60 protein-coding genes and 2 pseudogenes (1 of these 62 running past the window's edge) are annotated in these 55592 nt (G+C 70.2%); 20 read left to right on the forward strand and 42 right to left on the reverse strand.

The window, feature by feature from the left end; genetic code table 11:
• The first annotated feature begins 176 nt into the window (after positions 1–176).
• A complete protein-coding gene (locus tag ACIO5E_RS36155) occupies positions 177–1046 on the forward strand; it encodes a recombinase family protein (protein WP_400676221.1) in 870 nt (289 codons plus the stop codon).
• A 343-nt stretch (positions 1047–1389) separates the two neighbouring features.
• Here the strand turns inward: ACIO5E_RS36155 and ACIO5E_RS36160 are convergent, their stop codons facing one another.
• From ACIO5E_RS36160 to ACIO5E_RS36175, 4 genes are all read right to left on the reverse strand, one after another.
• Positions 1390–3060, reverse strand: a complete 1671-nt coding sequence (locus tag ACIO5E_RS36160; protein WP_400676223.1) for an Ig-like domain-containing protein — start codon at positions 3058–3060, stop codon at positions 1390–1392.
• 593 nt (positions 3061–3653) lie between these two features.
• Complete coding sequence (locus tag ACIO5E_RS36165) at positions 3654–4214, reverse strand: hypothetical protein (protein WP_400676225.1); 561 nt, start codon at positions 4212–4214, stop codon at positions 3654–3656.
• Between the two features lie 98 nt (positions 4215–4312).
• Positions 4313–4633: a hypothetical protein gene (locus ACIO5E_RS36170; RefSeq protein ID WP_400676227.1), complete on the reverse strand. Its 321-nt coding sequence runs from the start codon at positions 4631–4633 to the stop codon at positions 4313–4315.
• On the reverse strand, positions 4630–4755 hold the full coding sequence (locus ACIO5E_RS36175) for a hypothetical protein (RefSeq protein ID WP_400676229.1): 126 nt from the start codon (positions 4753–4755) through the stop codon (positions 4630–4632). The genes ACIO5E_RS36170 and ACIO5E_RS36175 overlap by 4 nt, the downstream gene beginning before the upstream one ends.
• Positions 4756–5551: 796 nt before the next feature.
• Between ACIO5E_RS36175 and ACIO5E_RS36180 the strand changes: the two genes are divergently transcribed.
• The gene (locus ACIO5E_RS36180) at positions 5552–5944 is read left to right on the forward strand and encodes a hypothetical protein (protein WP_400676231.1); all 393 of its coding nucleotides are present in this window, start codon (positions 5552–5554) and stop codon (positions 5942–5944) included.
• On the opposite strand, the gene ACIO5E_RS36185 is transcribed toward ACIO5E_RS36180, so the two are convergent.
• The 21 genes from ACIO5E_RS36185 to ACIO5E_RS36285 form a co-directional block, all read right to left on the reverse strand.
• Positions 5936–6088 (reverse strand): hypothetical protein, encoded by a 153-nt coding sequence (locus tag ACIO5E_RS36185; RefSeq protein WP_400676233.1) that lies wholly within the window; start codon positions 6086–6088, stop codon positions 5936–5938. The genes ACIO5E_RS36180 and ACIO5E_RS36185 overlap by 9 nt on opposite strands.
• Before the next feature lie 109 nt (positions 6089–6197).
• Positions 6198–6338 (reverse strand): hypothetical protein, encoded by a 141-nt coding sequence (locus ACIO5E_RS36190; protein WP_400676235.1) that lies wholly within the window; start codon positions 6336–6338, stop codon positions 6198–6200.
• 41 nt (positions 6339–6379) lie between these two features.
• Positions 6380–7024, reverse strand: coding sequence for an NRDE family protein (locus ACIO5E_RS36195; protein ID WP_400676237.1), 645 nt, complete (start codon positions 7022–7024; stop codon positions 6380–6382).
• 10 nt (positions 7025–7034) lie between these two features.
• A complete protein-coding gene (locus ACIO5E_RS36200; RefSeq protein WP_400676239.1) occupies positions 7035–7574 on the reverse strand; it encodes an NUDIX domain-containing protein in 540 nt (179 codons plus the stop codon).
• Positions 7571–8086: an NUDIX domain-containing protein gene (locus ACIO5E_RS36205; RefSeq protein ID WP_400676241.1), complete on the reverse strand. Its 516-nt coding sequence runs from the start codon at positions 8084–8086 to the stop codon at positions 7571–7573. Before ACIO5E_RS36205 ends, ACIO5E_RS36200 begins: the two co-directional genes overlap by 4 nt.
• A 13-nt stretch (positions 8087–8099) precedes the next feature.
• A complete protein-coding gene (locus ACIO5E_RS36210) occupies positions 8100–8837 on the reverse strand; it encodes an aldo/keto reductase (RefSeq protein ID WP_400676243.1) in 738 nt (245 codons plus the stop codon).
• Positions 8834–9436, reverse strand: a complete 603-nt coding sequence (locus ACIO5E_RS36215) for an AAA family ATPase (RefSeq protein ID WP_400676245.1) — start codon at positions 9434–9436, stop codon at positions 8834–8836. The genes ACIO5E_RS36210 and ACIO5E_RS36215 overlap by 4 nt, the downstream gene beginning before the upstream one ends.
• Positions 9430–10044, reverse strand: coding sequence for an exonuclease domain-containing protein (locus ACIO5E_RS36220; RefSeq protein ID WP_400676247.1), 615 nt, complete (start codon positions 10042–10044; stop codon positions 9430–9432). The genes ACIO5E_RS36215 and ACIO5E_RS36220 overlap by 7 nt, the downstream gene beginning before the upstream one ends.
• A gap of 9 nt (positions 10045–10053) precedes the next feature.
• Positions 10054–11229 (reverse strand): radical SAM protein, encoded by a 1176-nt coding sequence (locus ACIO5E_RS36225; protein ID WP_400676249.1) that lies wholly within the window; start codon positions 11227–11229, stop codon positions 10054–10056.
• Complete coding sequence (locus tag ACIO5E_RS36230) at positions 11226–11762, reverse strand: nucleoside-diphosphate kinase (RefSeq protein WP_400676251.1); 537 nt, start codon at positions 11760–11762, stop codon at positions 11226–11228. The genes ACIO5E_RS36225 and ACIO5E_RS36230 overlap by 4 nt, the downstream gene beginning before the upstream one ends.
• Positions 11759–12781 (reverse strand): thymidylate synthase, encoded by a 1023-nt coding sequence (locus tag ACIO5E_RS36235; RefSeq protein ID WP_400676253.1) that lies wholly within the window; start codon positions 12779–12781, stop codon positions 11759–11761. Before ACIO5E_RS36235 ends, ACIO5E_RS36230 begins: the two co-directional genes overlap by 4 nt.
• A gap of 340 nt (positions 12782–13121) precedes the next feature.
• A complete protein-coding gene (locus ACIO5E_RS36240; RefSeq protein WP_400676255.1) occupies positions 13122–14438 on the reverse strand; it encodes a helix-turn-helix domain-containing protein in 1317 nt (438 codons plus the stop codon).
• Between the two features lie 174 nt (positions 14439–14612).
• On the reverse strand, positions 14613–14774 hold the full coding sequence (locus ACIO5E_RS36245) for a hypothetical protein (RefSeq protein ID WP_400676257.1): 162 nt from the start codon (positions 14772–14774) through the stop codon (positions 14613–14615).
• A 276-nt stretch (positions 14775–15050) separates the two neighbouring features.
• The gene (locus tag ACIO5E_RS36250; protein ID WP_400676259.1) at positions 15051–15506 is read right to left on the reverse strand and encodes a hypothetical protein; all 456 of its coding nucleotides are present in this window, start codon (positions 15504–15506) and stop codon (positions 15051–15053) included.
• Positions 15507–15528: 22 nt separating this feature from the next.
• The gene (locus ACIO5E_RS36255; protein ID WP_400676261.1) at positions 15529–16029 is read right to left on the reverse strand and encodes a hypothetical protein; all 501 of its coding nucleotides are present in this window, start codon (positions 16027–16029) and stop codon (positions 15529–15531) included.
• The gene (locus ACIO5E_RS36260; RefSeq protein ID WP_400676263.1) at positions 16026–16625 is read right to left on the reverse strand and encodes a hypothetical protein; all 600 of its coding nucleotides are present in this window, start codon (positions 16623–16625) and stop codon (positions 16026–16028) included. The genes ACIO5E_RS36255 and ACIO5E_RS36260 overlap by 4 nt, the downstream gene beginning before the upstream one ends.
• 124 nt (positions 16626–16749) lie before the next feature.
• Positions 16750–17994 (reverse strand): helix-turn-helix domain-containing protein, encoded by a 1245-nt coding sequence (locus ACIO5E_RS36265; protein WP_400676265.1) that lies wholly within the window; start codon positions 17992–17994, stop codon positions 16750–16752.
• A gap of 623 nt (positions 17995–18617) precedes the next feature.
• Positions 18618–19514 carry an aminoglycoside phosphotransferase family protein gene (locus ACIO5E_RS36270; protein ID WP_400676267.1) on the reverse strand — a complete coding sequence of 299 codons (897 nt, stop codon included), beginning with the start codon at positions 19512–19514 and terminating at the stop codon, positions 18618–18620.
• A gap of 97 nt (positions 19515–19611) precedes the next feature.
• Positions 19612–19932, reverse strand: a complete 321-nt coding sequence (locus ACIO5E_RS36275) for a hypothetical protein (RefSeq protein WP_400676269.1) — start codon at positions 19930–19932, stop codon at positions 19612–19614.
• Between the two features lie 333 nt (positions 19933–20265).
• Positions 20266–20457: a hypothetical protein gene (locus ACIO5E_RS36280; RefSeq protein ID WP_400676271.1), complete on the reverse strand. Its 192-nt coding sequence runs from the start codon at positions 20455–20457 to the stop codon at positions 20266–20268.
• A 404-nt stretch (positions 20458–20861) separates the two neighbouring features.
• Positions 20862–21866, reverse strand: coding sequence for a hypothetical protein (locus tag ACIO5E_RS36285; protein WP_400676273.1), 1005 nt, complete (start codon positions 21864–21866; stop codon positions 20862–20864).
• Between the two features lie 111 nt (positions 21867–21977).
• On the opposite strand from ACIO5E_RS36285, the gene ACIO5E_RS36290 reads away from it, so the two are divergent.
• The 3 genes from ACIO5E_RS36290 (at position 21978) to uppS (ending at position 23905) form a co-directional block, all read left to right on the forward strand.
• Positions 21978–22277 carry a PadR family transcriptional regulator gene (locus ACIO5E_RS36290; protein WP_097241037.1) on the forward strand — a complete coding sequence of 100 codons (300 nt, stop codon included), beginning with the start codon at positions 21978–21980 and terminating at the stop codon, positions 22275–22277.
• The gene (locus ACIO5E_RS36295; RefSeq protein ID WP_400676275.1) at positions 22274–23062 is read left to right on the forward strand and encodes a hypothetical protein; all 789 of its coding nucleotides are present in this window, start codon (positions 22274–22276) and stop codon (positions 23060–23062) included. The genes ACIO5E_RS36290 and ACIO5E_RS36295 overlap by 4 nt, the downstream gene beginning before the upstream one ends.
• A gap of 66 nt (positions 23063–23128) precedes the next feature.
• Complete coding sequence (uppS, locus tag ACIO5E_RS36300; RefSeq protein WP_400676277.1) at positions 23129–23905, forward strand: polyprenyl diphosphate synthase; 777 nt, start codon at positions 23129–23131, stop codon at positions 23903–23905.
• 66 nt (positions 23906–23971) lie between these two features.
• Here uppS and ACIO5E_RS36305 read toward each other — a convergent pair whose 3' ends face one another.
• The 4 genes from ACIO5E_RS36305 to ACIO5E_RS36320 form a co-directional block, all read right to left on the reverse strand.
• The gene (locus tag ACIO5E_RS36305) at positions 23972–26182 is read right to left on the reverse strand and encodes a Tn3 family transposase (RefSeq protein ID WP_400676279.1); all 2211 of its coding nucleotides are present in this window, start codon (positions 26180–26182) and stop codon (positions 23972–23974) included.
• A gap of 161 nt (positions 26183–26343) precedes the next feature.
• Positions 26344–26847 carry an MFS transporter gene (locus ACIO5E_RS36310; RefSeq protein WP_400676281.1) on the reverse strand — a complete coding sequence of 168 codons (504 nt, stop codon included), beginning with the start codon at positions 26845–26847 and terminating at the stop codon, positions 26344–26346.
• A complete protein-coding gene (locus tag ACIO5E_RS36315; protein WP_363615344.1) occupies positions 26847–27308 on the reverse strand; it encodes an SRPBCC family protein in 462 nt (153 codons plus the stop codon). The genes ACIO5E_RS36310 and ACIO5E_RS36315 overlap by 1 nt, the downstream gene beginning before the upstream one ends.
• Positions 27305–27658 (reverse strand): ArsR/SmtB family transcription factor, encoded by a 354-nt coding sequence (locus tag ACIO5E_RS36320; RefSeq protein WP_400676283.1) that lies wholly within the window; start codon positions 27656–27658, stop codon positions 27305–27307. Before ACIO5E_RS36320 ends, ACIO5E_RS36315 begins: the two co-directional genes overlap by 4 nt.
• 275 nt (positions 27659–27933) lie before the next feature.
• On the opposite strand from ACIO5E_RS36320, the gene ACIO5E_RS36325 reads away from it, so the two are divergent.
• Positions 27934–28917, forward strand: a complete 984-nt coding sequence (locus tag ACIO5E_RS36325) for a recombinase family protein (RefSeq protein ID WP_400676285.1) — start codon at positions 27934–27936, stop codon at positions 28915–28917.
• Between the two features lie 17 nt (positions 28918–28934).
• Here ACIO5E_RS36325 and ACIO5E_RS36330 read toward each other — a convergent pair whose 3' ends face one another.
• Positions 28935–29966 carry a hypothetical protein gene (locus ACIO5E_RS36330; RefSeq protein WP_400676287.1) on the reverse strand — a complete coding sequence of 344 codons (1032 nt, stop codon included), beginning with the start codon at positions 29964–29966 and terminating at the stop codon, positions 28935–28937.
• Between the two features lie 213 nt (positions 29967–30179).
• On the opposite strand from ACIO5E_RS36330, the gene ACIO5E_RS36335 reads away from it, so the two are divergent.
• Positions 30180–31574, forward strand: coding sequence for an endonuclease domain-containing protein (locus ACIO5E_RS36335; RefSeq protein WP_400676289.1), 1395 nt, complete (start codon positions 30180–30182; stop codon positions 31572–31574).
• 556 nt (positions 31575–32130) lie between these two features.
• Here ACIO5E_RS36335 and ACIO5E_RS36340 read toward each other — a convergent pair.
• The 6 genes from ACIO5E_RS36340 to ACIO5E_RS36365 all read right to left on the reverse strand — a co-directional run bounded on the left by ACIO5E_RS36340 (position 32131) and on the right by ACIO5E_RS36365 (position 36308).
• Complete coding sequence (locus tag ACIO5E_RS36340) at positions 32131–32598, reverse strand: NUDIX domain-containing protein (protein ID WP_400676291.1); 468 nt, start codon at positions 32596–32598, stop codon at positions 32131–32133.
• 6 nt (positions 32599–32604) lie between these two features.
• The gene (gene tmk, locus ACIO5E_RS36345) at positions 32605–33231 is read right to left on the reverse strand and encodes a dTMP kinase (RefSeq protein ID WP_400676293.1); all 627 of its coding nucleotides are present in this window, start codon (positions 33229–33231) and stop codon (positions 32605–32607) included.
• Entirely contained in the window at positions 33228–34736 is a 1509-nt protein-coding gene (locus ACIO5E_RS36350) for a B12-binding domain-containing radical SAM protein (protein WP_400676295.1), read from the reverse strand. The genes tmk and ACIO5E_RS36350 overlap by 4 nt, the downstream gene beginning before the upstream one ends.
• On the reverse strand, positions 34690–35547 hold the full coding sequence (locus ACIO5E_RS36355; RefSeq protein WP_400676297.1) for a hypothetical protein: 858 nt from the start codon (positions 35545–35547) through the stop codon (positions 34690–34692). The genes ACIO5E_RS36350 and ACIO5E_RS36355 overlap by 47 nt, the downstream gene beginning before the upstream one ends.
• A 70-nt stretch (positions 35548–35617) precedes the next feature.
• Complete coding sequence (locus tag ACIO5E_RS36360; RefSeq protein WP_400676299.1) at positions 35618–35962, reverse strand: hypothetical protein; 345 nt, start codon at positions 35960–35962, stop codon at positions 35618–35620.
• A gap of 73 nt (positions 35963–36035) precedes the next feature.
• On the reverse strand, positions 36036–36308 hold the full coding sequence (locus tag ACIO5E_RS36365; RefSeq protein ID WP_400676301.1) for a hypothetical protein: 273 nt from the start codon (positions 36306–36308) through the stop codon (positions 36036–36038).
• Between the two features lie 573 nt (positions 36309–36881).
• On the opposite strand from ACIO5E_RS36365, the pseudogene ACIO5E_RS36370 reads away from it, so the two are divergent.
• The 4 genes and pseudogenes from ACIO5E_RS36370 to ACIO5E_RS36385 form a co-directional block, all read left to right on the forward strand.
• Positions 36882–37301, forward strand: a pseudogene (locus ACIO5E_RS36370) (transposase); the annotation flags it as partial.
• A gap of 811 nt (positions 37302–38112) precedes the next feature.
• Positions 38113–39216, forward strand: a complete 1104-nt coding sequence (locus ACIO5E_RS36375; protein ID WP_400676303.1) for a bifunctional DNA primase/polymerase — start codon at positions 38113–38115, stop codon at positions 39214–39216.
• Positions 39213–40859 (forward strand): phage/plasmid primase, P4 family, encoded by a 1647-nt coding sequence (locus ACIO5E_RS36380; protein ID WP_400676305.1) that lies wholly within the window; start codon positions 39213–39215, stop codon positions 40857–40859. The genes ACIO5E_RS36375 and ACIO5E_RS36380 overlap by 4 nt, the downstream gene beginning before the upstream one ends.
• Positions 40856–41260: a DUF6009 family protein gene (locus ACIO5E_RS36385; protein ID WP_400676307.1), complete on the forward strand. Its 405-nt coding sequence runs from the start codon at positions 40856–40858 to the stop codon at positions 41258–41260. Before ACIO5E_RS36380 ends, ACIO5E_RS36385 begins: the two co-directional genes overlap by 4 nt.
• 69 nt (positions 41261–41329) lie before the next feature.
• Here ACIO5E_RS36385 and ACIO5E_RS36390 read toward each other — a convergent pair whose 3' ends face one another.
• The gene (locus ACIO5E_RS36390) at positions 41330–41740 is read right to left on the reverse strand and encodes a hypothetical protein (RefSeq protein WP_400676309.1); all 411 of its coding nucleotides are present in this window, start codon (positions 41738–41740) and stop codon (positions 41330–41332) included.
• A gap of 152 nt (positions 41741–41892) precedes the next feature.
• Between ACIO5E_RS36390 and ACIO5E_RS36395 the strand changes: the two genes are divergently transcribed.
• A complete protein-coding gene (locus tag ACIO5E_RS36395; protein ID WP_400676311.1) occupies positions 41893–42072 on the forward strand; it encodes a hypothetical protein in 180 nt (59 codons plus the stop codon).
• Positions 42073–42363: 291 nt separating this feature from the next.
• Here ACIO5E_RS36395 and ACIO5E_RS36400 read toward each other — a convergent pair whose 3' ends face one another.
• The 3 genes from ACIO5E_RS36400 to ACIO5E_RS36410 all read right to left on the reverse strand — a co-directional run bounded on the left by ACIO5E_RS36400 (position 42364) and on the right by ACIO5E_RS36410 (position 44508).
• Positions 42364–43089 carry a hypothetical protein gene (locus ACIO5E_RS36400; protein WP_400676313.1) on the reverse strand — a complete coding sequence of 242 codons (726 nt, stop codon included), beginning with the start codon at positions 43087–43089 and terminating at the stop codon, positions 42364–42366.
• Positions 43090–43340: 251 nt separating this feature from the next.
• Positions 43341–43679, reverse strand: coding sequence for a hypothetical protein (locus ACIO5E_RS36405; protein WP_400676315.1), 339 nt, complete (start codon positions 43677–43679; stop codon positions 43341–43343).
• Entirely contained in the window at positions 43660–44508 is an 849-nt protein-coding gene (locus tag ACIO5E_RS36410; protein ID WP_400676317.1) for a HEAT repeat domain-containing protein, read from the reverse strand. The genes ACIO5E_RS36405 and ACIO5E_RS36410 overlap by 20 nt, the downstream gene beginning before the upstream one ends.
• Before the next feature lie 538 nt (positions 44509–45046).
• On the opposite strand from ACIO5E_RS36410, the gene ACIO5E_RS36415 reads away from it, so the two are divergent.
• Positions 45047–45667 (forward strand): DUF6939 family protein, encoded by a 621-nt coding sequence (locus ACIO5E_RS36415; protein ID WP_400676319.1) that lies wholly within the window; start codon positions 45047–45049, stop codon positions 45665–45667.
• 1007 nt (positions 45668–46674) lie between these two features.
• The gene (locus ACIO5E_RS36420) at positions 46675–47583 is read left to right on the forward strand and encodes an NB-ARC domain-containing protein (protein ID WP_400676320.1); all 909 of its coding nucleotides are present in this window, start codon (positions 46675–46677) and stop codon (positions 47581–47583) included.
• 19 nt (positions 47584–47602) lie between these two features.
• Here the strand turns inward: ACIO5E_RS36420 and ACIO5E_RS36425 are convergent, their stop codons facing one another.
• Positions 47603–50116: an NACHT domain-containing protein gene (locus ACIO5E_RS36425; protein WP_400676322.1), complete on the reverse strand. Its 2514-nt coding sequence runs from the start codon at positions 50114–50116 to the stop codon at positions 47603–47605.
• A gap of 216 nt (positions 50117–50332) precedes the next feature.
• On the opposite strand from ACIO5E_RS36425, the gene ACIO5E_RS36430 reads away from it, so the two are divergent.
• The 4 genes and pseudogenes from ACIO5E_RS36430 to ACIO5E_RS36445 all read left to right on the forward strand — a co-directional run.
• Positions 50333–50725 (forward strand): type I-E CRISPR-associated protein Cas7/Cse4/CasC, encoded by a 393-nt coding sequence (locus ACIO5E_RS36430; RefSeq protein WP_400676324.1) that lies wholly within the window; start codon positions 50333–50335, stop codon positions 50723–50725.
• A gap of 5 nt (positions 50726–50730) precedes the next feature.
• Entirely contained in the window at positions 50731–51690 is a 960-nt protein-coding gene (locus ACIO5E_RS36435) for a type I-E CRISPR-associated protein Cas7/Cse4/CasC (RefSeq protein WP_400676326.1), read from the forward strand.
• A gap of 123 nt (positions 51691–51813) precedes the next feature.
• Positions 51814–52665, forward strand: coding sequence for an IS5 family transposase (locus ACIO5E_RS36440; RefSeq protein WP_400676328.1), 852 nt, complete (start codon positions 51814–51816; stop codon positions 52663–52665).
• A 17-nt stretch (positions 52666–52682) separates the two neighbouring features.
• Positions 52683–53030 (forward strand): annotated as a pseudogene (locus ACIO5E_RS36445) (IS5/IS1182 family transposase); the annotation flags it as partial.
• Positions 53031–53058: 28 nt separating this feature from the next.
• Here ACIO5E_RS36445 and ACIO5E_RS36450 read toward each other — a convergent pair.
• The gene (locus ACIO5E_RS36450) at positions 53059–53727 is read right to left on the reverse strand and encodes an FkbM family methyltransferase (RefSeq protein WP_400676329.1); all 669 of its coding nucleotides are present in this window, start codon (positions 53725–53727) and stop codon (positions 53059–53061) included.
• Between the two features lie 110 nt (positions 53728–53837).
• On the opposite strand from ACIO5E_RS36450, the gene ACIO5E_RS36455 reads away from it, so the two are divergent.
• Together ACIO5E_RS36455 and ACIO5E_RS36460 are read left to right on the forward strand one after the other, a co-directional pair.
• On the forward strand, positions 53838–54758 hold the full coding sequence (locus tag ACIO5E_RS36455; protein WP_400676331.1) for a hypothetical protein: 921 nt from the start codon (positions 53838–53840) through the stop codon (positions 54756–54758).
• A gap of 69 nt (positions 54759–54827) precedes the next feature.
• On the forward strand, positions 54828–55592 hold the 5' portion of the coding sequence (locus ACIO5E_RS36460) for a tetratricopeptide repeat protein (protein WP_400676332.1). It continues 714 nt past the right edge of the window; the window shows 765 of its 1479 coding nt (coding positions 1–765); the start codon lies at positions 54828–54830; its stop codon lies beyond the right edge, outside the window.

Consider the following 55592-nt stretch of genomic DNA (forward strand, 5'->3'; position numbering starts at 1 on the left):
AAACTCGCCGCCGCCTGGACATCGCCACCACGGTTGAGTCCCACCCGGACGGCGTTTCATAGGTGGTCGCTCATGAAACAGGCGATCCTCCGGCGGTCCACCTGCGGCGATCATGTTTCATGAGTTGTTGCAAACGACTGGACGCCTGAAACACCCTCATGAAACAGTCCGGAGCTGTGAGCGACGACTTCAAGCGCGTGGAATCGCACGACTGCCCGATGTCCACCTGCGCCGCCCCCGCGGGGTCCCCGTGCCGGACCGGAAAGGGCAAGGTGGCCATCCAGTACCACACCGCCCGCTTCCGCCTCGTGCCCCAACTCGCCAAGGCCCTGAGCGTGCCGACCCCCGCCGTACGCAAGCCGGGCTCGGCGTGGACCGAGCTGCCCCGGCCGGTGAGCGCCGGCGCCGAGCCGGTCGGGCACGTCCGCCTCGGATACGCCCGCGCCTCGACCGCCCGGCAGTCCCTCGACGCACAGGTCGACTCGCTCGCCGAGGCCGGGGTGACGCGTGTCTTCTCGGAGAAGATTTCCACTCGCGCCACCAGGCGCCCTGGGCTGGAGGCCGCCGTGAAGCTCGCCGGGGAGATCTGTTCCTCCGGCGTCGCCGTCACCCTCGTCGTCCACGAGCACAAGCGGCTCGGCCGCGGCATCGAACTCGCCATGCTCGCCGAAGAGCTGAAGGCCAGCGACGTTGGCCTGGAGTTCCTCACCGGAGAGTTGAAGGGCTCGCACGATCCCTCCGGGATCGTGTTCACCGTGCTCGCGGCCATGTCCGGCATGGAGCGCGAGTACATCCGCGACCGCACCCTCGAAGGCCACGAGTCCGCCCGCAAGCGCGGCAAGACCATCGGCGGCGCGGGCGTCACCGACGAGTCCATGCTGTCCATGGCCCTGCACCTGCGCGAGCAGGAGATGAGCCTGCGCGACATCGCCAAGCGGCTCGTCATCACCACGGGCGCGAAGAAGGGCCAGCACCCCTCGCCTGCCACCGTGATGCGGATGCTGCGGGAGCATGACGAACAGGCCGCCACGGCGGTTGGCGCGTGATCATCCGGCTAGTTTGCGGCTGGTGTCTGAGCTAGGACTCCAGGGCCGGGTAGTACTGGGCGCGGTGCTTGGCTATGTACGCGGGTTGTGCCGTCGTTTCGACATGAGATTGGGAGTCGCGCGTCTGCTCGAATAGGTGCTGTTCGCGAGAATGGGAGTCACCTGCACTTCAGTCGGCGGCGTGCGGCTCGTGGTCCTTCTTCTATAACTCCGGCCCTCGCCGTCTGCGAAGCAGCTGGAGCGGCGCCGAGCGACGCGAGGAGCCCGCGCCGGCTGCGTGGAGTGCGGCAGCGGGCGCGGGCACTACGGGCTTACCCAGGGGCGAGATGCCCGGCCGGGTGGGTTACAGGGTGCTGCACTGGCCCGTGCGGGCGCCGGTGACGGTGTTGGGGTGGCCGTCGTTGGTGGGGGGCGGGGTGTTGCCCCAGCAGAACAGGGAGCCGCCGATGGTGTTGCCTTCGATCTCGGGGCGGTTGTCCTCGGGGAAGGGCCCGGTGCCGGTGTTGCCGGTGACCAGCAGGGATCCGCCGATGTGGTTGCCGATGGCCTCCAGGCCGCCGTTGTTGTTGCTCAGCTGGACCGACGACTGGATCTGGTTGGCGACGCAGTGGTCGTCGCCGGGATCGCCGATGACGACGAACCTGCTGGCTCCGTCGACGGCGAGGGAGCCGGTGACGGTGGTGCCGCACACCCCGACCAGGGTGGAGCCGAAGGAGGCGACGCTGCCCTGGACGGTGGAGTTGCCGATGAACAGGGCGGTGCCCGCCCCGGCCGTGACGCTGCCGCGGACGGTGGCGTTGAGGATGCAGGTGCTCTCGCCGGTGGCGACGACGCTGGCCACGGAACCGGCGACGGTCCGGGTGCAGTTGACCGTCTGGGTGGCGCTTTCCGCGGCGGGGGCCGCGTAAGTGGCGTCGCCGCTGTACTGGGCGGTCAGGGTGTGGCCGCCGGGCAGCAGGTTCGACCAGGTCAGCCGGGCTTGGGCGCAGTGGTCGCCTCCGCCGGGGGACAGCGGGGCGGTGCCGAGGGTGGCGCCGTCGTCGGTGAAGGTGACGGTGCCGGTCGGGGTCGCGGTGGAGCCGCTGGCAGGGCAGACGGTGTCGGTGAGCGTGACCGGGTGCCCGAAAAGCGACGGGTTCGGCGAGGTCGTGAGCATGGTCGTCACCGTGGCCCGGGTGTAGCTGATGGTGATACTCGCACCAGCGCTGGTCACCGTGGGGCCGGTGCCGCCCAGTGGAACCAGGGAGGAGCCGCCACCGCCACCGCCGGCGGCGGCCGTTCCGTTACGGGTGCCTCCGTTGCCGCCGCCGTAGAGACCGCCACCGCCTCCGCCGCCGACACTGGCGATAACGCTATCGGTGCCGCTGCCGCCGGTGCCCAGGTGGCCCGGGTTGCCGCCGGGGGTTCCGCCGGTACCGCCCATGGTCTGGGTGCCCGGCCCACCGCCGGTGCTCGCGGTCCCGCACGTGCCGTTGCCTCCGGCTTCCCCGGCATTGCCACCCGGGGTGCCCCCCGGGTCGCAAAAGGCGAACGAGCCGCCTCCGCCGCCGCCGGCCGCCACGATGAGCCGCGAGTCGGTGGTGGTGAGGGGAGTGCTGCGGGGCTGGGTGCGCACATCGGAGGCACCGCCGCCGCCACCACCGGTCTGGTGGCTGGAGCCGCCCCCGTTGAACCCGCCGGTACACCGCGTCGATCCGATGCAGCCGCCGCTGTTGGTGGGAGTGCCGCCGACCTCGACATACAACGTCTGGCCCACGCTCAATCCCGACAGTGTGCCGCTGACCTGGGCGCCCATCCCACCCGGGGTACCGCCGTCACCGGTGTCGTTGGGGGCACCGGCCGCGCCGATGGCGGACACCTGCACCGAGGACACCCCGCCGGGCACGGTGAAGGTCTGCTCGGCGCCGGTGAAAGCGAACGTACAGGTGGTGGTGTTACCGGAGGTCGTGCAGGTGCCCTGGGCATGAGCGGTCCCGGACAGCGCCACCGGGGCGATACCGGCGGCACAGAGCATGCCGGCCGCAACGGCCAGCGCACGTCCACGGCGGCCCGCCCAACCGGCACGGTACCCCCTCACGCCTGAGCCTGGCTGACCACCGGAAACCGACAGTGAGAAAGTCACGATCTACTCCCAGAAAGCGGAAAGGGGAATCTCCCGGCAGGGGATTGTCTTCCGCCACCCTGGATCAGACAGCCCAGCCCCCGGCCGGCAACCGATCCGACACACCGCCGAATCACCCCGGCGGTCCCCCGCCCACCCGGCATGCGCGCAAGACCGGAGCGCGAACCCGACCTCCGTCGCCCAGGACGTCACCAGGCCGGGCCCGGCAGGCGGGCGGTGCTGTCGAAACTCGTGAACATTCCGCCGCGGTCTCGGAAGCCTTGTGCCTCCCGAATCGGTGTCGAAGTGCTGCCCAAACTCGTGGACGAAGCCACGGGGACGTGACGGACAGAGTGTCCGCCTCACCCGGTCCTGAGTAGTAGCGGTACTGTGCGGCCAAGGTGAGCCCAAAAGCCGCCACGGGATGATCTTGGTTGGGCCACGGCCGGGGTCAGGCTTGGCGAGCTGTTCCATCCTGGCACCCCGGCCGGCTGCGTCCTGGAGGGTTAGTTCTGCGGAACGGGCAGTTCCCGGATCAGGATCCACTGATGGTCGGCCTTGTTGCAGACGATGCGTAGGCGCAGTGGGTGGTCCAGGTAGCGGCGGGCCCAGGTGTCGATGGGGTCGTTGTACCAGCCCGGTTGGAGGCTGAGTTCCATCGCCCGGACGGTGCGCTGGCCGAGTTCGAGGCCGTCGATGGTGGTGGTGCGGCCAGGCCCGGTGACGCCGTCGACGCCTGGGCGCAGGCGTAGCGGTCCCCAGATCACCGTACGAAGTTCGTCTTCGGTGATGCCGGCGGCCGGGTTGGGCAGGTGGTTGACGCCCTTCTCATCCAGGACTTCGAGGGTGAGGTTGTCGAGGGTTTCCAGGATCTCGGGACCGGCGAGTTCGAGGTTGAGGGTCCAGTAGTTCGCGTGATGCTGGGTAAGCCGGAGATCGAGATCCGGGGTCAGTTCGCGGTGCCACCGGTCACGTTCGATTCGGGTAACGCCTTCTGCGGCAACCGCCGAGCGGTCTGCAGCCCGCCAGGCGAAGACGGCTACGGCTACGGCGGCGACGGCCGCCACAGCGGCTATCCATTCGGTCATGGCCCGGGACAGTAGCAACAGTTCAGGGGTACCGTGCCGTTCGAAGGATGGACTGGCCCTGACGTGGCCGACCCGGGTCAGTTCTCCCGGCCGCCGGGGATGACCCGCAGGACGGGGCCGACGGGGGCGAACTCGCCGAGGTCGAGAGCGGCGTCGCGGCAATTGGCGATCAGCTGCAGCAGCCGGGCGGTGTCGTCGGGGAACGGCGGCGCCTCGGTGCCGGGGACGACGGGCTGGAGGATGGCCGCGGCGAGCCGGACGGCATGCAGCGCGGTGGTCCCGCGTGGGTCGATGCAGCCGGTGTGCCCGACGTGCCGCAGGGCGTCGAGGCGCTTCTCCAGCTCCAGCAGCATTTCGTAGGCCGGGACGTACGCCGGGTTGCTCCACTCCTCGCTCACCGCGCCTCCCCCCGGTCCGCGGCGCCGGTGTTCTCGGTGTCGGGGCCGTCCGGCTCCGGGCCGACGGCTTCGATGTCCGCGACCAGGACGTCGCCCGCCTCTCGCCGTTCGTCCGGCACCACGTCAACATGCTCGGTTCTCTAGCCAGTTCGGCCGTGTTTTTCAACGAGCCAAGAGGACCGCCTGAGGCTCGGTCCGACCGACCTCTGGGTGGGCGGAGTGGCGATCGTCGGGCATCCCGTTGTCAGTGCCCTCGTGCATCCTGATCGGATGCTGGTCACGATCGAGTGCGGGAACTGCGGAGAAGACGTTCACCTGCCGCCGAGCCGGCTGAAGAACGGCGCCAAGTACTGTTCCTCGAAGTGCTATCACGAGGCCAAGACTGCCGCACGGGTTGTCTCTCGCCGGTGCCAGCATTGCAGTATCACGTTCAAGAAGAGACTGTCCCAGGTCGTCCGCGGCAAGGGCCTTTACTGCTCCACCGAGTGCGCCCGTCTCGGGTCCCGAATGGATCGAGCCGAACGTCCATGCGGACACTGTGGCAAGCCCCTGGTTGTAGTTCCCGATCAGGTGGCGCATCGAGACAACGGGCGTGGCCAGTACTGCTCCATGGCCTGCAAGGGAGCCGCCAGGACGCTTGAGGGCACGGTGTTGACCCCGTGTCGACGGTGTGGTGAGGACGTTCGAGCGCATCGGTCAAAGGTCGAGGAGGGCCGGAAGGTCTACTGCTCGGACGAATGCAAGACCGCTGACAAGCTCCGAGAAGAACGACCCTGCGAGCACTGCGGGATCATTATGGTTCTCACCCATACCAAGACGATCCAGGAACGCCGCTTCTGCAGTCGGGAGTGTTACAAACTCAACCAAGCCCAAGATCCGGCGATCTTGGAACGATTGGCCGTCATTCGAGCCAGGCAGATGGAACAGAAGGAACCAACGCGTTGCGAGCGGGTGCTCTATGAACTGATGGACCGCGCGGTCGGGCCAGAAACATGGGAGTCCCAGTACCGCCTCTTCCACTGGACTGTTGATGCGGCAGTCCCCAGTCGGCAGCTCGTCGTCCAAGCTGATGGCGACTACTGGCACGGGCTCACGGCGGCCAAGGCGGGCGAGGCGGGCGAGGCGCCTCACCCGACCGTCGCCCTGACGATCAGCAAAGACCGAGCCCAGGATAAGTATTTGGAGAAGGCCGGCTGGCGGATCTTGCGTCTTTGGGAATCAGAGTTAATCAAATACCCGGACTGGTGCCTGCGTAGAATCACGGCGGCGGTTGAAGAAGCGGGCGGAGATTCCGGAGTGAGTTCAACGTAGAGACCTCTGGCTGGGTGCGGTGGAGATGGAGCGGACGTTGCCGAGGAGCTGGTCGCGTTCGGCGGTGACGCGGTCGAGCTCGACGGAGATCTCGTTGATGACGTGCGCGTAGAAGTCCGTCAACTCCTGCCGTTCGGCCTCCACCGCCCTGAGCTGGGCGTTGGCTTCCTCCAGCTCTCTGATCTTCTTCTTGAGGGCCGCGATCGGTCGCAGCCGGCCGACAGCAGACCTGCCACGGCAGGGGGCCCACTGCTCAGGGGCGGGTGACGTTGACGGGCCACTGTCCGACCCGCACCGGCTCCAGAACGATCCCGGGCGAGGGGCCGGGGCCGGAGACAGCGCCGACGTCGTAGCGCACCTGCTCAGGTGCGAGGGCGACCATGGAGAGCGACACGGAACCCCAGACGCGTCCGCTCGGTGACACCAGGCGGCGTATCAGGGCTGCCGGGTCGTCCGGCGGTAGCCGTCGCCGCGCGCGATCGGCAGCCACTGGCCCCACGCGACGTCCGGCGGTTCGTCCGCCGGCTCGGGGCGGGCGACCGCTTGAAGGCGTGCCCGGAAGTGCGCGGCCCGGGCGGCCATCGTCGCGCGGATGTACGGCGGGCAGGGCTGAGCGCCCGCCCGGCCCTCCACGCCGTCGTTGAGCACGACGCTCAGACCGGCGGGCAGCTCGTGGTCCTCTATCCTGCTGCCGCTCCAGCTGACTACTCGCACCCCAGAGGGCCTGGCGATGATCAGGTGGAACGGGTCGTAGCGCTCCAGCCAGGCGCTGGTGATTGGCTCGCCGCTGGCGGCGATGAGCGGGAGCCCGCCCCGGGAGAGCCGCTGCTGCGGGGGAGCGGTGTGGCCGAAGCCGTTGAGCAGACAGGCCGCCACCGGCTCACCCCCAGGCCCGGTGCTGGGGGCGACTGCGAGCCAGGTACCGCCCGCGTCCAAGTCCAGGCCGCCGGTGACGTTGGGCTGGTCCGGCCAGTGGCAGCCGGGCGGCAGCCACTTCCGGTCGGTGTACTCGTCCCGGACAGCGAGCAGGAGAACCGGCACCGCCGAGCCCGGGTCGAAGCTGACGAACGCCGTGCACATAGCGGTCCCCCTACTGCTGTCGGCCGCCGTCCAGGTGGCGGGCTGCCATCAAGATCCCCAACGAGGCGCCGGACAGGGTCAGCCGGCCGTCGCGGGCCGCCTCGACCGCCTCCGGCAGGTCCCACCACTCCAGAGTCATGCCAACCTCCGAGCTGGTCAGCTGCTGCTCGCCGAGCGTGAGGCCACGCGCGAGGAAGAAGTGCAGCCGGGCGGTGTTGCGGGTCATCAGGGCGACGCTGCCCAGCGGCGTCCACTCCCGGGCGGTGATCCCGGCCTCTTCGCGGAGTTCCCGCCGCCCGGCGTCCTCGGGGCTCTCGCCGGGCTCGACGGTCCCTCCCGGTGGGGTGACAACCTCGCCGTGGACGTACGTGACGGAGCGGACCATGCCGACCCGGCCGCGGTCGTCCAGGGGGACGATCAGGGCGCCGTCCGGCTGCTCGGTGACCCACACCTCCCCCGGCTGCCCGTCCGGCCGGGTGACCTGGTCCAGGTGGACAACCAGACGGGGAGCGGTGAACACCGTCGCGCGGCCGTGCTGCTTCCAGCTCACATCGGCCTGCCACAGTGCAGGACGACCTGGCGCTCGGTCGCGAAGGCGGTGACCAGCGCGGTCAGGCGCGCGTGCATGGTGGCAGACACCTCGTCTTCCCAGTCGGCGAGTTGAAGGAACCGGTGCTCGTCGTGCGCCTCGGACAGCGTGACCGAGTCGGCCTGCTCCCAGGTGAGGGGCCCGGAGGAGAAGAAGTAGGTGCTGACGGGCGGCCAGCCCTCGGCCGGCGGGAGGAAGTCCACGCCGACCGGGCAGAGCGGGCCGTCCAGCTTGAGGCCCGTCTCCTCCAGGACTTCCCGCCGCGCCGCCTGCGCAGGGGCCTCACCGTCTTCGAGGAGGCCCCCCGGTGCCCACCAGCGCTGCGGCCAGCCGTGGGAGGCCCGGCCTTCGTTGTACGCGTCGTGCAGGAGCAGCAGCCGTCCCTCGGGGTCGAGGAGCAGCACGCCGCAGCCGTGCAGGGCACGGGGCAGCGTCTCGACGAACTCCTCGCGGGGAATCCAAGTCTTGGCCATCGAGTGCCCCATCTCAGGTCGCGGGCGCGAAGAGCGCGCGCAGGTGGGCGGGGTTGGCGGTGCCGGGGATCGGCGCCACCTGCGGGCCGAGTTCCAGCAGCCACCGCAGGGCCGCCGCCGGGTCGGGCAGCAGGCCGGCGTTCAGCGGCCGGTACGGCACGTACGGGATGTCGCTGGCCAGGCAGTACGCCAACGCCGGGTCGTCCGGCTCAGCGGCGTTCAGGCAGTTTTGCACGGCGACCGTCACCAGGCCGGCGGCCTCGCGGATCTGCTCGGGGGTCACCTTGGACAGGCCAATGGCGCCGATCTTGCCTTCGGTCCTCAGGTCCTCAAGCTCGCCGACCTGATCGGCCAGCGGCACCGCAGGGTCCACCCGATGCAGGTAGCACAGGTCGATCCGCTCGGTTCCCAGGCGGCGCAGGGACGCCTCGACAGCGGCGCGCAGGTACTCGGGGCGGCCCAGCGGGCGCCAGACGTTCGGCGCGGGCCGCACCATGCCGACCTTCGTAGCCAGCAGCAGCTGCTCGGGGTAGGGGTGCAGCGCGCGGCGGATCAGCTCTTCGACGGTATGCGGGCCGTAGGCGTCGGCGGTGTCGATGTGCAGGATGCCGAGGTCGTGAACGGCCTCGCGCAGCATCGCGGCACCGCCGACCATGTCGGCCGGCTCGCCCCAGGTACCGGGGCCGGTCAGGCGCATGGTGCCCAGGCCCAGGCGGGGGACCTGCTTGCCCGCGATCGTGATCGTGTTCACGCGGCAGCCGCCCAGGCAGCGGTGATCGTCTCGACCGCCACTTCGACGGCGGCGGCGTGCCCGTCGCTGGGCACCGGGACGTGCGGTACCGCGTAGGCGCCCAGGGCCCGGTGTAGCTGCGCGTCCACGGCCTCGCGGAACTCGGCGTCCGTCCAGTCGGGGTCCTTGCCCGGGCGCTCGGGTAGCGGCAGCGCCGGGTCGAGGAGGGTGGCGAGGAACACCGGCGAGCGGGGACAGGCCAGCTGCGCCAGGGCGGTCAGGCGGGACAGCGCCTCGGGGTCGGGGCGCTCGTCCCGGTGCTGGACCGCGGCCAGGTAGTAGGCGAGGGCGTCGTAGGGGGTGCGGTCCACGATCACGACGTCGGCGGTGAGTTCAGCTCCCAGCGTGGCGTTGGAGGTGGCGTTGATGATCCAGGCGGTGGACTGGACGGTGTGGCGCGTCATCTTCGGGAAGCCGAGTTCGGCAGCCCGCTTGGCGAAGCCGCCGGTTCGGGCGACGGTGATGCCGGTAGCGCGCAACTCCATCTCGACGCGCTTGGCGAGGGTGGTCTTGCCGGTCGAGTGCGTTCCGGCGACGTAGAGGCGAAGCGGTGTCACCACAGTGTTTGTTCCTCAGATTTCGGGGCGGGTGGCAAGGGAGCGCCGGGCATCCCGGGCGGGACGGCGGCGGTGAGCAGCACGTCCCAGGTGTCGTAGTGCCCGGCGAGCGCGATCAGCAGCAGTGCGGTCGCGTGGGCGTCGTAAGCGGCCCGGTGGCGCTGGCCGGGAACGGACGCCAGGTCGATGCCGGTCAGCTCGATCAGCGCGTCGAGGCTGTACCCGCCGGCCTTCGGGTAGGTCGCGCGGGCGAGCCGCAGGGTGTCCAGCACCCCGGCCGGCTTCCAGTCGGGCATGTGTCGCAGCAGCACGCCGTAGTCCACGTGGGCGTTGTGCGCGGCGATCCACGTTCCCTCCAGGTCGGCGTGCACCTGGGGGCCGACCTGTTCCCAGGTCGGCGCGGTGGCGACGTCCCGGTTGCGGATTCCGTGCACCCGACGCGCGAACGGCGTGATGGGGTTCGGCGGGCGCAGCAGGGTGGAGCGTGCGGACGACGGCACCGGGCTCCCGTTCACCACGGGGATCGCGGCGACCTCCACCAGGTCCGGTGGCTGTGCGCCGTTGCCTTCGACGTCCACGACGAAGACTCGGGGCCAGGTGCCGTAGTCCATCAGGGCTCCTTACTTGGGGTCGGTCCAGCCGATTTCGGCTCGGCCGTGGCGGCGGTGGCGGTGCGGCTTGTCACGGTCGTGGACCTGGTAGCCGAAGCCGTGCTGGAGGTAGTAGCGCGGCGGCTCGTTCAAGCCCTCGACGATGATGGCGCGTTCGTCCACCTCAACGTCGCCGGTCGCCCCGAGAGCACGGGCGGCTTCGGTGGCCTCCTCCAGACTGGGGGCCTTCCAGGCGTCCCGGCACAGGCCCAGCTGCGCCACCGGGCAGATGTCGCACAACTCCCGGATGCCGTAGTGCCCGTTGTAGTCGGCCACCTTGTGGGCGTAGGCGACACCGCAGCTGGTCTTGCGGAACAGCGGCCCGTACGGCTCGGCCTGGTCGTCCGGCCGGCGGAATGCCGCGAGGATCCGCTGTTCGGACTCCTCCGGCATGATCTTCCGGCGGGCGGTGTCCTCGTAGGGCAGCGGAAGGCCGTGGTCCGCGTAGTACTTGGCGATCTCGTCGCGGAAGAACAGCCCTGTGAAGACCGTCGCGTCGGCATGCCGTGACAGCTCCAGAGCCCGCTGGATGTGCTCGTCCGAGTCGTTGAGGCCCGGCACGATCGGGCGCCAGTACAGCACCGTGCGGTAGTGCTCGGCGTGCCGGTGGAGCGTCTGGACGCTGGCGGCGGCGATGGCCGAGTCGACGGGCTCGATGCCCGGGTGGTCGATGCCGGAGTGTGTGACCAGCACCGTCAGCCGGATGTTCTCGAAGCTGTTCAGGACCTCGCAGTCCTCGGGGTCGACGCGCCACCTGGTGATGATCAGAACGTGGTTGGTCAGGCCCTGCTCGTCCAGCAGCCGCAGCGTCCGGAACGTGTGCGGCTTGACGACCGGGAGCATGGGGTCCGTCGCCCGGTTGAAGATCTGGATCGGCGTGCGGTGGGGCCGGAAGTACCGGTGCCCGGTCAGCAACTCCACCGCGGCCTCGTCGCTCAGCAGCCGCCGAGGGGTCTTGAGCTCGAAGTTGTCGAACAGGTGACGCACGCAGTACCCGCAGTCCAGCGGGCAGCCCACGAGGTGGTTGAGCGACAATCCGCTCTTGCGGTACTCGATGACCTCGGCGAGCTCCGGCTTGAGCGAAGCGATCTGCTCGACGTTCAGCAGGGGCAGCGGGCGCCGGGCCCTCCTGGCGGCGGTCGTCATCGGTGATCCTCCTTGATCTCCAAGAACTGGTGGTGGCCGGCGCCGAACCACGTCCCGAAGTCCCGGCGCGCGGCGCGCCGGTCGTCGGAGGTGTGGATCAGGTTCTCCACGAGGCGGCGCTGTGCCCGGGCGGCCGTGAGGCTGTCGGTGCCCAGGTCGGCGCGGATGGTGCCCGACTCGGCCTGGTGGGGGTCGAAGTGCCCGAGCAGGCTGCGCAGCCGCTCGGGGGTGCCGGGTTCGCCGTAGGCGAGCGCCACTTCCACCGGCTGTCCCACGTAGGTGGTGCGCAGGCAGCCGGGAACGTCGACCTCGAAGCGGTCCCGCGTGACCAGCAGGTCCCAGTAGTGGACGAAGATCTGCCAGTCCTCCACGAGGACCTGCTGCCGGTGGACGATCGTCGCGGCGGGCTCCAGCCGGGCCAGCACCTGGTCACTCAGGCCCCGGCGCACGCAGTCCGGCTTGAGCAGCACCACGCTCCAGCGGGACCAGTCCACCCCCCGCAGCGGGTTCCGCTGCTGCGTCTGCGAGCTCACGAGAGCCCCCCGGCCGCGACCCGGGCCGGCCAGCGGCGCGCGAACTGCCAGCGGGCGCCCGGCTCCAGCGCATCGAGCACGCGCTGGTCGACCGGGTCTTCCGGGCAGTTGACCACCTGCCGGTGCGCCTCGAAGAGCAGCAGGACGCGCTGCCAGTACCGCGGCAGGTCCAGTCCGGCGACGTCCCTGGGGGTGTACTGGACCCGGTTGGCGCGCAGCAGCTCCTCGTGCTCCAGGACGGTCCGGATGTGCTTCCACGTGGAGTCGGCGGGCATCACCGGCGGCGCGAAGCAGGGCACCGTGCCGGAGCTCGCCGCCGTCTCGTCCAACACCCTGCCCGCGCGCTCCAGGTCCCGGACGCCGACGTGCATCGAGCCCACGTGGTGGGTGTAGGAGCCCAGGCGCAGCCCGAGGAGCGCGGCGGCGAACTCCTGGATCAGGGTGAAGGAGTAGACGTCGCAGACCATGCCGCGATTGGCGTCGTTGGCGCGCATGTAGGTGACCATGTGCAGGTAGCCCTCACGGGCCAGCAGGTGGAGGCCGACCAGGCAGGGCAGGTCGGGGTGGCCGATCTCGTCCAGGTCGCGGGCCTCGAAGATCGGCATGTACGCGCGCTTGCTGTCCTTCTCGGCCCGCAGCAGCTCCAGCGCCTGGTCGAAGGCGGAAGGCGCGCCGTCTGGACGGGGAGCGAAGATCCTGGCCCCGTAGGACGAGCCTTCGATGGTGACGCCGTCGCGCGAGTCGGCCCGGCGGCGGTTCGCGTAGTGCCCGATCAGGTCGAGGTTCCGCATGCCGCCCAGGTACCAGAGCGCTTCCGCGTAGTGGTACACCGGGTTGACCGGTCGGCTCGTCAGGTACAGGGCCCGCTGGCGGGGATCGGCGAGCCGGAAGCTCGCGCCGATGATCTCCTGGCTGTCGTTACCCCGAGCCGAGTTGACGAACTCGTAGGTCTCGATGACGTGCCGCAGGACGGCGACGTAGGCGTGCTGGAACGAGGGGAAGACGACGGGTGCGATCACACTGAGCTCCACTTCTTGGTGCGGCTCCGGAAGGAGAAGCGCGAGACGGGGAGATGGGACGGGCCAGGACTTCCACGCCGCCCCGGGGGCGCACGGCGATCGCCTCTCCCGGACCGGGCAGGTCGGGGAACGGCGTCAGCCGGGCAGGTGGATAGAGGGAGACCGTGTCGGACCAGCATGGGGGCGTAGGTGATGACGGCCGCGCGGTGAAGCCACGCGGTACGGCTTCGGTAGCCGGCCCCGTTCAGGCTGACGCCGGCCGGAGACGGGCCCCCTCAGTGAACTGCCGGACCGGTGCCGTAATCCGTAGTGGGACTACGACCCGTAGTCCCACTACGGGTTAAACGATCTGTACGCCCGCGCGGGCGGCGAAGTCGCGCACGCCCGGCAGTCGCCGGTCGTGCCGCAGCAGGCCGGCTGCGAGGTCACGAACCGCGCCCCTGCGCAGCTCTTGCGGGGCCGCTTCCTCGGCAGCCAGCAGGGCGCGGTAGCACTGCTCCGGCTTGCCCCACTGGTCGAAGGCACGGGCCACGTCGGTGAAGAAGCGGGCCTGCCGCTCGGCGGTCGGCAGCGCGGCCGGGTCGATCGTGCGGGCCGTCTCGATCGCCCGGCCGGCATCCCCGAGTTCGAAATGCACGCTGACCTCGTGCAGGCCGACGCCCTGGATGCCGTCCACCAGGCCGGAGGACCGGCCCGCAGCGGCAGCGCTGTCAGCGGCCTCCGCGATGAGGGAGTGGGCGTACACCCTGTCGCCCGCCTTCGCCGCGGTGTAGGCGGCGGTGGCGTAGAGGTCTCCGCGCGTGGCCAGGCGGTACGCTTCGGGGACAGAGGTGTCGGCGAGCAGGTCGTCGGCCGCGACGACGACGATGTCCGTTGCCCTGGCCAGGCTGCCCTGGCGGCGCCAGGCGCTGGACATCATGCGCTGCGCCTCGGCCTTGATCAGCGGGTCGCCACCCAGGCGGGCGGCGGTCAGCGCGCGGTCGGCGGTGACGGCCACGAGGTTGTTGTCGCCGATCTTGATGCACAGGCGCACCGCGATGTTGTAGAGCTGGGCGACGGTGCGGGCGCGCTCCTCCGCGGTGCCGACGACATCGGCCGCAGCGATCCGGCCGGGCAGCGCCTGGGCGAGGACGTCGTACTTGGCCGCCTTGAACTCCCGACGGGAGACCGCGACGGACTCGGCGACGGACGCCCGCGTCGGCTCCCGCCGGGGAGCGGGGATCCGCCCTGCCCCGTAGAGGAGCAGGTCTTCCAGGCCGGAGAGCGGCGGCGCCGGCTCGGCCTGCGCCGCCTGCTGTCCGGCCACCGGAGCGAAGAGGGCGGCAGCCGCCAGGGTCAGGAACGGGCGGCGTCGCACATCGTCCTCCTCGGCACCGGAAGTCGTCGTCAGCGTAGCCGAGCTGACGCGCCGTCGCGGTGATCTGTTCGCCTTCTTCGCGGCGGGCTGCGGCAGAGTCATCAGCGTGTCGACCCCGACGTCCAGGGCGTCGGCCAGCAGTCGCAGCAGCGGCACGTCCTGGACTTGCTGGAGGTCCCGCTCGACCTGCGACATCCACGCCTCGCTGCGGTTGAGCTCGGTCGCCAGCCGCAGCTGCGTCCAGCCCTTCTCCGTGCGGCGCAGCGAGATGAACCTGCCGAACGTGATGCTGTCGGTCACCGTTCCCCCCGGCGCTCGTAGTCAGCACGCTACGGACCGCTACCGTAGCGACGGGTGTGTGCTCCGGGTAGAGCCCCGTTCTCCGCTTCATCCCGTGGTCCCGGGCCGTGCACCCGCTGCTGGCGAGGTGGGCGCTCAGGCGCCGAACTGCGGCCCACCGGTCCGAGGTCTCCATCACTGCTCTCCTACAGTGGGCGCCGAGTCCCGGTCCGCCCTGGCCTCCTGCGCCTCCCAGGCCAGCGGGCTGCTGCCCACGTGCCGGGTGAAGGCCTCCCGCCCCTGGTAGAGCGCCAAGAGGAGGCGGCAGATCGGCGCGATGACCACGATGTCGAACACAGGCCCAAGCCGGGGCTGCCGAGCGACCAGGTCGCCCCCAGTCGCAGGGCGTCGTCCACGAGCACCCGCATCGGAGTGCGGGGCCTGAGGTGTTCGTACCTGCTCTCGGTCCCGGCGAGCAGCAACACCAGGTAGCCGGCCAGTTCCTCGTGCAGCGCGTAGAGGGCGTCCAGGTCGGCGCCGGTGAGTTCCCCGCCGGCCATCGCCCGAGCCGCCAGTCCGTCCGCTCGCGCCACGATGCGCAGGGTGGCGAGCACGTCGATCTCGATCGGAGCCCTAGCCACAGGTCGCCCCCGAACGCCGGCCCGCGAGGATCAAGTTGGCCACCATGCGCGGCTGACAGAGCACGGCAGCCGAGATCATCGGCACGACCCAGAAGGCGCGACCGCCCTCCTCCCGCGACAGGCCCGGTCGCGGGACGGCGGTGGTCTGCCCGAGGCCCAGACAGGGCACGTCCTGGATCGGCCAGTACCGCGCCGTGCCGTCCGGTACGACCGCGTAGTACGCGTCGTACGAGTCGTAGCAGAACACCGGCCCGCGCTTGAGGACGCGGCTCAGGTACCGGTCCAAGAGCCTCGGCTGGTCGGTCCTTGCGACGGCGCGCACCTCGGCCCCGGGGACGACCACGACGTCGAACCGCACGCCGGTCGGCAGCAGCGCCAGGTCGTCGCGCGCCCAGTCGGCGAAGGCCAGCCGGGGAACAGGCGCCGCTGCCGAGAGCCAGCGCGCCACGGCGTGATCATCCAACTGTCGCTCAGCCACAGGACGGCCCTCTCCGAAGGCCGCGATGGGCGACGTTCGCGACGTCCTCCGGCAGGCAGAGGACCCCGGGGGATTCCATCGGTACGGCCCAGTACGGCCCGGCGGCGCGGTCCCGCGTGAGGCCGGGCGCCGGCACCGTCACAGCCGAGCCCCGGCCGAGGAGGGCGACGCCCGGCACGGTCCAGGTGCGGACCGCGCTCGGCGGCACCAGCGCCACGTAGAGCCCGCGGTCCCCCGTGCAGAACACTGGCCCGTCGAACGACGCCGCGAGGTAGCGGTCGATGGTCGCCCAGTCCGCGCTGCCCGCCGCGCTGGCGACGATGTCGGCCGGCAAGCGTGCCGCCGAGAACAGCAGCCCGCAGGGCAGCACCGTGACGCCGCGCGTCGCCCAGTCGGCGGCGGCGGCCGTCCGCTCGCCGTCGGGGAGGGCCGCCAAGAGCCAGTGCCGCACGGCGGCCTCGCGCTCGGCCCCGGTCACCAGGTGCGCTCTCATACCGTCACCGCCGAGCCGGCCGCACCGGGCTCCAGGGTCCCGTAGTGGCGCGCGGCCTCTTCCAACGCCGAGGCAATGTCCCGGCCGTGCAGCAGACCCTGCGGCTTCCTGGTGCCCTCGATCCACGGCAAGTTGTCCCAGCGCGTCCCGTGACTCGGCGGGACAGCGATCCAACCTCGGTCCCCGCTGCGGACCTCCCCCGGGACCCCAGCGCGCAACGCGTACCGGCCGGTCGCGGGCAGCATGAGCAGGGTGACCGTCTCCTCGGCGACGATGCACGGCACCGGCTTGATCGCGTCCAGGTCGATCATCGCCGCCATGCCCATCTGGCGCGGCACCACGAGCGCGTCGAAGGGCCCGGTCCAGGCGACGAGGCCGGCACCCGGGGCCTGCTGGAGGGCCTGCGCGAGCACCTCGGCGTCCCGCAGCACCCGGGCGCCGGGCTTCGGGTGGGCGCCGGAGGTCGAGCAGTCCGGGGTGCCGCAGGTGCAGCCCTGGCGCGGGCGGTGCCTCCACCCGACCGAGAGCGGCCAGCCGAGGGCGTTGATGTACGCCTCCGCCGCATCCTCGGGCCGCCGGTGATTGACGAGTTCCATGTGCCGTTGCTCCCTCGGTGATCATCTGCACACGAGCAGTGACAGAATCCGAGGGTGGCAGCCGCACACGGCCGCGCCCCCTAGAAATTCTAGGGGGCGTCAACTGTTCTAGATCATGGGTGGGTTAGCGCACGAGTTCCATGTTTCGCACGAAGCTCGACAGCACGGTCTGCTGCGACGGCACGCCGATCCTGACCAGGTCGGACACCAGGGCGCGGCTCATCGGGTCCGCGTACACGTAGTGCCGCGCGAGGCCGGCCGCCTCTTTGAGCCGCACGACGGCCGCCGACGACTTGCCCATCCGGTGGAGCGCCCGGGCCTGGTCGACCATGCAGTGGGTCCGCCGCTCCTTGGACGGGATGCTGTCGATGTCCACCGTCGGCACCCGCTTGAGACCCACGTCGGGCTGATCGACCTCGACGCCGGCCTCCGCCGCGTGCACCGCGACCACGCCGCGCCCGAAGACCGTGTGCTGTTCCACGTCGTACCAGCCGTCCGGCAGCCGGCCTGCGGTCTCCACGGCCGCGTCGATCTGAGCCCAGGCGTCCGCCCGCTGCCCCGACCTGGCGTAGGCGATCGAGCACCGCAGTTGCAGCGCCCCGTACATCGACACCGCCCGCTCCTGGGCCTGCGCGCCGACCGTCATCGGCTCCAGGTCCCGCATCGCCGCCTCTGCGACCGCCAGCATCTCCCGTGGTGCCGCCTGATGCAGGAGTGCACCACACCGGTCCCATGCCACCGCCGCCTTGACCAGCGGGTCGCCGACCTGGGTCGCCGCCCCCGCCGCGACCTCGGCCGCCGTCCACGCCAAGTCCGGGTAGCCGAGCTGGTTGAGGCACATCCGAGCCGTCCTCACGGCGTCGACCAGCAGGCGCAGCGCCTCCTCCCTCGCTCGGCCGGCGAGGGTCAGGACGGCGGTGTTCAGGTCCTCGATCAGCGGCGGCACGAGCCGGGCGATCTTCGGCAGGTTCGCGGCCTGCCGCGCCGCGCTCGCCTTCACGACCTGCGCTCGCAGGTCCGCCAGGTCGACCAGCGCCGCCCCGGTCGGCGTCAGCCCGGGGTGCCCGGAAAGGATCAGGCCAGCACGCCGAATCCCCGTACGCAGAGCCGGGATAAAGGAGTGCGCCAGGCTGCCGCTGCCATGCTGGAGCCGGTACGGCAGTCCGAGCAGCCATGCCGGGTCGACGTCGCAGCGCTCCGCGATGGCGGTGATCACGCTGAACCGGTCCAGCGGCAGCCGGCCTGCCTCGATGTTTTCCAGCCACTTCTCGGTGCGACCGATGAACCCAGCCAGCTGAGCGTGCGTCAACCCCGCTGCATTCCGGGCGATCCGGACGCGCGAACCGATCGACTCGTCGTTCAAGGGCATACTGGAGCCTCCGTTCCTGACCTCGACACTCAGGACGGTACTCCGAAAGCGCCCCCGCGTCGCCACCTGGCTAGCACGGGGGCGCTTCTCTCTATGGACGTCAATACGGTTGCTTTGAACCGGAGGAGACGCTCTGTCATCGCCTGTGACGGCCCAGACGAGAGCGAAGGCCGGGCCGCCCGCTATGACACCGTCACCGCCGCCTCATGAGGAACAGGAGCAGCAACATGGCCGCCCTGCCCAGGACCCTGACCGTCAGCTACCACACCGCCGAGAACCTGGCCGCCGTGGAGCCGCTGCTGCTCGGCCCGTCGCGGCGAGGGCATGCAGCACCACCTGCTGAAGCTCGATCTCGCGTCCCACCTCCGGGCGGTGACCGGTTGGGCGGCCGAGTACGAGGTCGCGGCCGACGACGGGGCCTGGCGGGCCGACGTGATGGCCACCGGCCCGGGCGGCCGGCGGATCGCGCTGGAGGCTCAGCTTGCCTCGATCTCGGTGGCCACGGGCAGCATACGGCCGTGGTCCTTGGCATCCCCACCATGCGTGGTGATCGATGAATCCACGAAGGTGGGCTGCCGCATGGTCCTCAACCAAGATCGAGAACCGATCCAAAGAAGCGTGCGTCAAACGTCCTTCAGAACACGATCAAGTGCCGCCCGGCCTGCAGGTCCCCAGTGCGGCTTGCCGCCGGGAAGGCCCCGATCTCCGTTCTGCCCCATGAGCATCAGGAACAGGCTCTTCATAGCAGCCAGCCCGCGGGCGCGCCGGATCGCCGCCTCATCTGCATGCGCGTACATGTCGAGGAACCGTGAGGTCGTGCCCGCGGGCAGCAGCACCCATGCGGCGGCGAGGTCCCACGCCGGATCGCCGGCGAACATGGCACCGAAGTCGACGATGCCCGAGAGCGTTCCGTCCGAGACGACGACGTTCGCGGGATGGAGGTCGCCGTGCACCCACACCAGCGGGCCCTCCCACGCGTGGGCCGCAACGGCGTCGTCCCAGACGGCCCGGACGTCGGCAGCAATGTCGTCGGGGACAACGGCCTGGAAGAAGTGGTCGAAGCCCTCCGTGCAGTCCCTGGGATGGGCACCGAAGTCCGTAGAGATCGGCGCCTCGGCAGGCGCCTCCACGTGGAGCGCCCGGAGGAAGCCCGCCAGCGTGTCGGCCGCGTGGTCGCCGCGGCTGATCGAGGCGTGGTCCAGCGGCTCGCCGGGAACCCACGTCATCACGGTCCAGTGCTTGGGGAAGCGCTCTGACGGTTCACCGAACCGCACCGGGGTCGGCACCGGGAGCGGCAGGCGCGGGGCCAGCACGGGGAGCCACCGCCGCTCCTTGAGCTGGAGTTCCGGGGTGGGGTCCATACGCTGCATGCGCACGGCCAACTCGTCCCCGAGGCGCCACATCTGGTTGCCCCAACCGCCCACCACCTCACGGATGGCCAGCCCTGCAAGGTCTGGATGTTGCTCTTGCAGCAGGTCGCGGACCAGGTCCGCAGTGATCTCGATCTCGGTGACGGTCATGCGAAGTCACAGTACTGAGGTGGCAGGCGGAGCGGCCCTCGCTCTCCGGAACACCGCGCTGTGATCCCCCCGGCATCACCAATTCGGTTTCAGAGAGCTACAGATCAGAGGCTTTGGACAGACCGGCCCCAAGTTCAGAGAAGCCTGCCTGACCTGCCCAGTCTTCCTCACCGGACCGGAGTTCCTGCCCGAGCTCCAGGCCCAGCGGCAACGGACGCTGACGCTCATCGACAACGCCAAGGGCTGCGGCCACCAGCGGGTGGCCGAGATGAACGAACAGGTCCTGACCAACCTCGACCGGATGATCACCGAACTCGAAGCCGACGGGCCGCAGGAGGCCGCCGATGCGAGCTGACAACTCCCCGCACATCGTCGCCGCCGCCCGGCAGCGGGCCGCAGCGACCAGGGAGCGGGCCATCGCCGCCCTCCGGCGCATGGACACCGCCGGACAACCCGTCACCTTTGACGCCGTCGCCCGCGAGGCCGGCGTCTCACGGTCTCCGACCGACAACAGCTCCGCCTCGCAAGTCGGACACGGCTCCCGTGCTTGTGCTGGTTAGCTCAGGATCGGTGTCGCGGACGAGGCGGGCACCAAGACTTCGCTCCGTCGGTATGTGTCGCTGCCGGGTGCGTTCGGAAGCCGGGCAGCAGTTCACGGGTGAGACGCAGCAACTGACAGCACTACCGACGCGCGTCTACAAGTGCCGTGCGATGCACGGACATCGAACCGACGAACACGTCTCATGCCTGGTTAGCGGGCGTACCCGATCCGGATCGGCGGGGCGGCGTGCTCGGGCGCCGGGGCGAGCACCGGGGCCGGCCGCCGCTGCCACGGCTTGCCCGGAGCGCGGTCGGCGGGCACCAGCACCTCCAGGTCCTCGCGGAGCCTGGGCACGAGGATGAACCGGGCGGTGTGGTACTTCGCCGCGGTTTTGCCGCCCATCGTCCGGCACGGACTCCCGGCTGGGGCTCCACACTTCGAGCAATCGTGACGTTCCACCGCAGATGCTGCCTGATCGGGTGTCAGATCCATGCCCAAAGTCTCTCAGAAGTGTGTTGCAGAACGCCTGAGTTTTGAGAGGTTTTCTGCGAGTCTAGACATGGACAAACCGGACACGTTTCAGAGGCCTCGCAGAACTCTCGCAACTGTTCATTTGCGAGAGTTACGCATCGTCACGACTGTTACGTTCGGCTACATGGCACTCTGTCGAGGTCTCGCGAGGGAACCGGCCCCACCCGATCAGCGGATCATCGGCCGCCATCTCCTTCAGCGGAGCATCGGTCCGATGAGCCAGCCTCAATGGCAGCGTCTCCCTGCTCCGGCAACCGACCGGATGCCTCCCGCTGTCACTCCCTGGTTGCGGTCGCAGTCACACCGAAGGTGAGCGCGCCCGTCAGTAGCGCGAATGCGAGGGTGACGGCCGCCCACTGTCCGATGGAGTCGACCTGGTCGCCGAGCCCGAGCAGCTGCCAGGCGGTGTCCCGCAGCGCCAGTGAGACCGGCAGTGTCAACGCGCCTGCGGTGGTCGCGATCCGGGCGGCCCGTCTCGTTTTCGACGCGGGAGGAGGCGCGGCGAACCGCAGGACGCTGTTGCAGACCATCACAAAGGCGAAGGTGCCGCCCGCGAAGACTGCGGTCTCCACGGTGAAGAGCAGTACCCCGGGCCAGCCCTCGCCGGAAGCCAGTCCCGTGGCGACCAGCAGGCCAGCGGCGACGGCGGCTGCGGCGGCGAGCAGGGTGAACCGGAGGCGCACGAAGTCGAGCACCTTGCCGCGGCCGATCAGCGCAGCGAGTGCGCGCCATGTGCGGGAGCGGGGGCCGGCGAGGAGAGTCGCGAGGGGTGCGAGGTCGTCCAGCCAGTCCCCGCCCGTGTCCTCGGCCCCGCGCGCCGGCTTCGGTAGCCGTCGGATCGCCCGGCGGTGCAGCAGCAGGCTCCCGGCCGTCACCCCGGTGAGCGGCAGCAGGGACGCGATCAGCCAGGGGGTGCCGCCGTCCCAGGACGCGCGGTCCGCCCGCGCGGCCACCGCCGCCCAGTCGGTGGCGAGCGTGGCGGCGACGAGCAGCGTGCAGACCAGCGCGGCCCGAAGTACCTGCTCGATCCGGTAGCGCGGCAGCGGTCGGTCGCGGCGGCACAGTAGCGCCCTTGCCCCGCCGAGCGCACCGAGCAGGGGGACGAAGAACATGGTGAAGGTCACCACCGCGTCGTACGGATCGCCCTGCCAGGGACTGCCCGCCCGCACCGAGCGAACCTGCGTCGTCAGGTAGGCGAACAGGGTGAAGGCGGCGGCGCCGGCGGCGGACGTCGACAGCGCCGCGGCCGCGGCGGGCCGAGCGGGGTGTCCGACTTCCATCTGATTGATCGTCAAGTCATTTCGCATGACGGCGATAGTACACATCGCGTACTACGTGGCACGTAGTTTGTGGCGCGTAGTATGGTGCTCCGTCAGATCGGAAGGAGCGACATGCAAGCCAACGATGCCCAGACGCTGGTGCTCTGCGCGCTGGCCGACGGACCGCTGCACGGATACGCCATCAACACGGCAATCGAGGAGCTGACCGGGGAGCGGCTGGGCCCCGGCAGTCTGTACGGGGCGCTGGCCAGGCTGGAGTCGAAGCGGCTGATCGAGCCGCTCGACGGGCAGGGCCGCCAGCGCCCAGTCCAGCTGACGTCCCTCGGCCGCGAGGTCCTGGAACGCGAACTGCGCGCCATGGCCCGGGTCGCGAACGCGGGACTGCGGCGCCTGGGGGTGAACCCGGCATGAGCGTCGTCACCCGCAGCCTGGTCAGGCTCTACCCGGACGCCTTCCGCGAGCGCTGGGGCTCGATGGTGGAGGACGAGGCCCGGGGCGCGGGCTGGAAGTCCTGGCCCAACCTGATCGCGGGCATCGTGGACATGTGGCTGCACCCGGCCCACTGGCCCGCCGACTCCCCGGCACAGCGCCAGCGACGGGTGGCCACCATGGGCATCACGGTCGCCCTCGCCGCCTGGTTCCTGAGCCACCTGGCCGCCGAACAGGCCGGCCCCCTGCCCGCCGACGCCGTCCGGGAGCAGGTCACGCACGGCTGCACCACCCTGCTGCTGCTCGGCATTGCCCTCGTCGCACCCCGGCCCCGGCCCACGCTGCGCGCCGCGATCACATTGCTGGGCTGGGCGCTCCGTCGCCTCGCCGTACCGACGCTCCTCGGCACCACTGTGGTCGTCCTGGTGCACGGCGGCGTCAACGCGGACGCCTCACCGCCCACCCTGCGCACCGCCGTACTCGCCGCCTGGTGGATCTCCCTCGGCCTCGGCGCGATCCAGATCCCCCGCATCTTCACCGGCGTCGGCGCGGATGCCGTCGTGCCACCCGGCACCGACCGCCTCCGGGCCGGTGTGTGGACCCTCGCTGGCGCCAGCGCCACCGGCGGCGCGACCATCTTCGGACTCTCGCTCACCGGTGCCGGATTCCACCCGCTCGGCGTCGGCATCGGCGTGGGCCTGCTGCTGCTGACGGCGGTGTGCGCGGGCACCCTGCGCGACCTGCGCGACCTGCCGTCGGCCAGGTAAGCCACGCGACACCCGCCTGCCCAGGGCTCGCCCGAACCGGCGGGCCACTCCCATCCCACTTGGACGGTGCCCATGCCCGACCTGCTCCGCTCCCTCTACACCCGCCGCCTGCGCAGCGAGGTCATGGCGGCCCCACTGCCCCGGCATGTCGGGCTGATCATGGACGGCAACCGCCGCTGGGCCCGGCAGATGGGCATGGCCAACCCGAGCCTCGGCCACAAGGTGGGCGCCGAGCACGTCGAGGAGGTGCTCTCGTGGTGCGAGGCCCTGGGGATCAAGCACATCACCGTCTTCGTCTGCTCGACCGAGAACCTCCAGCGCCGCGGCGACACCGAAGTCGCCTACCTGATGCGGCTGATCGAGCAGGTGGTCGTCGATCGCCTCACCCGCCCGGACGGCCGCTGGCAGGTCCACCTCGCAGGAATGACCGACGTCCTGCCCGACAGCACCGCCCGCGCCCTCAAGGAGGCCGTCGAGGCCACCCGCACCTGCACCACCGGCGCTCACGTCACCCTGGCCGTCGGCTACGGCGGCCGCCAGGAGGTCGTCGACGCCGTGCGCGACCTGATGTACGCGCGAGCCGAAGCGGGCGCGTCACTGACCGAGGCCGCGGACGCCCTGACCGTCGACGACATCGCCCCGCACCTGTACACCGCCGGCCAACCCGACCCCGACCTGGTCATCCGTACCAGCGGCGAACAACGGCTGTCGAACTTCCTGCTCTGGCAAAGCGCCTACTCGGAGCTGTACTTCTGCGAGGCCTACTGGCCCGCATTCCGCGAGGTCGACTTCCTGCGCGCGGTCCGCAGCTTCGCCGCCAGGCAGCGGCGCTACGGCGGCTGAGCCCCGGTCTCGTAGGGCGGCACCGGCTCGGCCGGCGCCGCCCCTTTCCGTAGCAGCGGGTGGCGATCAGGAGGCAGCGACGAACTCCTGCGGGTCGAGCTTGGTGAAGTCGACGTCCAGGTGCGGTTCGTACGCCTCCGGGGCCAGGTCGAGCTCGTGGGTGGAGTACTCGCCGAACCGCATGATCTTCTCGGTCAGGTAGGGCGAGACCTCCGCCAGGTCCTCCGGGTCGACGTTCCAGCCCTCAGCCTGCAGCTCACGTACTGCCTGGGCGATGTCCAGGGTGTTGTGGAAGATCAGGCAGTTGGTGAGCAGGGCGTTGAACTTGACCGCCTTCTCCTGCTCGACGGGGTCGTTGTCGGCGATGACGCCCCGGTTGCCGAAGCGCACCCACTCCGAGAAGCCGTTGAACGCCTCGACCTTGTTGGTCGCGGCCGTCACCCGCCGACGCATCCGCGGGTCCGTCAGGTACCGCAGCAGCTGGACGGTGCGGATCACCCGGCCGACCTCGCGGAACGCCGCGTAGTGGGCGTTCTTGCGCGACCCGGAGCGCAGGCGCCGCAGCAGCAGCACGGAGGACACCTTGCCCTCGCGCACCGACAGCGCGACCCGCATCAGGTCCTTGAAGTGCTGCTCGATGAGGTCCCAGTCGATGACGTTGCGCCCGGCCTCGCCGAACAGCGCGTCGATGTGGACGTAGGAGGTCTGCCGGGTGGGCCGGAAGAACACCAGGTCCTTCCAGTTGCGGATCCTCGGCATCAGCTCGAAGCCCAGCAGGTGGGCCAGGCTGAATACCGGGTAGCTCTGGCCCTGGGTGTCCGCGTGGATCGTGGTCGGCTGGATCTCGGACTCGTTCTTCAGCAGCCCCTCGATGATGTACACCGCCTCCCACACCCCGCAGGGGATGAAGTGGGTGAACAGCGCGATGTAGGTGTCCGCGACGTGGTGGTAGGCGATGCCGCCGGGCCGGCCGTAGCGCACCGAGGTCTCGGCGACCAGGTTGTTCAGGTAGGTGTCCATGTGGCTGCCGTCCGCGGCCACCGCCGTGCCGTCGCCCCACGCACGGGCCATGTCGAGCTGGGCGTGGGCGTTGACCACGTCGGTGATGGCCTGGTTCAGCTTGGCGATGGAGAAGTGCCGGTTCGCCGTGGCGGACAGCTCGTGCCCGCTCACCCCGTTGATGTGCCGGGCCGCCTCGTAGGGGCCCAGGTTGGTGCCGTTGACGAAGGTCGTGATGACGTACCGGCCGAAGGCGTCCTTGAGCTTCGGGTCGTGGCCCGAAGCCGGACCGAAGCGCCGCCACCACTCGACCCAGTACGCGGTGCGGGCCAGCACCCCGAGCGAGGACCGCTCGGGCAGGCGGGCCTTGATGGCCTGCTCCAGCTTCACCGCGCTCGGGCGCCGCTCGTCCGCCCTGTACTTCTCCAGCGTCGGCACCCCGGTCTTCGGGTCGATGAACAGGCCCTCGTTGTCCGGGTAGCCGGAGTCGGCGGCCACCGCAGCCTCGGTGAGCCGCTCCTGCAGCTGGGTGCGGAAGGCCGCCGCGTCGACCGCCAGATCCTCCAGCCACACCTCGGTGTCGCCCAGCTCGTCCAGCCACCTGCGGTGGTCCGCCAGCTTCTTGAGGTGCGACCAGATCGCCCGCTTCGCAGGCTGCTTCAACTGGTTGAACAGCGTCTTGCGGTCCAGGCCGAGCGTGGTCACCAACCGCAGCAGGCCGGCCCGCTCCTCCGCGCCGATCCGCCGGTGGACCAGGGCGAAGATGTCGGTGTTCACCTCGGTGCGGATGCGCATCGCCATCCGGTCCAGCGTCGAGAACGCCGGCAGCTCCAGGCCCCTCTGCACCAGCTGTTCCAGCGCCACGTTGATCAGGTCGGCCGGGTTGTTCTTCGACGCGGCCTCCGCCCGGATCGCCTCCTCGGCCACCTTGCGAGCCCGCCCGGCGTCGTACAGCACCCCCACCCGCTGCCGCACCAGCGCCCGGTGGTTCTTCGCGGTCTTCTCCGCGCCGTAGCCGGCCACCACGCCCTCCGGCAGCTCCACCGCCCGCTGCACGAAGTCGACCACCGTCTCCGGGACCTCCTCCCACCGCGGGAAGCACCCCATCCGCTGGTAGGACTTCAGCAGCACCAGCAGCGCGAGCTGGTGCCCGTCCGAATCGGTCCGGGCCACCGCCCACTCCACCTCCTCCCGGCTCGGCGAGAAGAACAAGTGCAGCTCACGCGCGGTGATCAGCCGCTTGAACCGCGGATACGCGGTCCGCTCGATCGAGGTCATCCCGAAGCCCTACAACCCGAAGCCGACGCGGGCGACCCCCGCCCGCGCGGGCATGCTCACACTCCGACTGCCGGGCGAAGATCGAAAACCCGATACCCAGGACAGACGGCAGCCCGCGGTGGTATATGTCCGGCGGACCTGACCAGGGCTTCAAGATCACGTCATGGCCCCTTTTGCACGTACCTTGGCTGGACCCCTAGTAGACCGGCGGTGGCGCCGAACCCGCCGAGGCCGCCCCAGATACCGAGCGCCTTGTTCCGCTCGATCCCTTCGGGGAAAGTGTTCATGACCATCGACAACGCGGCCGGAGCGGTGATCGCGGCCGAGACGCCCTGCATCGCCCGGGCGGCCACCAGGGCCTGGATGGATGGAGCGAGCCCGCACGCCAGCGAGGCCACGACCCGCAGCACCATCCCGGCGATGAACACACGCCGACCGCCCAGCAGATCCGCAGCGCGGCCGCATAACAACAGCAGCCCGCTGAAGGCCAGCGCGTAGGCCGTCACGGTCCATTGGATGGCAGGACCGTGCAGGCGAAGGTGGCCTTCGATCGCGGGCAGAGCGGCGAGCAGGCTGGTGCCGTCCAGAATCGTCATGACGAACGCCGTGCCCAGCAGCGCCAGCACCTGCCAACGGCGAGTCTGCGAAAGGTTGCTCGTGGTCATCACTGTTGCTCGATGCTTCGCAGCAGTTCGGCGGCGAGCGCGTCAAGCCACTTGCCGGTGCCCTGCTCTCGCCAGCTTGGTTCTTCGCGGCCGTCGAGGAAGGTGCTCTGCTCGGTGAGTAGCAGCCGGGTGCCACCACCCTCAGGGAGGAACTCCACCGTCGTCAGCGACACTGTCGCAAGGTCTTGCCCCTCGGACAGAGTGGAGGTGTAGACGATCCGCTCGTCCTGGACGATGTCGCGGTACCAGGACTCGAAAGTCAGCACCGGCCCACCGCCAGAGCGGCCGCGGTTGACCTCCCGCCCACCGACGCGGAAATCAAGCTCGTGCTCGGCGTCGAGGCCGGCGAACCAGCGGGCCTTTGCTTCGGGGACGGCCCACGCGGCGAACACTGTGGCCGGTGAGGCCGCGTAGAGGCGTTCGAGGGTGAACGTGGCATGCGTGACCACGTGATCGGTCATTGTGTGCTCCCTTGATCTGGGCTGTCGCGGTGTTCGGTCAGGTAGTCGCCGAGGCGATCGAGGCGGTGTTCCCAGGCAGTGCGCTGCGCAGCGATCCAGTCCTCGGCCATTCGCAGCACACTCGGCTCGATGTGGCAGGTGCGCACCCTTCCGGCTTTCTCAGACCGGACCAGTCCGCACGCCTCCAGTACCTGTAGGTGCTGCATCACCGCTGGCAGCGACATGGCCAGCGGCCGGGCCAGCTCACTGACCGAGGCAGGCTCGCGGATCAACCGCTCAACGATGTCGCGGCGAGTCGCGTCCGCCAGCGCTTGGAACACCCGGTCCAACGAACGAGCTTGGTTAAGCATGCGCCTAACTATTCGATGCCGGCAGCGAATAGTCAAGCATTTGGTTAACTTTTTTTCCGTCGGGGGTGCGCCGTTCCCTCGTATACGTCTCATCCGGGAGTACGCGCCCGGGCCCCACTTCTCACAAATGGTCATCTGCGAGAGTTCTGCGAGAGGCTCGGAAGCGATCAGATTTCACCAGGTCGCCATTCGCAAAAGTCCTCTCGAAACCCGCACGTTGTGCGAGGCGCTTCTGAGAGACTGCCGTCATGGATGTGACGCCCGATCAGGCTGCATTGGCGGTAGAACGTCACGACTGCCCGAACTGTGACGCGCCCGCCGGCAGTGCCTGCCGTACCCGGGGCGGCAAGACCGCCGCGAAGTACCACACCCCGCGCTTCGTCCTCGTCCCCGCGCTCCGCGAGGAACTGGAGATCCCGGTGCCCGCCGACCGCGGTCCCGGCCGCGCATGGAAGCAGGGGCCCGCGCTCGCGGTGGTGCCCGCGCCCCGCACCGAGCGGCCGGTGCGAATCGGATACGCCCGCACGTCGACCGCCCGGCAGGAACTGGCGAGCCAGCTCGAAGCCCTCCGCCGGGCGGAGTGCCACAAAGTCTTCTCCGAGCAAATCAGCACCCGGGTCAAGGTCCGGCCCGAGCTGGAGAAGGCGCTCGCGCTGGCCCACCAGTTCAAGGAGGCCGCGCCCGAGACCCCCGTCATCTTCACCGTCCACGAACTCAAGCGCCTCGCCCGCAACGCCGCCGAGCTGATGACGCTGTCCGCCGAACTCCAGGCCGGCGGCATCCAGCTCGAACTCCTCACCGGCCCGCTCACCGGCATCTACGACCCCAACGGCATGGGAGCGATGTTCTTCGCTGTCCTCGCCGTCGCCGGGCAGATCGAGCGCAACTACATCCGGGAGAAGACCCTCGAAGGCCAGGTCATCGCCGCATCCAAGGGCAACCACGGAGGACGCCCGAAGGTCATCGACGACGACATGCTCACCTTCGCCGTCGCACTCAAGGACAAGGGCGTCCCCGTCCCCGAGATCGCAAAGAAACTCACCATCAAGGTCGGGAAGAACGCGGGCAAGTCCCCATCGGTCGCCTCGCTCTACCGGGCCCTGGCCGAAGCCGAGGCCGCCACGGTGGACGACGGCCTGCCGCTCAGGCCCAAGCCCGTACGCATCCGCCGCCCCGGGGACCCGCTCACCCCCGAAGAGATCGACCTCCGCGAACGCCTCCAGGCCCAGCCCCACCCGAACGCGGAGACCCGCAGCTAGCGACCATGATCAAGGGCTTAGCGCCAACGGCTGTACCGATGGTCCCCAAGGCCGAGGATGCCGACCAGCGTGGACTTGCCCGCTCCGGGTACCCCCGTGACGATCCGCACCGGTGTGCCCTCGCCCTCGGCCCATGCCGTGAGTACACGGAGCTCGGCGCTTCGGCCGGTGAAGGTCGGCAGACCGCTTTCGGTGGCGGCTCCGCTGCCGCCGTGGGCCCGTCCGACGAAATGGCGGGCGTCGGCCACTTCGTCGAGGAAGGCGAACACCGCCGGATCGACGCCGGCGCGGCCGCCCGGCCCGCTCGGCTCGTGGCACGGGTTGGGGAAGAAGCGCAGGTGCGACAGATCGGCGCCGAGCGCGACGAGCGGACGTTCTACGGTCTGCCGATAGGAACCCGCGCTTCGGCTCTCGATGCTGAGGGCCACCTCGCGGCAGAAGCGGTCGATCGGAATGTACTCGTGTGACTCGTCGAGCCGCAGGGCGCCGGAGGCGAAGCCGCGGAGCACGTCGTCGACCGCCAGGTTCAAGCGGCCGTCGTAGGCGGACTGGTCCGACTGGCAGGCCGCCAGCACCCATACCCGTCGGCGTTCCGGACGGACCAGCGATCGCAGGTGCTCGGTCACGACCGTGCCGGAGTGGCAGAGGTCGAGCACCAACAGGACGGCGGGCTCTCCGTCCCCTTCCGTGGCCAGGTTCTCGGCCATGTCGCCCCAGCGGGAGAGGGACTCGGTGAGCCGGCCGTCCCCTCCGACGGCTTGGAGGCCGTGGCTGTTGCGGGTGGGCTCCCCGTGTCCGAGCAGGTGGATGACGGTGAAGTCGGCACCGGCGGTGACGGCTTCCGTCAGGGCGTCACCGAGCGCGGCCGCGGTGGACGCCGGATCCGGATCGGGGTCCAGGAGGACGTAGGAGTACTGCTTGCCCAGGACCTCGCGCAGGCGTTGCGCGTAGGGGTCCGCGTACGCGAGGGGCTGCCACTTCGGCGGCGACTCGTCCTCGAGGCTCGCGGCCTTCCCCTCCACGCCGACCACCAGTGCCTGACGGTCCACTCCTGATCCCCGTTCGCGGCGGCTTTCGTGTGATGTTCGGATTCCGACCCGGAGAGGTTACTCGACGTAGCCCATCCGTCCGGTCCGTGGGCGAAGAGAGGGCCGTCGGCGGGGCCGGAGCCGCCCGTTCCCCGCGGACCACGGCCCGGTCGGCCGCTGTCCGTCGAGACCGGCCCGCCGCTTCCTCGCCCACCCCGCGCATACAGTTTCCTGGTGACCAGGCCCGACCCGCACGACGTCCTCGCCCAGTGGCTCGCCGCCGGCTTCGGCAAGCACGGCCGCGCCCTGCAGGGCACCACGCCCACCCGCTACGAGGCCGACCTGCGGGACTGGCTCTACTTCACCGAGGAGACCACCGGCATCGGCGCCTGGAACGCCGACGCGTCGACGGCCTCCACCTGGGCCTACGCCCCCGCCCTGCGCCGCCCGAATCCCGACCGGCCCTCACGCCGCCCGCTGGCACCGCGCGTCTCCCTGCACAACCCCGCCCGGCGCCTGGCCGCCCTCGCCGCGTTCTACGCCTACGCCGCCGGCGCCGGCCACATCCCCGAGCCCCCGTTCAACGCCGCCGCGCTGCGCCCCGCCCCCACCGCGCTGCCGCGCACCGCGCCACTCACCCTCGAGCAGGCGGCCGGGATGCAGTTCGCGGCCGACGACGTCCTGCCCGGCCGCCGACGTCGCGGCCCCTACGACACCGCCCCGCACCGCGACCGCCTGCTCGTCCACCTCCTCCTGGACGGACTTCGGCCCCGGCAGGCCATCGGCATCGACCTGGAGGACCTGCACGAGGAGGACCCGCACCGCCGTGTCCGGACCCTCACCTGCCCCGCTTCCAAGGGCGACGGCACCATCACCCACCAGCCCTCCCGCGAGGTCTGGCAGGCCATCGCCGACTACCTGCCGCACCGCGTCGACGGACGCGACCCGGACACCGGCCGCCGCCCGCTGCTGACCAGCCGCAACGGCAGGCGCCTGGACTCCAACACCATGCCCGGACGCATCGTCAAGGCCGTCGCCGCACGGGTACCCGAACTCATCTTCGAACCGAACACCGTCACCCCCGACCGCCTCGCCATGGCCCCCGCCGTCCTCCTCGACCACCCGCTCCCCCCGTCCGCCCCCGACGGCTGGGCCCCACCGGACGCCCCTCCCCTCGAGCGCCTGCGCCTCGACCTGCGCCACGCCCTCGACGCCGCCCCGCTCTGCCCGCCGGTCTCCGGCGGCTGCCCGGCCGACTGCGAGCGCTGCGCCGTCCGCCGACGGCTGTGGGCCCAGTGGGAGCAGCGGTGGAGCGCCTCCGACCCGGCGTACCTGTCCTGGCCCCTGCCGCCCTACGACCACCGCCAGCGCCCCGCCGAACGCCTCCTCGCCTACCACCGCGGCCGCTGCGCCATCTGCGGCGCCCCGCCCGAGGCCGGCCGCCCCGCCCACACCGAGGACCACGACCCGCACACCGGCCTCACCCGCGGCCTGCTCTGCCACCGCTGCCGCCCCCAGGCGGAACAGGGCGCGGCACCGTTCTGGGTCCGCTACCACGAGCGCCCGCCAGCCGCCGTCCTCGGCCTCGAGCTGCGTTACCCGGCGCTTCGCACAGAGCTGAGGAGCTGAGCCCAAGCAACGCGCCGGGGCACACACGGGCGTCGACGGACGATGCACCACCCTGGCGTGACCATCGGCACGAAAGCGTCCCGCAAGCCTCCGCCGCCGTGGGCTCAATCACTCAAGGGAGAGTGGCAGTCAGGGTCGAGGCAAGTCCTGTTCCTTACGTTCCGTCATATCTCCTCCGCTGCCTGCGAGCAGTCCTGGGCCACTGCCACGTGAGGGTGGCTCTGCCCACGCACCGTTCATAGGGGCCGATCGACGATCGGTGGATCGGCAGTGGCTCTCGCCAGGCCGACCGTGACACGATGCACGAGCAGTCCTTGACACCTCGACAGCGTGTGGAACATGCCGGATGAAGCCGCTCTCATCCAGTCCGACCACTGGTCAAGAAATGGCAAAGCCGATGCTCCGCCGCAGGTCACGAAGTGTCCTCCCCGCACCCGCGGGGGTCAGCCGATCAGCGCGAGGAGCAGGATGGCCCCTCCGCTGTCCTCCCCGCACCCACGGGGTCAGCCAGCAAGTAGGGGGGTGGCGGCCGGGTGGTTCCGTCCGCCACCGGGGTTCACGCGTTCGGCCAGCCGTGGCGTGTGAGGCCGCCCGGCTCCGTCAGGGCGCCGTGGATGCCGACGGCCGGGTACGGGATCAGGTCCTGGGGTAGCTCGTGCTCGGCGAACCACCGCAGGTCCAGGCACTTGTCCGGTTCGCGGTTCTCCGGTTCTCCCTTCCAGGCGGTGGCGAGGTAGAAGAGGCCGAGGCGGAGGATGGTCGGGTCCTGGCGGTGCAGGACGGTGTAGGCGAGCTGGAGGTGGTCCGGGTCGACGGTGAGCCCGGTCTCCTCCCACAGCTCGCGTGCCGCGCCCGTGGCCGGCTTCTCGCCGGGGTCGAGTTTGCCGCTGGGGGCGTGCCACTGACCGTGTCCGTAGGGGCCGCCGCGCTGGGACAGCAGGATCTTGCCGTCCGGGGTGCGGACGATCACGTGGACGTCTACCACTGGCGGCGCGCTGGCCGGGGCGATGGTGCTGGTGCTCATGCTCTTCTAACTTCCTTGCGGGGTTTTGGTGTTGATCGTTCCCGAGGGAACAGCTTCCAGAATGGCCTGTGCGGTCTGCTCGGGAGTGAGGTGGGTGGTGTCGACGGTGTGGAGGCGGTAGCCGAGCCGCTCCAGGACGGGGACGGCCTCCTGGTAGAGGTGGAGTTCGCGGGCGGTGGCGGCGGCGTCGCGCTCGAAGCGGTGACGGGTGCCGCGAGCGGCGAGGCGGCGCTGCACGGTGTCGGGGTCGGCGGTGAGGATGACCGAGAGGTCGGGGACGTCGGCGCCCTCGTTGATGGCGAGGAGGAAGTCGGTGTCGACGCCGTCGGCGCGCTGCAGGACGAGGGTGGAGGGCAGGTAGCGGTCGCACAGCACGGTGGTGCCGGCGGCGCGGCGGGGGCGGATCTCGGTGTCGAGCTGGTGGAGGCGGTCGGCGGCCACCGCCAGGGCGAGGGCGCGGCCGCGCATCGTCGCGGCGGCCTGGCGCACGGCTGCGCCGAACGGGGTGGTGGAGGGGCCGGTGGCGGTGTGGACGGTCTGGCCGGTCGCCTGCAGGGCGTGGGCGGTGGTGGTGACGGTGGTGGACTTGCCCAGGCCGCTGGGGCCGTCGATGGTGATCAGCAGGCCGGTCACGCGGTCACCTCCTGAGGGGTGGTGGCGTTGCGGTGGTGCTGTTCTCGGGAGATGCCGGCGAGCCAGGCGTAGAGCTGGCCGAGGGGGACCTCGCCGAACTGCTGGCCGGTGCCGAAGTTGAACTCGTCGCGCTGTCGCATCGATTCGACCGTGCCGTGGTCGGTGAGGTCGATGTCCTGGTAGGTCTGCATGGCATCGGGGTCCCAGCCCTGTTGGACGAGGTGGTCGAAGACCGGGCTGCCGGGGTAGGGGCGGAAGGTGAACGCGGAGGCCCGGAAGGTGCCGTCCAGGCGGTCGGAGAGGGCCCACAGCTCGCGGATGTGGGCGAGGGTGGCCAGGGCGTCGTCACGGGTCTCGTCGGGGTAGCCGAGGATGAAGTACCCCTTGACACTGATCCCCTTCTCCAGCAGCCGGCGGGCGACCTCGAGGGTCATGTCGGGGGTGATGCGCTTGTCCATCGCGTGCAGGATCCGGGTGGACCCGGATTCGATGCCGAGCGCGACTTCTCGCAGGCCGTTGGCGCGCAGCCGTTCCAGCACCGTGTCGTCCTCGCGGTGCAGGACGTTGATGCGCCCGGTGGCGTCCCAGACGTAGCGCTCGCCGATGCGTTCGGCGGCGAAGGCGTCCAGGGCGGGGTGGATGATGCGGCGGGCGCCGAGGAAGAGGTCGTCGACGGCGCGGAACGCGGTGCAGCCGTGGTCGGTGTTGAGCTGGTGCATCTCGGCGATGACGTTCTCGGGGGTGCGGGTGCGGATGCTGACCTCGGGGTTCATGGAGGCGGCGGCGCCGCAGAACGTGCACTCGTAGGGGCAGCCGCGGGAGCACACCAGGTTCGCTTCGGTGCGGCCGTCGGCGGCCGGGAAGGGGTCCTGGGTGAGGTAGCGGCGGTCGAGGGTGAGGGTGTCGATGTCCGGGGCGAGCCAGCGGGCGGTGTCGCCGCGCGGCGGGATGCCGGCGGCGACGGTGCCCAGCAGGCGGTCGCGCCACATCACCTTCGGCAGTTCCCGGCGCCGGTGGACGTCGCCGAGCAGGGCGGTGACCCGGGTCTCGCCTTCGCCGATCACCAGGGCCCGCAGGCGCGCGAAGCGCGGGTCGGCGAGGACGCGCCGCGGGTCGGCCTTGGCGTGGTGGCCGCCGGCCATCAGCATGATCGCCGGGTCGAGCGCAGCCGCGATCCTCGCCGTGAGGACGTACGTCGGGGCGAGGAGGTTGAACGCGGCCCAGCGTGGGCGCAGTTCGTTGATGATGTCGGCGGTGTGCCGGATGCCGAGTCCGTGGGCCTCGGCATCCAGGATGCCGACGTTGAAGCCGTGCTGGGCGGCGTGGGTGGCGATGTAGCCCATACCGAGAACGGGCAGGGTGTAGTCGTTGACGCGTGGGCGCAGGGTGTAGTCGCGCAGCGGGGCGTTGACGAACAGGCAGTCGAGGGCGCGGTTCGGGTCGGCTCCGGCGACCGGGTCACGGGTGGTACGGGTCGGATCCTCCGAGCTGATCGGTGCGGGCATGGGCCCCCCAGGTGAGTGTCGACAGGGTCAGGGTGTGCAGGTGGCGCCGGTCGTGGCCGGCCAGTTGGTGCCAGTGCGCGCCGAACAGGGCCTCGGTCTTCCTGGGCTTGTCGGCGACGGGCCAGGGGTGGTCGGGGGCGATACGGGCGGCCCAGGTGCGGACCGCGAGATCGGCGTGCGGGTAGACCGAGAAGTCGCCGGTGAAGTCCGCGGCGGCCGCCGCCGCCGTCCAGGGGCCGATCCTCGGCACGTTCACGAGCTCGGCGACCAGGGCGGCGGCGTCCAGCTGCTCCCAGCGGGCGCGGTGTTCCAGGTAGGCGGTGGCGGCCGCGCGCAGCGCGGTGCGGTGGAAGGTGGTACCGACGGCGGCGAACTGCTCGTCGGTGAGGGCGAGCGCCGCTTGGGGCTCGGGTGCGGTGTGGTGGGCGTGGTCGTAGGCGGGCAGTTCGGTGCCGTAGACGGCGCACCAGGTGCGGTAGAGCTTGCGGGCCTGGTCGGCGCGGACGACCTGACGCAGGATCGCGGTGGTGATCGCGTCCCACAGCCAGGGGTTGGCCACGCGGATGCTCGGTCCGAGGGCGCGGAACCCGGTGTACAGGGCAGCCGGCACGGTGTCGGGCAGGTCGCCCGGGTCGGTGGTCACGACGGCGGGCTTGTGGTCCTCCGTGCCGTCCGCACAGGCCAGGTCGAGGCCGTCCGGGGTGAGGCTGGCCAGCCACCGGCCGCCGGCGGCGCGCAGGGGACGCTGCCAGTGGCCGGTGGTGGTGTTGCGCTGCCAGGCGGGGTGATCGGTTGTCAGGACGGCATGCACGGGACGCTCCTTGCCTCGGGTGGCGGTGGTCGCCCCAGCTTGCCAAGCCTGGACGGGTGCCGGGGCGGGTTCAGCCGGTGAACTGGTGGCGGTTCAGCCAGGCCTGCGGGTCCTGGATCTCCCGGTTGGTCGGGAGGAGGTCCTCGTCCTTGAGGAGGCGTTCGATCAGCGCGTGCCCGCCGTAGGTGTGGACGACGGCGACGAACTGCTCACCCAGGTCGTAGGCGCCGGCGAAGGGCGACTCCGCCGAGAGCTGGGTGAACAGCGCGCTCGGCTCGGGCTCGTCGGGAAGGTGCCTGCGGGTGGTGACCCCGCTGAGCCGCTCGGCGGCCAGCGGGATCGCGTTCTCCAGCAAGCGCTCGTAGCGCTTCTGGTCGTCGGCCGGGGCGTCGGCGTCGTTGTGGATGGTGAACATCGTGGTCCCTCGGTAGGTCAGGTGGTGGTGTCGTTGCTCGGGCCGCAGGTGCCGGGGCGGGGGCGGGGGGTGGTCAGCGGCTCGGCGGTACGTGGTCGATCACGCCGTCAGCAGCCAGGGACCGGTGCAGGGAGCGGTGTTCGTCGTCGGTCAGAGGGCGCGAGTGCACCGGCACGCCGCCGTCGACGGGCGCGGGCCAGGCGGTGGTCGGCGGAACGAGGTCGGCGGCGGCGTGCGCGGTGGAGGTGTAGGGGCCGCGGAGCATGAGGGTGGTGGTGGTGGGGAGCATGATCGCCTGGTGCACGAGGGTGGAGGCCAGGGTGTAGGAGCTCGAGCCTGATATCACGATGGGCTTCTACGGCGACCTGTTCCGTCCGGCCGGCCAGATTCTCTCGGCCGGCGTTCCGCCCTACGCCGCCCGGGACGTGGAGGACGGCTTCGAGCAGGAACTGCTGGCCGCCTGGTGGCGGGCGGCGGCGGAGGCCGAGGCGGGGGGTGGTGCCCCCGGACGCGACCGACACCCTGGACGCTACGGCTGCAGACCGAGCGTCTGGAGCCGATTCAACAAGTCAGGAGCCTGGCCAGAGGCCCCCTCAGTGTCCTGTCTGCCCCACCCGACCGGAGGCCGCCTCCGGCTAGGAAGGCAGTACCAGCATGACAGGAACCGGCAGTCAGGACGCCACGGGCCCGACCGTGTTCGGCGGGGTGGACGACACCGTACGACGACCTCGCCAACGCCTACCGCAACTGGCTCACCACCGCTTGACAGCCCATAGGAGCAGCAGACAGGTTCGGCGCCGGCTTCCCCGGCTGAGCGGACCGTCCGGAGGGAAACGTGTTGTCAGTGGCAGGGCAGATGCTGGGTCGCTTGGGTCGCTGCCCACTGTGTAGGGGGGAGAACTCCTGCCAAGTTGGGCGCCGGAAACGCGGCATCCTCACCGACACCATCGGACTGATCCTCGCCGTGAACGTCACCGCCGCCAGCCTCTCCGAGAACGCACTGGGAATCCACCTCCTCAACCAGGCCAAGAAGACCCACCCCAGCATCACCAAAAGCTGGGTCGACACCGGCTTCAAGAACGCCGTGATCGAACACGGCGCCAGCCTCGGCATCGACGTCGAGGTCGTTCACCGGAAGTCCGACGTCCCCGGATTTCACGTGGTAAAGAGGCGGTGGGTAGTCGAACGAAGCCTGGGGTGGATCATGCTGAGGCGGTGCCTCGCCCGCGACGACGAGACCCCTCCCATCAGCTCCGAAGCCGTGATCCACATCGCCTCGATCGGCAACCTCGCCAAGCGCATAGCGGACGAGACCACACCATGGCGAGAGACCTACTAGCACATAAAGTGCAATCCGCCTACTTCAAACGCCCTCTTAGGGCCTGCAGCACGCCCCAGGAACTGAGACACCCGCTGCTGCCTGCAGCGACCAGCCCGGCCTCGGGGCACCGCAAGACGGTCACCTGGCCAGGCGGCCCGGGAGCTACCGAAGCGACTCAAGCGACTCACCGAAGGAACAACGATCGCGGAAAGCCGGCGGCACGGTCTCTCGCGCACACTCCTACGGGAGCTACCGAAGCGACTCAAGCGACCGAATCCTGGACTGGGAGGCACCCTCGGCGCACTCCTGACACGCGCGACACGCCGAGCGACCGTGCGCGAGAGACTCGGTAGCTTCGGTCGCTGAGCTTCAGTCGCTGGATAAAACCGCAGGTCAGAGCGGCTTCACCGACCACATCAGCGACCGAAGCGACTCAAGTTCGGGTATATGAAGACATTCCCGTGTGCGTGTGCGCGTTATAGACCCGGGCTACAGTCGCTTCAGTCGCTGTTCGGCTTGAAAAACGGCTCCGACCTGCGAAAACGTCAGTGGACCGAAAACAGCGACCGAAGCGACTCGGTCGCTCCCCAGGGTTCGGTCGCTGAGTTTTCCCGGGAAGGCCCGCCACTCCGGATGCGGGCGTCCTCGCTCGGATAGTCTGTGTGAGCTATCTTCTGGACTTCGGTCGCTTCAGTCGCTGATCCGGCGCCCACCAGTGCCCTGACCTGGCTTTTTGCCCTCAGCGACTGAACGAGCGACCGAAAGTCGGCCAGCTACCGAGCTACCGAAGCAGTTGCAGCAGCTACTGAACTAAGGGGGAGGGACCCGCGTGACGGCGCCGCAGGCCGTGGGGAGCGACCGAACGGGCCGCCAGCCGGATGCGCTGGCCGTCGCCCGGTGGTGTGCCACCCAGGCCTGGCCGGTCCACCCGCTGGCCCCCGGTCGCAAAACCCCGCCGGCCAACTGCCAGGCCTGCCAGGATTCCCCGCACTCCCCAGCGGACTGCTCCTGCCCCAGCGCCGGTCGTTGGTGCCACGGTTTCCACGCCGCCACCCTCGACCAGGACGTCATCACCGCCTGGTGGCAGACCAACCCCGACTTCGGCGCCGCCGTTGCCTGCGGCCCCGCAGGCCTGGTCGTCATCGACGTCGACAACCACCCGGGCACCGTCCCCGCCCGGGACCGGATCCTGCCCGGCATCCCGATCCACGAGCACGTCGAGCTCGACGGCCTGGAGAACGGCTACCACACGCTCGCGCTGCTGGCCGCCCTCCGCCGCTCCCCCTCCCCCGCGGAGGACACCTCCACGCTGCGCGTGCGTACGCCCTCCGGTGGCCTGCACGTCTGGTACCGGGACGACGAGCCCCGAGGCTTCACCTGCTCCACCGGCTCCTCCACCGGACGGGCCCTGGCCTGGCAGGTCGACGTCCGCGCCCACGGCGGCTACATCGTCGCCCCCGGCACCACCACGAGCGCGGGCACCTACACCGCCCTCCCCGGTGCCTGGACCCCGGCCCCGCTCCCCCAGTGGCTGGCCGAGGAACTCGTCCGCACCGGCCATCTGAAGGACAGACAAGACGCCCAGCCGGCCGTTCCGGCCCCCGTCCCCGACCGTGCCCGTCAGGCGGTCGTGGCGGCGGGCGGCGGCAAGCGCGGAGCAGAACGCGTCCTCGCCACCGTCCTGCAGGACGTCACCGACTGCGCCACCACGCCCGAGGGCGCCGGCTTCACCGGCAAGCTCAACCGGGCCGCTTACACCGTCGGAGGACTCGTCTCCGCCGGGCACCTGACCCCCACCGCGGCCGAGCAACTCCTCCTCGACGCAGCCCGCACCGCCCGTCCCGCCCAGGACCGGCACAGCTCCGCCGTCATCCGTTCCGGTCTCGCGGCCGGCGCGCGGCAGCCCCTGCACATCGGGAAGGCCCGCGGATGACCGACAGCCCCCGCAAGAGGACGGTCTTCGACCCCGTGGCCGCAGCCCAGCAGATCCTGGAGTACCCGTCGTTGCCCGGCCCCTCGCCGGCGCCCTGGCACGGCGCCGCCGTTCAGGAGAGCCTCCTCGACTCCCCCACCGACGCCCTCCAGGCACCCCCGCAGCCGCCGTTCCACGCCGGACACAGCGCGCACGCGGCACAGAGCGCACCGCCCGCGCGGACCGCTCAGGCCCAGGCGGGCCCGCAGGCGAGCTCCCACGGCCTGCTGCCCGACTCGCTCTCCGACCGTGGCAACGCCAAACTCTTCGTCCACCTCTACGGCCGCGACTACCGCCATGTCCCCGGCATCGGCTGGTACCGCTGGTCCACCCACCGCTGGCAGCTCGACGAGGACGACACCGTCCTGTGGGCCGCCGGCGAGATGGCCGAGAGCATCGCCACCCACGACGCCCGCGGCCTCTACACCAACACCGACCTGCGCCGGCACCGCCGCCGCGCCCTGTCCACCTCCGGCATGAACGCCATGCTCGCCCAGGCGAAATCCGCCCCCGGCATGGTCCTCAACGCCGCCCTCCTCGACGCCGACGCCTACGCCCTGTGCACCCCCGGCGGCGTGGTCGACCTGCGCACCGGAGCGATCGTCCCGCCGGACCCGAAGGTCCACCACCACTCCCGCTCCACCACCCTCGCCCCGGCCCGGATGCCCACCCCCCGCTGGGACCGCTTCCTCACCGACACCTTCGGTGACGACAAGGAAGGCCGCCAGACCCGCGACTTCCTCCACCTGCTGCTCGGCTACTCCATCAGCGGCGACGTCGGCGCCCAGGTCATGCCCTTCCTCTACGGCCAGGGCAAGAACGGCAAGTCCGTCCTCCTCGACGTCATGATCCAGCTGCTGGGCGACTACGCCGACGCGGCCCCGCCCGGCTTCCTCATGGCCAAGACCTTCGACGGCCACCCCACCGACCTCGCCGAGCTCCACGGCCGACGCATCATCGTCTGCTCCGAGCTCAAGCCCGGCGACCGCTTCGACGAGGCCCGGGTCAAACTGCTCACCGGCGGCGACAAGATCAAGGCCCGGCGGATGCGCCAGGACTTCTTCTCCTTCGAGCCCACCCACAAGCTCTGGCTGCTCGGCAACCACCGCCCCGAGGTGGGCACCGGCGGCTTCGCGTTCTGGCGGCGCATGCGCCTGATCCCGTTCGAACGGGTCGTCCCCGAGGAACGCAAGATCGACAACCTGGCCCACGTCCTCGTCGCCGAGGAGGGCCCCGGCATCCTCGCCTGGCTCATCGACGGTGCCCGCCGCTACTTCGCCGGCGAGAAGGACCTCGCCGGCCCGCAGGCCGTCCAGACCGCCACCACCGCCTACGCTGAGACCGAGGACCACGTCGGCCGCTTCCTCAAGGAAGCCTGTGTCGCCGGCGAGGGCATGCGCGCGGAACAGGCTCAGCTCTTCGGCGCCTACACCCGTTGGTGCGGATTCGAGGGGGCCAATCCCGTATCCGGGCGTGCCTTCGCCGCACGGGTCCGCGAGACACTGGGTATGACCTCTCCCAAGGAGATGGTCCTGTCCAACAGCCGCAAGTACTACCCGGGCATCGGCCTGATCACTGACGACACAGAGGAGCACAACGCGTGAGCGCGCTGATCGACCCGGCCGAGCTCGCCCACGAAACCGACCTCGTCTGGCTGGAGGACACCTCCGACCTCGACTACGTCCGTCAGTCGCTGGACCGGCTCACCACCCGCCGCGGCCGCCCCGCCTACCACCGCGACGGCCGCATGGTCGGCTACGCGATCCTCGGCTCGGATGCCAAGTCCTCGCGCGCCTCCGGCACCTTCCGGCGCCGGGTCTTCTGGCTGCTGCCCCACGACCGCGACCAGGACCCGGACGGCCTGTACTCCACCGGCGCCCCCTCGGAGGCCGTCGACCCGCGCACGGTGGCCCCCGGGGTCAAGGGCTACAAGACCGAGCGCTCTGAGGGTGGCCCGGCCTCGCCGGCGATGCTCGAGCTGGGGATAACGCTTCCGAAGGCCTGAGGCTCCTGGCTCCTGTGTGGCGGTGGGGTACGTTCCGACCTCGGAACGTACCCCACCGCCACACAGCGCTCACCGGTCCTCTCGGCGAGGCTCCTCCGGGAGGACCGACTGGCCGGACAGGAGGCTTTCCAGGAACTGGCCGTGCTGGGGGAGCGTGCTGCTGCGGGACGCTGAGATCCGGGTCTCCGGGGTCTGACCGCGGGCCCGCAGCACCCGGGTCTGCTCGGCCTGGTCGGAGACCATGACGCCGACGGCATCGGCGAGGTGGGTCATCGACCGGTGCTGCTCGACCCGGTCCGTACGGACGGCGTCCGGCGCCCGGGTGAGGTCGTCAACGGAGGACTGGACCTCCGTACCGTCCCGACCGGCTTTGACGGCCGTCGCGCGTGTCGCTGCGGATTCCTCGCGCAGGCGGCCGACCTCCGCCTCCAACGCTGCCAGCCGCGCCCGCAGGTCGTCCAGCTCGCCCATCTTCTCCACTGCCAGAACCCTCCCCGGCCGTTCATGGCCATTGACGTGCGGTTTCAGCCTAGCCGGGGTCCGGTACGCGCCCGGGGGACGGGCCGGACCCCACCAAAGGAGTGCCAGCCGGAGTGGTGCCGCGGTACGACTGGGGCTGCACGATGTGGTCGATGATCGACTTCCGCGACCCGGACGGCGCGATGTGGTCCAGCGCGGACGGTGCCTGCCAGCTGCAAGGGATCGACCTTGCCCAGTGGCTGGTCGCTGCGGCGGACGGAGAGCTGTGCTTCGCCTGGCCGGACGATGTACCCCCGGGAAGCGAATGGCAGCAGCCGGTGCGCGTTGAATGACCCTCAGAAGAGCCGGTGACGTTGGCTGCCGAGCTCCCATCCCGGTCACGTCCTTGCGTGCCCCTGCGACGCCTGGTGAAGCGACGGGCCAGGCCTCACTCGACGGCGACAACGGGGGCCAGGGGTTTCCGCCTTACAGCCGGGTTCGAAGAAGGACACGGGTACGGAGTCAAACCAGGTCCTGAGTCAGGCCCTACCCGGCACACTCCCCGCCTGCACTCCCCCGGGTACAGCCCGACGACCTCCTGCTTCGTGTCGGCTGGTAGCCACTGCTGCTCGCGCGGGGCGGAGCTACTCCCACGGGATCAAGGTGTAGTCGGGCACCGGCCTCCCGCGCTGCGTGTCGTCCCTGCTCCAGACTCTCCCGGTCTCGGGCCGGGGACAGTTGCCGAGATGGATTCCGCACAGGCACGCACCGCACCAGAGCGCGGCCATGACGTTCAAGGAGGGCGACCTCGGCACGGTGAAGGCCAGATGGAGGTCGGCACGCTCGCACTCCGGGCACACCCGGGCCGCGAGCGCACACTCCTCCGCCGTCAGTCCGGTTTCGGATCGGCGGCATGGAGGAGCGCCGGACCGCGGTGGTGTACCTGGCCGCAGGTGCGGTCCGCGTCCGTGTGGTTCGGTCGTCCCCCCACGCGAACGGGAGGCCCTGCGCACACAGGCCGGGATTTCCGGCGTCTTCCAAAACATGCCGTCGTCGGGCTGGGCGACGCGGATCGGGCAGGCGACGACCAGCAGGGCGGGCAGTCCCAGGAGGGGCTCGAGGAAGGTGTCGGCCTCTTGCTCCCACGCCAGGTCGAACGGCAGGCCGGCGAGCGCCGGTCCGTGAGCCGGGTCGAGCCGGACACGCAGTGGCTTCACCGGCTTCTTGGGAAGGTCCCACTGAGCGATCCTGCGACGTTCGGCCGCCTCCCACCGCGGTGTCATCAGTCGATGCGTCTCGTAGCCGTCGGGGTGCCGGTACAGCTTCGCCGCTGACGGATTCAGCGGCCCGTCCGCGTCCACCAGCAGCATCGGCCGCATCTAGGTCACCCCCCCCGGAGAACGTCCTCGTGAGGTAGCGGCCGGTTCACGGCGGCCCCGGCGAATTTCTCTTCGCGCCTGCTGCCTTCTGGGCATCGGCGGGCACCACACCACGCTCGGTGCCGCACTTGTTCGAGGCGTCTCGGCGGTCCGCTCCCCCGTCGGCTGACGGAACCGCTTGGAGGATCGGGACGGACGAATTTTCCGCAGAAAATTCCGCGGCTTGGACAGCCGTGAACGGCTCAGCGCCATGGGTCGTCCGCAATGTGCCGCCTCACCGTCGGACACCCGCCTTCGATGGCGGCTCCGGCAGGGCAGAGGATTTTCCGCGGAAAATCCTCTGCGCGATCGCGGTCACTCCGGCGGACCTTGGCCGGTACCGAGAGGTAGGCCAGGTGTTCCGGCGCTCCCTCGGAGTCCACGGGTGTGTCGTCGAGATAGCGAGCGCACTCCGCGAACGCCTCGATGGTGAAGAAGCCGCTCCGGTCGTAGAAGTCGACGAAGACGTCTTCGGAGACGCTGCCAGGGCCGGCCCTCGGAGGCGTCAGCTTCAGCCGGATGTCACCGGACAGGTCGCGCAAACGGACGGTCCGGCCCTGCCCGGTGAGGGCACGCGCGGGCGTCCTCGGGGGAGAGGTCGGCGTAGAGACCGTCCGGTCCGGTGCCGTCGGGGTGCCGTAGGGCGAGGCGCTGGTGTTCGGGGCTCCGGGTCCGGACGGCGAGCGCGGCCAATGCCTCCGGGCTCGGGTCGGGAACGTCGGTGAGCAGACGCGGATCACCGAGCTGACCGAGGACCGTCTGGGCCTTGCGGCCGGCGAGGAAGTCGGTGCGGGTGTGGGGGAGGAGGTTGTCGGCGAGCGCCGGGTCGGGATGGCAGACGTCGGGCAACCACCGGGAGATGATGCCGATCAGGATGCCGAGATCCCAGGGGGAGTGCTCGTGGGGCAGGGCGGCGGTGAGCAGGCCGACGGTCTCGTCCTCGCGGTCGCGCCACATCTCGGACAGCTGCCGGGCGCGGCGCATGCCGCGGCCCTGGTGGTCCCCTCGGTCGATCCAGCCGCGGGCCACCGCCGCGAGGGCGTCCGCGTCCTCGGTCAGGATCCAGGCGCGTTCCTCGGTGCTCCCGATCCCGGGGACGAACTCGTTGGTTTCGGCGTCGAACTCCGGGTCACCTCCGGCCTCGGCCAGGACGGCGACCACATCGGCCGGGTAGGGCGCCTCGGCCCGTTCCACGAGAGCCAGGGCGGCCGCGGCGCGGACGGCCGGCACCGGGTCCGTGAGTGCGGAGCGGAGTCGACGGTGGGTCACGGCCGGATCTGGATCGAGGAGGGTCAGGACGGTCAGCGCCTCGGCGCGGACCGCGCTGGCTGGGTCGGACTCGTAGCCGGCGGTCAGCTCGCGGAGCACCATCGGGAGGGTTCCGCCGGCTCCACTCCGGTGCCCCCGCATCCGGCCAGAGCCGCGAGCAGGCCAGCCCGCTCGTGGACAGTGTGTGCACCGCCGCGTGGGCGAGGAAGGGGACGGCTGCCACGGCGGCCGATGAGACCGACCCCTGGTGCAGGGCTCGGCCGAAGAACTCGAAGACGGCCGTGCGCGCCTGGTCTGGGTCGTCGGAGTAGAGGGCGTGTATCCAGCCGGGGACGTCGCTGCCATCGCCGTAGGCGTGTCCGAGGGACGGCCAGTCGATCGTGTCCAGCTCTTCAGGTGATCTCACGTCCGCGAACTCCAGGCACCGGTGCTGACACCGCGCGCAGGATGCGGCGTGGGCCCGGTGCGGTCGGACGCGGTCGTGCTCCCTGGCCCAGGCGTCACCCGAGCCGCTCCGGCCCGGCCGATTTTCTGCGGAAAATTTCCGAGCCTGGGCTTGGCCGATCCTGCGTGCGGGGCGGCCGGAGCGCTGCCCGGTGCCACGGGCGGGGCGGGCTGTCAGTGCCATCGGGGATGCTCGGTGGCTGATGCCGTCAAGACGGGGGACCTTCAGGTGTCGATCCGTATTGCCAGCCGTCGCCGTGCGATGACGTCACTGACCGCCGCGTTCCCCGGCGCGGAGATCATCGACGTGACCTTCAAGGCGCCGGACCCGTGGGTGCGGTTGAGCCCGTTCTATCCGCACGGCGGCATTCCGGTCCCCTACAGCGATGGTGCGACCAGTCAGTCGGTGGAAGGGATCTGGCAAGCCCTCAAGGTCTTCCATGATTCCGACGTCGACCCCACGAAGCTGAGCGTCACCACGATGAAGGGCCTGAAGCGGACAGTCCGTCGATACGGCCCCGTCCGAGGCCACCGAACGGGCCTGCACGGCGACCGGCTGCTGCCCTACGAAGCGGCTCGGCGCCGGATCTACCTGCCGGCCTACCGGTGGATCCTCGAGCACCGCACCGCCGACCTGGTCGAGCTGCTCAGGGACAAGGAGGACGTCGTGCTCCTGGACTACACCGCCAACGGGGACGTGACCAACAGTGCCAGCCCGCTCTCCCACGCCGCGCTCATCCGGTTGCACACAGAGGGGCGTTGGCCCAGCGAAGACGACGTTGAGGCTTCCAGCGGGATCACCGGTCGAATGCCATGAGTGGTCCGGCGACGGACGTGTCGGGCGTGCGGCGGGCGCCGTGGGCTCGCAGCCATGGCCAGGACACGCTGACCCGCTGATTTTCCGCGGAAAATTCTGGAAAGGCTTCGGGCAGCTGAGGTTGGGGCCGCGATCCGCCTCGGCCGACCGGCCGACCGGCCAACCAGCTGGCCATCCGGCCGCCGACGTCACTGGCTGTCCGGCACTCCCAGACTCGGGGAGCCCGACTCCCCGCCGTCTCGAATTTTCCGCGGAAAATCCAAGGCGCCGAGCGGAGCCAGCGCCGATCCGTCCGGCCACCGGGCAACCACCCAGGGGAGTACCCGGGACAATCGGCTGCCCATCCCCGAAGCCCGCCTACGGTCTCAGTCCTCACCTCGCCAGAGGTCGGCAGCGACCACGACAGCGCGGACTCCGGTTCGAGCGGCACCACCTCGGTGGGGCCCAGGTCCCAGACACGGCAGCCGTCTCGTCGGTCAGGAACGCGAGGCCGGTTCGGCTGGGTTTCGGCTTCCTTGCCAGGCAGGACGGGAGGTTCAGGCCGGGGAAGTCGGCTCCGGCTTTGCGGGGACAGATCCTGCGCAACCTGGACCTCAACCGCCTCGGGCTGACGGCCACCGCGCCGAGAGCGCCGAGCACCAGGGAAGTCCGCTCTCCTGACGGCTCCGGATTTTCCGTGGAAAATTTCTGCAGGCCCTCGGCGGGCTGGAGCGGTTCCGATCGAGCATGCCCGTCGAGCAAGCGGCTCATGTGGTGCCGAGCCGGGCCTTCGGCTGCAGCGCCTGCCCGCCGAATGCCCTCCCCGCAGACAGCGTTCGCCGCCGGGCGATTGCACCCGACGACCACCGCTGGCGACCCGAGGCACTCGCCCGCCCCCTCGCGTGAGTACGCCCAAGCCCCCGCCTCTGAAGCGTGCCTCTCTCCAGGTGCCGAACGAGCCGTCCGCACCGGATCCGGTCTTCCACCGTCGTACCGGCAAGGTTCCTTCCGCGCGACACTGAACGCAGTTGGACCACGACCGGCGGGGGGCGAACGGCGTGGACGACGAGCAGACGGTGCCGGGCGTCTCGAACCGCATCATCAACAGCACGGTCCACGGCGACGTGTACCAGGCCGCCAGCCTCACCGTGCACCAGCACGCCGTACGGACGGCAGCCGAGTGGCCGCACCTGGTCGAGCGGATCCCGCCACAGGCCGGCTGCTTCCAGGTCCGCGGTGAGTCGGAACGTCTGGCGCGCGCACTCGAGCCGGGCGAGAACACGGTTGTGGTCGCACCGGCGGCCGGAGTGGTGGTGGGCCTGGGCGGTGTGGGCAAGACCCAGCTCGCCGCCCACTACGCCCGAACCCTCTGGCACGGTGGCGAGCTGGACGTCCTCGTGTGGATCACCGCGGCCACCACCACCACGGAGGTGGTGGCCGGTCTCGCAGCGGCGGCCGCCGAGCTCCTCGGCGACGACACGTCCGATGCCGAGCGGGCGGCACGGCAGTTCCTGGCCTGGCTCGAACCGGGACCGGGACGGCCGTCCTGCCGTTGGCTCATCGTCCTGGACGACGTCGCCGACCCCGCCGACCTCACCGGGCTGTGGCCGCCCGCCAGCCCACAGGGGCGGACCCTGGTCACCAGCCGGCGCCGCGACGCGGCCATCACCATGGGCCGCCGAATCGTTCCGGTCGGAGTGTTCACCCCGGTCGACTCCCAGTCCTACCTCACCGGTGCCCTCGCCGCCGACCGACAGGAAACCGACACCGAACTCGCCGCCCTCGCCGACGACCTCGGCCACCTCCCGCTCGCGCTCTCCCAAGCCGCGGCCTACCTCATCGACACCGGCCGGATCGTGAGCGGACCAGCCGGCCCTCGGATTTTCCGCGGAAAATCCAGATGCGCTGTCGAGCAGCGAGGCGGCGAGACATGTTGACGCGGGACGGCCTCAGGTTTCAGACGTCACGACGCCAGCGATCAGCGGCGAACCGGGACAGCGCTACCTCAAGGTCGAGCGGTACCACCTCGGTGGAGCCCAGCTCCCACACCCTGACCCAGCCTTCCGAGTCGGTGAGGTGGCGCGGGGTCGCCAGCCCGGTCACCGGCCTCATCACGAGACAGTAGGAGACGTTCACGCTGGGGGCGCCCGCCTCCGCGTCCCTGCGGAACCGGACCCTGCGCACCCGGACCTCCGCCACCTGCTCCCACCGCAGCTGCAGTCGGCGGCCCTCGTTGAGCTGCACGCCCTCGCTGTCGATGCGCAGCCGCGTCGCCACCGCCCGCAAGGCCAGTGCTCCCAGGACGAGAACGCCGAGCACCCCCGGCAGCAGAGGCCACCAACGCACCAGCAGTAGCCAGGTCTGGCGCAAGTCGGCGCGGAAGCCCGATCCCGAGGTCATCGGGGAGACCACCAGGAGGAACATGGAGATCAGCGCCAACAGATCGAATGCCAGCGCCCGCAGGGCCCTGACGCTGCCCACACTGCTCCTGAGCACCACCGCGCGGGGACCTTCGGAGCTATCGGCTATCCCGTCTGCCGCCTCACCCGAGAGCCGGGCCCTGAGTGCGGCGTGCCGGAACTGGTAGACCGTACCGACCCGCCGCAGCACGCCCAGCTGGCGGCCCTCCTCGAGAAAGCCCAGCAGGTCCTGTGGCACACGCCGCCGCCCCGCCAGGATGAGGCGCGTGGCGCTCCAGCGGCCCCATCGGCTGAGGGCCATCAGCACGGCAGCCGAGCACGACCAGGCGATGGCGAGCCCGCCGACGATGAGCAGCGGATCACCGTCGAGCCAGTGGAAGAACGCCAAGGAGGTCCCTGCGACGGCCGGCGCGACCATCATGGATTCGACGAGGGCGATCCTGCGCTCGCCGTGCAACAGCTGTGCCGGTCTGGCCGCCAGATCGGACTCGGCCGACCGGGTCAGCAGCACACCGGACAGTACGGGAAGAACGAGGACGCACAGGTTCGCCGACGTGCTGCTGGGCAGGGCCACACCGACGGCTGCCGTAGCGACGGCCGATGCTGCCAGGAACAGCTGCCCACTGATTCCGGGCGCCGGCCGTCGTGGGCGATCGTCGAAGCCACTGAACAGGTGCCTCGTCAGGATCCTTCCGAACGCCGTCGTGATGATGGCGACCGCGGCGACGGCCCCGAGTACGTGGCCCACTCCCGCGATCCCGAGCCCGGGGCGTGGGGGAGAAGCCCCGAGGACGGCGGCGAGCCCTGCGATCGCATAGCTCGCCGACGTGCCGCAGACGGCTGCGGCGACGATGACGACGGCGCCCCACACGCCCGGTTCGGTCAGCAGGCTTCGCAGCTGCCACCATGCGATGTTGTGGGTACGTCGGTGGTGGAGTTCGGCGGCGAGGAAGCAGAAGTACGCGAGCGCCCTGTTGGACCTCCAGCGGTGCACCGGTCCGGGGAGGTAGGACGGCCGTGGTCCCTGCGCGCAGACGGCAGGAATCAACCCGTCCAGCAGATGGCCCTCGATGTCGGTCTGCGTGGGCAGTCGTTTCCCATCGAGCAGCTCACGAGGGTCGGCCTCCTTCGGCGCGTACACCGTCGCCGAGAGCCCGAGCATCAGGGGCGAGGAGAGGGCCTTGGCGACTGGGCCCTCGGGATCGCTCTCCATCGTGTCGAAGAGTGACTGCCAGGATCCGAGGCGTTCCCGATCGCACACCTGGGCGAGGTAGGTCCTTGCGGCCTTGGGCGGGACCGGCAGGACGCGCAGAACCGGAACACCTCGCAGGAAGGGCACCTTGTCGACGGCATCCTGGTAGGCCTCCGGTCTGGATGTCAGAACCAGCGTCTCTCCCGTGTCGAACGACAGTTTCAGCGCCTTTGCGGCATCCTCGCGGGCAAGTGGAAGCAGTTCGTCGAAGCCGTCCAACACCGGAACGATCCGCCGGTTCTGCACCAGCGACTTCACCACGTACTGGTCGAGGCCTCTGACGCGTTCTTCGTAGTCCTCGCCTACCCGTCTGATGATCCAGTCCCAGAGGTTGACTTCCGGGTTCCAGTCCGACAACGACAGGATGACCGGAACGGCCTCTCCGGAGCCCCGCTCTCTGCCCTCCAGCAGTCTGACCACGAGGAGGACAGCTATGGAGGACTTGCCCGCCCCGGGCGCGCCGGTGATCACCAGTTGGTACGGTGAGAGCGCTGTGGCACGCGCGACCAGACCATCGAGCCCGACCTGCTCGGAGTGCTTCTCGCCTGGCCCGCTTCCGTGCCCCTGCTCCAGCTCCCATGGAATCACCATCGGAACGCGCTCCCGCAGACCGCGAACGTTGGCCTCGTCCCGCCACTGATCCAGGACCTCGCGGGCCAGCCCGTCCAGCGCATCGCTCTCGGCATCGGCGGAGGCAGAACGTCCGTCATGGGAAGCGGGCGAGGAGCCCACGTAGATGTCGCGGGCGCTCCCTGTCTGGATCAAGTTCCGGGCCGAACCCTCGTTGTTGTTGTGCACCTCTCCAGTCACCTCGACATGCTGTCAGGCCGGCAGGTGCACGCAACGGGCTTCCGGCGGACCCGGGCGCAGTCCTCCGACAGCCTTTGACGGTCTCATGAGGAGCGGATGTCCTCCGTGATCGCGAAACGTACGCTGGGAGGTGTTCCGCGTTCAATGAAGAGAACACAAAAGACAGAAGTAAACGAGTAATAGAAGAGTGAGGTGGCGGACCACATGACGATCATCCGGACCGGCGCCGTCTCCGAGCGGCTCGACGGCCACCAGTTCCTGTCCCTGCACGCCCTCGAGAGCCTGGTCGCCGTCCTGCCGGTCCGGGATGAGAACGGCATGGCGAAGACCATCCCGTTCGGCGGCGAGACCCGGAACCTGATCACCTCGCAGGCCCGCCGCCGGACCGAGCGCACCCTCGGCCGCGAGAAGGCCAACGCGGGAGAGGGAGCCCTGGCCGGCTGCACCATGGGTATCCGCACCCGTGAATGGGCGCTGCTCACCGCGGAGGCGCTGCGCGGCCTCGGCTGGGAGGAGACGGACGCGCTGCCCGTCGCCAAGGCCGTCCTGGAAGGCGTGGGCCTCAAGTTCGGTGACAAGGAGCACACCCGCAACTGACCAAGGTGCTGCTGTTCGCCCCCGAAGACGCCGGGGCCAAGCTGGCGGAGTTCCTCCACGCCCACCGGGACGACGTCCTCTCCTGGGTCGGCGAGTTCGAGGAGGCCTGCAAGGCCGCGGAGACGGCCAAGGCCAAGAGCAAGCGGCGCGCCGCGGCGGCCGACGAGAACACCCTGCCCGTCGAGGTCGAGGAAAGCGCAACCGGGACCGGCATCCCGACCCTCCCCAAGGCCGTCCGCGCGGCCGTGCTCGCCGCCCTCGCCCCCCGGGACGCCATCGACATCGCCCTCTACGGTCGCTTCCTCGCCGAGATCGCCGACTCCCCGAACGTGGACGATGCCATCATGACCGGCCCCGCCTTCACCGTGCACGCGGCCGCCCAGATCGACGACTTCTACAGCGCCGCCGACGACTCCAAGATCCGCCGCAAGGCCAACACCCTGGACTACCTCGACGCCGCCGACGACGCGGGCGCCGGTATGACCGGCTACCAGTCCCTCATCTCCGGCACCTTCTACCGGCACGCCGCCCTCGACCGCGTCCAGCTGCGCGTCAACCTGATGGCCGGCGGCATGGGCGCCGAGGAAGCCGACCAGGCCGCCGTCGCCGCCGAGCGCCAGTTCGTGGGGGCGTTCATCGACGCCATGCCCGCTGCCAAGAAGAACACCACCGCCTCCACCGGCTCCCTGCCCAAGCTGGTCCTCGCCTTCGACGGCAAGCGCCCCTTCAACCACTCCGCCGTCTTCGAGGACCCCATCGACGAGCAGACCGGCGGCGGAGCCAGCCGCGCCGCCGAGAGGCTCCTGAAGCACCACCGGCTCGTCACCCGCATGCGCTCCGACATCGCCGGCGGCCGCGTCCTCACGTACGACCTCGGCATCCAGAACCTCCTGGACGAGCTCTCCGCCAAGGGCAGTCTCGCCGCGGCCGAGGCCGACACCGCCGAGGAGCTGACCGCCCCGTGACCCAGCCGTACGTGCTCCTGGCCCGGCTCGCCGGGGGCACCGAGCCTCCGGGGAGGTCGCAGAACGGGCACGGGTCCGCGTGATCATGGAGTTCTCTGCGCTCAGTGATCACGAAGGACGGCCGTGCCCACGCTCCCATCCTGTCTGCTCGACCCCCTTTGGGACCAGTTCGCCGCGCTCCTGCCTGTCCGAGGAGAGTTCGCCGCGAGCCACCCGCTCGGCTGCCACCGCCGCCGGGTCTCCGACCGGACCGTCTTCGAGCACGTCGTGCTCGCGCTGGTCCACGGCTCCGGATATGAGCGGATCTCCACCCCGGGATGCTCCTACCGCACCATCCGCCGACGCCTCAAAGAATGGGCACAGCAAGGGATTTCCAGGATGGTGCACGCTCTCGCAGTGGAGGCCTACGACCGGATGATCGGCCTCGACCTGGGCGAGATCTCGGTGGACGGCTGCATCACCGAGGCCCCGTCCGGCGGGGAGAAGGCCGGCCGCTCGCCCGTCGACCGAGGCAAGCAGGGGCTGAAGCGCTCCACCGCCTGCGACGCTCGCGGCGTCCCGCTTGGGATCGTCTCCGCCGGAGCCAACCGGCACGACTCGCCGCTGCTCGGGCCGACCCTGGGCGCCGCGACAGAGCAGGTCGGCGCGCTTCCAGACACCGTCAATGTCAACCTCGACCGGGGCTACGACAGTGACAAGTCACGTTCGCTGATAGCCAAGTTGGGGTTCACGGCCGACATCGCCCGCAAGGGCGTGCCAGCCCCGATCCAAGCTGGCAGACGCTGGCCGGTCGAGCGCACCCACTCGTGGATGAACGCCTACGGCAAGCTCCGGCGCTGCACCGAGAGGAACGGCAAGGTCGTGGACATCTACCTATACCTCGCCGCCACCCTCGTCACGCTCCGCATGCTGATCCGCCAAGCACGTAGCTGCTATCGCTGGGACGGCCGACCCACCACCCGACGCCTCAAGTGATCCATTTGCCGTCGGGGGACGGCACCGCCGGCCGGCAGCTGTTGACCAGGGTGGCCGCCGACCACCCCACCGTCGCCCAGGCCTGGGCCGACATGGGCTACAAGAACGCCGTCGTCGAACACGGCGCCACCCTGGGCATCAACGTCGACATCGTCCTCCGCGACCCCGCAATCAGGGGGTTCGCGGTCCAGCCCCGCCGCTGGGTCGTCAAGCGCACCCCAGGCTGGCTGATGAACCACCGCCGACTCGCCCGCGACTACGAAGCCCTCCCCGCCCGCTCCGAAGCCATGATCCACGCCGCGGTGATCAGTCTCATGACCCGCCGCCTCACCGGCGAATCCACCCCAACCTGGCGCGGAACCTGACCGCGACAAACCAGGAACGAAACGCCCACTAACTGACGGTGTCGACCGGGCGACGCAGGACGTATCCGTCGTCGATGTCCAGGGCTGCGACCCGCCGGTAGCCTTCGGCCTCCAGCAGGTTCCGGATCGGCTCCCGTGACGGGCCGTGGTTGTGCTCCACGGTGATCACCCGGACCCGGTAGCGGCTGAACGGGAAGCAGCGAAGGATCTCCAGTTCGGAGCCTTCGGTGTCCAGGCTCCAGTAGTCGATGACGTGTGGCGCTCGGGTCTCTTCCAGGACGGTCAGAGGCCGCCGCACCGCGCGGTCCACCACGACCGGTCGGTCACCGCGGCGCAGCAGTTCGGCCGCCACCTCGGCGCGTGCGAGGTCGACGGGAAGGAATGCTTCTACGATGCCGCCCAGTTCGCGAGCTCCCTCCAAGAAGGGGATGGTGCCGTTCCGCGAGTAGAGGCAGAAGGGCAGGCACAGGCAGCGCCTGTCCCGCCTGAGCTGGGAGTACAGGTCGGCGTTCGGCTCCAGGCAAATTCCGGACCAGCCGTACTCCTCCTCAAGTAGTCGGGTGTTGCTGCCGTTGGTGCCGTCCCCTGCGCCGGAGTCCAGGAAGAATCCGCCTCGCAGGCCGGACAGGACCTCGCAGACGAACAGGTCCTGTCCTTGGGAGGACCAGGTTCTACCTCTCCATCTCGGTCGGTACATGCCATCCCGTGCTCGTGTCGTGGGGTGCGTTGCAAGGCTGGTCCGCTACTAAATGTACTCTTTTAGTTACTTTACGTCCTATATCTGCTCTCTCCGGATCGAGGAAACGCATGGAGACTGATCGACTTTTCCGTCTTGTCCCGTCTGCCGAGGTGGCGCCCGGGGCGCGCGGCGGCCTGTCGACTCCAGGGATGGTGCGTCGGCTGGACTCGCTGTTCAGGGTCATGGCCACGGACTACCTCCTCCGGGAGCAGTTCGTTACGAGTCCCTCGGCGCTGATTTTCGACTACGTCCATGGCGTCCAGCTGTCTGCCGAACAGGCCTCGGTCAGTGATCAGCTCATCTATTCGGTCATGGCCAACCGTCCGTTGTTGACCTGGCTGTACGACCGTGCCGCCGCCAGTGACATCGCCACGGACCGCAACGCATTCGCAAGTGAGTTCGCGCGAGGGGCTGCCCAGCAGGGGGCTCACCACGTCCTGGTGGCGATGATGCGTGCCGCCACCGAGGGGCAGCATCCCGTCGGTCTCGACGAGGTCCTCGTCCCGTTCCTGGCGCGCCGGCCGGTTGTCCTGGAGGGCGGCGGTGGTGACGGCGGGACCGGTGGCGGTGACGGCGGGACCGGCGGTGGTGACGGCGGGACCGGCGGTGGTGACGGCGGGACCGGTGGCGGTGACGGTGGGACCGGCGGTGGTGACGGCGGGACCGGCGGTGGTGACGGCGGAACCGGTGGCGGTGACGGCGGAACCGGCGGTGGTGACGGCGGGACCGGCGGTGGTGGGACGCTGACCGCCATCACCTTCACGACCTTCATCACGGGCGGGGGAACGACCGGGATCACGTCCAGTACCAGCCCGTTCACCCACACCGGCATCACCCGCAGCCCGTTCACGCACATCGCGGTGGAGGACGCCCCAGGCTCCGGGGAGATGTTCGACCCGGCCTACGTGCTGGTTTCGCTGGACGCCCTGTTCCAACACGCGAACCTCCTGCGTGAGCAGGGGTTGCTCGATGTCGCGTTCGAGGCCTGACACCCGGCCGCTCAGCTCTGCCCACCGGTCGGAGTCCAGCACTACCCAACCAATCGCAGGGAGGACGCGATGAACGTCTCCGACGTCGTGCACCAGGGGCATCGGCTCTCGCAACGCGGTGCCTACCGGGAGGCCGAGGAACTGCTGCGCAAGGCCGTGGCGGAAGACCCCTTCCATGCCATGGCTTGGAACAACCTGGGTTGGGTCCGGCAGTGCGTCGGCGATCCTGCGGAAGCGGAGACCTGCTACCGGGAGGCGCTGCGCCACGACCCGGACCAGACGCTCGCCCGGCGCAACCTTTGCCAGCTGCTGCTCGCGAAGGGCGAAGTCCAGGCCGCCCGCCCGCTCGTGCGCCGGGAACTGGTCAGCGGTGAGCGCGGCTTCGACTGGTGCGCCCAGCAGATCACCCGCTTGTTTCGCGAGGCCGACCTCGACACCGCCTCCGAATTCGCCCAGATCATCGGGGCGTTGAGGTGGGCAAGCCCCTGGTACCCCCAGGACCGCGAGATCGAGCCGCTCCCCGGCAGCACCCGCCCCCCGCGATTCCTCACTGTGCAGAAGCTGCGCCACGACGTGGAACAGTTCGGCTACCTCACCAGCCAGGGAGTGCTGGACATCGATCTGGCGCCCTTCGCTCTCGCGTACGAGCAGGTGGCCGCACGGCTCGAGAGGGAGGGTATTCAGCACCAGGTGCCGCTGGGCCCGAGCGACGAGGAGGCCATCGGCGACGTCTACAACCGGTTCCTGCACATCCGGGACACGCCACGAGTGGCGAGGGCACTGTCCGGCGACCAGGACTGGCAGCAGGTCGATCGTCGCTACCACGAGGAACGC

This window comes from Kitasatospora sp. NPDC087314 (genome assembly GCF_044744365.1).
Taxonomy (GTDB): domain Bacteria; phylum Actinomycetota; class Actinomycetes; order Streptomycetales; family Streptomycetaceae; genus Kitasatospora.

What these genes read in the sequence shown, in the direction of transcription:
- ACIO5E_RS36180 (WP_400676231.1), top strand. Translation starts at nt 5,552, where the DNA reads ATGGAACAGAAGGAACCAACGCGTTGCGAGCGGGTGCTCTATGAACTG.
- ACIO5E_RS36310 (WP_400676281.1), bottom strand. Translation starts at nt 26,847, where the DNA reads ATGACCACGAGCAACCTTTCGCAGACTCGCCGTTGGCAGGTGCTGGCG.
- ACIO5E_RS36320 (WP_400676283.1), bottom strand. Translation starts at nt 27,658, where the DNA reads ATGCTTAACCAAGCTCGTTCGTTGGACCGGGTGTTCCAAGCGCTGGCG.
- ACIO5E_RS36430 (WP_400676324.1), top strand. Translation starts at nt 50,333, where the DNA reads ATGACGATCATCCGGACCGGCGCCGTCTCCGAGCGGCTCGACGGCCAC.
- ACIO5E_RS36400 (WP_400676313.1), bottom strand. Translation starts at nt 43,089, where the DNA reads ATGCTGCTGGTGGACGCGGACGGGCCGCTGAATCCGTCAGCGGCGAAG.
- ACIO5E_RS36290 (WP_097241037.1), top strand. Translation starts at nt 21,978, where the DNA reads ATGCAAGCCAACGATGCCCAGACGCTGGTGCTCTGCGCGCTGGCCGAC.
- ACIO5E_RS36265 (WP_400676265.1), bottom strand. Translation starts at nt 17,994, where the DNA reads ATGCCCTTGAACGACGAGTCGATCGGTTCGCGCGTCCGGATCGCCCGG.
- ACIO5E_RS36280 (WP_400676271.1), bottom strand. Translation starts at nt 20,457, where the DNA reads ATGGGCGGCAAAACCGCGGCGAAGTACCACACCGCCCGGTTCATCCTC.
- ACIO5E_RS36315 (WP_363615344.1), bottom strand. Translation starts at nt 27,308, where the DNA reads ATGACCGATCACGTGGTCACGCATGCCACGTTCACCCTCGAACGCCTC.
- ACIO5E_RS36255 (WP_400676261.1), bottom strand. Translation starts at nt 16,029, where the DNA reads ATGAGAGCGCACCTGGTGACCGGGGCCGAGCGCGAGGCCGCCGTGCGG.
- ACIO5E_RS36160 (WP_400676223.1), bottom strand. Translation starts at nt 3,060, where the DNA reads ATGCTCTGTGCCGCCGGTATCGCCCCGGTGGCGCTGTCCGGGACCGCT.
- ACIO5E_RS36380 (WP_400676305.1), top strand. Translation starts at nt 39,213, where the DNA reads ATGACCGACAGCCCCCGCAAGAGGACGGTCTTCGACCCCGTGGCCGCA.
- ACIO5E_RS36360 (WP_400676299.1), bottom strand. Translation starts at nt 35,962, where the DNA reads ATGTTCACCATCCACAACGACGCCGACGCCCCGGCCGACGACCAGAAG.
- ACIO5E_RS36305 (WP_400676279.1), bottom strand. Translation starts at nt 26,182, where the DNA reads ATGACCTCGATCGAGCGGACCGCGTATCCGCGGTTCAAGCGGCTGATC.
- ACIO5E_RS36295 (WP_400676275.1), top strand. Translation starts at nt 22,274, where the DNA reads ATGAGCGTCGTCACCCGCAGCCTGGTCAGGCTCTACCCGGACGCCTTC.
- ACIO5E_RS36275 (WP_400676269.1), bottom strand. Translation starts at nt 19,932, where the DNA reads ATGGCCCGCTCCCTGGTCGCTGCGGCCCGCTGCCGGGCGGCGGCGACG.
- ACIO5E_RS36260 (WP_400676263.1), bottom strand. Translation starts at nt 16,625, where the DNA reads ATGGAACTCGTCAATCACCGGCGGCCCGAGGATGCGGCGGAGGCGTAC.
- ACIO5E_RS36195 (WP_400676237.1), bottom strand. Translation starts at nt 7,024, where the DNA reads ATGTGCACGGCGTTCGTCAGCTTCGACCCGGGCTCGGCGGTGCCGGTT.
- ACIO5E_RS36270 (WP_400676267.1), bottom strand. Translation starts at nt 19,514, where the DNA reads ATGACCGTCACCGAGATCGAGATCACTGCGGACCTGGTCCGCGACCTG.
- ACIO5E_RS36205 (WP_400676241.1), bottom strand. Translation starts at nt 8,086, where the DNA reads ATGGCCAAGACTTGGATTCCCCGCGAGGAGTTCGTCGAGACGCTGCCC.
- ACIO5E_RS36350 (WP_400676295.1), bottom strand. Translation starts at nt 34,736, where the DNA reads ATGCCCGCACCGATCAGCTCGGAGGATCCGACCCGTACCACCCGTGAC.
- ACIO5E_RS36455 (WP_400676331.1), top strand. Translation starts at nt 53,838, where the DNA reads ATGGAGACTGATCGACTTTTCCGTCTTGTCCCGTCTGCCGAGGTGGCG.
- ACIO5E_RS36395 (WP_400676311.1), top strand. Translation starts at nt 41,893, where the DNA reads ATGATCGACTTCCGCGACCCGGACGGCGCGATGTGGTCCAGCGCGGAC.
- ACIO5E_RS36450 (WP_400676329.1), bottom strand. Translation starts at nt 53,727, where the DNA reads ATGTACCGACCGAGATGGAGAGGTAGAACCTGGTCCTCCCAAGGACAG.
- ACIO5E_RS36285 (WP_400676273.1), bottom strand. Translation starts at nt 21,866, where the DNA reads ATGGAAGTCGGACACCCCGCTCGGCCCGCCGCGGCCGCGGCGCTGTCG.
- ACIO5E_RS36410 (WP_400676317.1), bottom strand. Translation starts at nt 44,508, where the DNA reads ATGGTGCTCCGCGAGCTGACCGCCGGCTACGAGTCCGACCCAGCCAGC.
- ACIO5E_RS36340 (WP_400676291.1), bottom strand. Translation starts at nt 32,598, where the DNA reads ATGAGCACCAGCACCATCGCCCCGGCCAGCGCGCCGCCAGTGGTAGAC.
- ACIO5E_RS36225 (WP_400676249.1), bottom strand. Translation starts at nt 11,229, where the DNA reads ATGACGACCGCCGCCAGGAGGGCCCGGCGCCCGCTGCCCCTGCTGAAC.
- ACIO5E_RS36220 (WP_400676247.1), bottom strand. Translation starts at nt 10,044, where the DNA reads ATGGACTACGGCACCTGGCCCCGAGTCTTCGTCGTGGACGTCGAAGGC.